At 44.9% G+C, this 57,671-nt stretch carries 45 protein-coding genes (1 of these 45 running past the window's edge); 27 read left to right on the forward strand and 18 right to left on the reverse strand.

The genetic code is table 11. From position 1 onward, the window contains the following. The first annotated feature begins 36 nt into the window (after positions 1-36). The 3 genes from BCV39_RS07440 to BCV39_RS07450 are packed head-to-tail and all read left to right on the forward strand — an operon-like array spanning position 37 to position 3,705. Positions 37-1,869, forward strand: a complete 1,833-nt coding sequence (locus tag BCV39_RS07440; protein ID WP_102432325.1) for an FAD/NAD(P)-binding protein — start codon at positions 37-39, stop codon at positions 1,867-1,869. Further along, positions 1,856-3,058 carry a YbfB/YjiJ family MFS transporter gene (locus BCV39_RS07445; RefSeq protein WP_102432326.1) on the forward strand — a complete coding sequence of 401 codons (1,203 nt, stop codon included), beginning with the start codon at positions 1,856-1,858 and terminating at the stop codon, positions 3,056-3,058. Before BCV39_RS07440 ends, BCV39_RS07445 begins: the two co-directional genes overlap by 14 nt. 14 nt (positions 3,059-3,072) lie before the next feature. Then, entirely contained in the window at positions 3,073-3,705 is a 633-nt protein-coding gene (locus tag BCV39_RS07450; protein WP_102432327.1) for a glutathione S-transferase N-terminal domain-containing protein, read from the forward strand. 496 nt (positions 3,706-4,201) lie between these two features. Here BCV39_RS07450 and BCV39_RS07455 read toward each other — a convergent pair whose 3' ends face one another. Continuing rightward, positions 4,202-6,106, reverse strand: coding sequence for a bifunctional UDP-sugar hydrolase/5'-nucleotidase (locus BCV39_RS07455; RefSeq protein ID WP_102432328.1), 1,905 nt, complete (start codon positions 6,104-6,106; stop codon positions 4,202-4,204). A 371-nt stretch (positions 6,107-6,477) separates the two neighbouring features. Between BCV39_RS07455 and BCV39_RS07460 the strand changes: the two genes are divergently transcribed. From BCV39_RS07460 to BCV39_RS07470, 3 genes are all read left to right on the forward strand, one after another. Next, positions 6,478-7,311 (forward strand): ABC transporter ATP-binding protein, encoded by an 834-nt coding sequence (locus BCV39_RS07460; RefSeq protein ID WP_102432329.1) that lies wholly within the window; start codon positions 6,478-6,480, stop codon positions 7,309-7,311. After that, positions 7,308-8,270: an ABC transporter substrate-binding protein gene (locus BCV39_RS07465; RefSeq protein WP_102432330.1), complete on the forward strand. Its 963-nt coding sequence runs from the start codon at positions 7,308-7,310 to the stop codon at positions 8,268-8,270. The genes BCV39_RS07460 and BCV39_RS07465 overlap by 4 nt, the downstream gene beginning before the upstream one ends. Before the next feature lie 101 nt (positions 8,271-8,371). After that, entirely contained in the window at positions 8,372-9,319 is a 948-nt protein-coding gene (locus tag BCV39_RS07470) for an iron ABC transporter permease (RefSeq protein WP_102432331.1), read from the forward strand. Between the two features lie 20 nt (positions 9,320-9,339). Here BCV39_RS07470 and BCV39_RS07475 read toward each other — a convergent pair whose 3' ends face one another. Continuing rightward, complete coding sequence (locus BCV39_RS07475) at positions 9,340-10,329, reverse strand: zinc-dependent alcohol dehydrogenase family protein (RefSeq protein ID WP_102432332.1); 990 nt, start codon at positions 10,327-10,329, stop codon at positions 9,340-9,342. Positions 10,330-10,348: 19 nt separating this feature from the next. Continuing rightward, the gene (locus BCV39_RS07480; RefSeq protein WP_102432333.1) at positions 10,349-11,137 is read right to left on the reverse strand and encodes a phytanoyl-CoA dioxygenase family protein; all 789 of its coding nucleotides are present in this window, start codon (positions 11,135-11,137) and stop codon (positions 10,349-10,351) included. 285 nt (positions 11,138-11,422) lie between these two features. Between BCV39_RS07480 and BCV39_RS07485 the strand changes: the two genes are divergently transcribed. Beyond that, complete coding sequence (locus BCV39_RS07485) at positions 11,423-12,610, forward strand: GGDEF domain-containing protein (RefSeq protein ID WP_102432334.1); 1,188 nt, start codon at positions 11,423-11,425, stop codon at positions 12,608-12,610. Positions 12,611-12,663: 53 nt separating this feature from the next. Here BCV39_RS07485 and BCV39_RS07490 read toward each other — a convergent pair whose 3' ends face one another. From BCV39_RS07490 to BCV39_RS07500, 3 genes are all read right to left on the reverse strand, one after another. Further along, on the reverse strand, positions 12,664-12,909 hold the full coding sequence (locus BCV39_RS07490) for a hypothetical protein (RefSeq protein WP_102432335.1): 246 nt from the start codon (positions 12,907-12,909) through the stop codon (positions 12,664-12,666). Between the two features lie 175 nt (positions 12,910-13,084). Then, positions 13,085-13,966: a DMT family transporter gene (locus tag BCV39_RS07495; RefSeq protein ID WP_102432336.1), complete on the reverse strand. Its 882-nt coding sequence runs from the start codon at positions 13,964-13,966 to the stop codon at positions 13,085-13,087. 123 nt (positions 13,967-14,089) lie between these two features. Next, positions 14,090-15,421: an MFS transporter gene (locus BCV39_RS07500; protein WP_102432337.1), complete on the reverse strand. Its 1,332-nt coding sequence runs from the start codon at positions 15,419-15,421 to the stop codon at positions 14,090-14,092. Positions 15,422-15,721: 300 nt separating this feature from the next. Between BCV39_RS07500 and BCV39_RS22995 the strand changes: the two genes are divergently transcribed. Next, positions 15,722-16,486, forward strand: coding sequence for an AraC family transcriptional regulator (locus BCV39_RS22995; RefSeq protein ID WP_240699550.1), 765 nt, complete (start codon positions 15,722-15,724; stop codon positions 16,484-16,486). A 100-nt stretch (positions 16,487-16,586) separates the two neighbouring features. Beyond that, positions 16,587-17,780: an MFS transporter gene (locus tag BCV39_RS07510; protein WP_170960921.1), complete on the forward strand. Its 1,194-nt coding sequence runs from the start codon at positions 16,587-16,589 to the stop codon at positions 17,778-17,780. 142 nt (positions 17,781-17,922) lie between these two features. Here the strand turns inward: BCV39_RS07510 and BCV39_RS07515 are convergent, their stop codons facing one another. Both BCV39_RS07515 and BCV39_RS07520 read right to left on the reverse strand, forming a co-directional pair. Further along, positions 17,923-20,529 carry a hybrid sensor histidine kinase/response regulator gene (locus tag BCV39_RS07515; RefSeq protein ID WP_102432339.1) on the reverse strand — a complete coding sequence of 869 codons (2,607 nt, stop codon included), beginning with the start codon at positions 20,527-20,529 and terminating at the stop codon, positions 17,923-17,925. Beyond that, positions 20,522-21,733: an acyl-homoserine-lactone synthase gene (locus tag BCV39_RS07520; RefSeq protein ID WP_102432340.1), complete on the reverse strand. Its 1,212-nt coding sequence runs from the start codon at positions 21,731-21,733 to the stop codon at positions 20,522-20,524. Before BCV39_RS07520 ends, BCV39_RS07515 begins: the two co-directional genes overlap by 8 nt. Positions 21,734-22,172: 439 nt before the next feature. On the opposite strand from BCV39_RS07520, the gene BCV39_RS07525 reads away from it, so the two are divergent. Then, on the forward strand, positions 22,173-24,632 hold the full coding sequence (locus BCV39_RS07525; RefSeq protein WP_102432341.1) for a M9 family metallopeptidase: 2,460 nt from the start codon (positions 22,173-22,175) through the stop codon (positions 24,630-24,632). A gap of 250 nt (positions 24,633-24,882) precedes the next feature. Continuing rightward, complete coding sequence (locus tag BCV39_RS07530) at positions 24,883-25,275, forward strand: cystatin domain-containing protein (protein WP_102432342.1); 393 nt, start codon at positions 24,883-24,885, stop codon at positions 25,273-25,275. 104 nt (positions 25,276-25,379) lie between these two features. Here BCV39_RS07530 and BCV39_RS07535 read toward each other — a convergent pair whose 3' ends face one another. Continuing rightward, complete coding sequence (locus BCV39_RS07535; protein WP_102432343.1) at positions 25,380-25,958, reverse strand: hypothetical protein; 579 nt, start codon at positions 25,956-25,958, stop codon at positions 25,380-25,382. A 212-nt stretch (positions 25,959-26,170) separates the two neighbouring features. Further along, complete coding sequence (locus tag BCV39_RS07540) at positions 26,171-27,769, reverse strand: isocitrate lyase (protein WP_102432344.1); 1,599 nt, start codon at positions 27,767-27,769, stop codon at positions 26,171-26,173. Positions 27,770-27,899: 130 nt separating this feature from the next. Here BCV39_RS07540 and BCV39_RS07545 point away from each other — a divergent pair, with 130 nt between their 5' ends. Both BCV39_RS07545 and BCV39_RS07550 read left to right on the forward strand, forming a co-directional pair. Then, positions 27,900-28,853 carry a LysR family transcriptional regulator gene (locus BCV39_RS07545; RefSeq protein ID WP_061038005.1) on the forward strand — a complete coding sequence of 318 codons (954 nt, stop codon included), beginning with the start codon at positions 27,900-27,902 and terminating at the stop codon, positions 28,851-28,853. A gap of 117 nt (positions 28,854-28,970) precedes the next feature. Then, positions 28,971-31,154, forward strand: coding sequence for a malate synthase G (locus BCV39_RS07550; protein ID WP_102432345.1), 2,184 nt, complete (start codon positions 28,971-28,973; stop codon positions 31,152-31,154). Positions 31,155-31,365: 211 nt separating this feature from the next. Here the strand turns inward: BCV39_RS07550 and BCV39_RS07555 are convergent, their stop codons facing one another. Both BCV39_RS07555 and BCV39_RS07560 read right to left on the reverse strand, forming a co-directional pair. Beyond that, complete coding sequence (locus BCV39_RS07555; RefSeq protein WP_102432346.1) at positions 31,366-32,793, reverse strand: NAD-dependent succinate-semialdehyde dehydrogenase; 1,428 nt, start codon at positions 32,791-32,793, stop codon at positions 31,366-31,368. A gap of 245 nt (positions 32,794-33,038) precedes the next feature. Continuing rightward, positions 33,039-33,827, reverse strand: a complete 789-nt coding sequence (locus tag BCV39_RS07560) for an IclR family transcriptional regulator (protein WP_065676756.1) — start codon at positions 33,825-33,827, stop codon at positions 33,039-33,041. Positions 33,828-33,981: 154 nt separating this feature from the next. Here BCV39_RS07560 and pta point away from each other — a divergent pair, with 154 nt between their 5' ends. Then, the gene (gene pta / locus BCV39_RS07565; protein WP_102431560.1) at positions 33,982-35,082 is read left to right on the forward strand and encodes a phosphate acetyltransferase; all 1,101 of its coding nucleotides are present in this window, start codon (positions 33,982-33,984) and stop codon (positions 35,080-35,082) included. Between the two features lie 57 nt (positions 35,083-35,139). Next, complete coding sequence (locus BCV39_RS07570; RefSeq protein WP_102431561.1) at positions 35,140-35,907, forward strand: sulfite exporter TauE/SafE family protein; 768 nt, start codon at positions 35,140-35,142, stop codon at positions 35,905-35,907. 50 nt (positions 35,908-35,957) lie between these two features. On the opposite strand, the gene BCV39_RS07575 is transcribed toward BCV39_RS07570, so the two are convergent. Together BCV39_RS07575 and BCV39_RS07580 are read right to left on the reverse strand one after the other, a co-directional pair. Next, positions 35,958-37,679, reverse strand: coding sequence for a cobalamin biosynthesis protein CobT (locus BCV39_RS07575; protein ID WP_102431562.1), 1,722 nt, complete (start codon positions 37,677-37,679; stop codon positions 35,958-35,960). 3 nt (positions 37,680-37,682) lie between these two features. Next, on the reverse strand, positions 37,683-38,663 hold the full coding sequence (locus BCV39_RS07580) for an AAA family ATPase (RefSeq protein ID WP_102393923.1): 981 nt from the start codon (positions 38,661-38,663) through the stop codon (positions 37,683-37,685). A 264-nt stretch (positions 38,664-38,927) separates the two neighbouring features. Here BCV39_RS07580 and xsc point away from each other — a divergent pair, with 264 nt between their 5' ends. From xsc to BCV39_RS07630, 10 genes are all read left to right on the forward strand, one after another. Beyond that, positions 38,928-40,739, forward strand: a complete 1,812-nt coding sequence (xsc, locus tag BCV39_RS07585) for a sulfoacetaldehyde acetyltransferase (RefSeq protein ID WP_017057935.1) — start codon at positions 38,928-38,930, stop codon at positions 40,737-40,739. A 429-nt stretch (positions 40,740-41,168) separates the two neighbouring features. Continuing rightward, positions 41,169-41,975, forward strand: coding sequence for an FRG domain-containing protein (locus BCV39_RS07590; protein WP_102433060.1), 807 nt, complete (start codon positions 41,169-41,171; stop codon positions 41,973-41,975). 262 nt (positions 41,976-42,237) lie between these two features. Continuing rightward, positions 42,238-42,675, forward strand: a complete 438-nt coding sequence (locus tag BCV39_RS07595) for a nuclear transport factor 2 family protein (RefSeq protein ID WP_102393921.1) — start codon at positions 42,238-42,240, stop codon at positions 42,673-42,675. 48 nt (positions 42,676-42,723) lie between these two features. After that, positions 42,724-44,172, forward strand: coding sequence for an FAD-binding oxidoreductase (locus BCV39_RS07600; protein ID WP_102393920.1), 1,449 nt, complete (start codon positions 42,724-42,726; stop codon positions 44,170-44,172). A gap of 117 nt (positions 44,173-44,289) precedes the next feature. Next, complete coding sequence (locus tag BCV39_RS07605) at positions 44,290-45,291, forward strand: TRAP transporter substrate-binding protein (protein ID WP_048609745.1); 1,002 nt, start codon at positions 44,290-44,292, stop codon at positions 45,289-45,291. Between the two features lie 163 nt (positions 45,292-45,454). Then, positions 45,455-45,997 (forward strand): TRAP transporter small permease, encoded by a 543-nt coding sequence (locus BCV39_RS07610; protein ID WP_017097758.1) that lies wholly within the window; start codon positions 45,455-45,457, stop codon positions 45,995-45,997. A gap of 37 nt (positions 45,998-46,034) precedes the next feature. After that, entirely contained in the window at positions 46,035-47,375 is a 1,341-nt protein-coding gene (locus BCV39_RS07615; protein WP_017057942.1) for a TRAP transporter large permease, read from the forward strand. 11 nt (positions 47,376-47,386) lie between these two features. Beyond that, entirely contained in the window at positions 47,387-48,307 is a 921-nt protein-coding gene (locus BCV39_RS07620; RefSeq protein WP_102433061.1) for a cache domain-containing protein, read from the forward strand. A 236-nt stretch (positions 48,308-48,543) separates the two neighbouring features. Further along, positions 48,544-49,116, forward strand: a complete 573-nt coding sequence (locus BCV39_RS07625) for a malate synthase (protein WP_017064292.1) — start codon at positions 48,544-48,546, stop codon at positions 49,114-49,116. A 485-nt stretch (positions 49,117-49,601) separates the two neighbouring features. Next, the gene (locus BCV39_RS07630) at positions 49,602-51,209 is read left to right on the forward strand and encodes a BCCT family transporter (RefSeq protein ID WP_102433062.1); all 1,608 of its coding nucleotides are present in this window, start codon (positions 49,602-49,604) and stop codon (positions 51,207-51,209) included. Between the two features lie 217 nt (positions 51,210-51,426). Here BCV39_RS07630 and BCV39_RS07635 read toward each other — a convergent pair whose 3' ends face one another. After that, positions 51,427-52,353, reverse strand: coding sequence for a M14 family metallocarboxypeptidase (locus tag BCV39_RS07635; protein ID WP_102433063.1), 927 nt, complete (start codon positions 52,351-52,353; stop codon positions 51,427-51,429). Positions 52,354-52,527: 174 nt separating this feature from the next. On the opposite strand from BCV39_RS07635, the gene BCV39_RS07640 reads away from it, so the two are divergent. Continuing rightward, complete coding sequence (locus BCV39_RS07640) at positions 52,528-53,433, forward strand: DUF808 domain-containing protein (protein ID WP_102433064.1); 906 nt, start codon at positions 52,528-52,530, stop codon at positions 53,431-53,433. A 152-nt stretch (positions 53,434-53,585) separates the two neighbouring features. Here BCV39_RS07640 and pyrC read toward each other — a convergent pair whose 3' ends face one another. Further along, positions 53,586-54,614: a dihydroorotase gene (gene pyrC / locus BCV39_RS07645; protein WP_050632884.1), complete on the reverse strand. Its 1,029-nt coding sequence runs from the start codon at positions 54,612-54,614 to the stop codon at positions 53,586-53,588. Positions 54,615-54,806: 192 nt separating this feature from the next. Continuing rightward, the gene (locus tag BCV39_RS07650) at positions 54,807-54,965 is read right to left on the reverse strand and encodes a YqaE/Pmp3 family membrane protein (protein ID WP_004731890.1); all 159 of its coding nucleotides are present in this window, start codon (positions 54,963-54,965) and stop codon (positions 54,807-54,809) included. A 217-nt stretch (positions 54,966-55,182) separates the two neighbouring features. Between BCV39_RS07650 and BCV39_RS07655 the strand changes: the two genes are divergently transcribed. After that, entirely contained in the window at positions 55,183-57,039 is a 1,857-nt protein-coding gene (locus BCV39_RS07655; RefSeq protein ID WP_102433065.1) for a hybrid-cluster NAD(P)-dependent oxidoreductase, read from the forward strand. Positions 57,040-57,125: 86 nt separating this feature from the next. Here BCV39_RS07655 and nadE read toward each other — a convergent pair whose 3' ends face one another. Beyond that, positions 57,126-57,671: the 3' portion of an ammonia-dependent NAD(+) synthetase gene (gene nadE / locus BCV39_RS07660; protein WP_055319374.1), read on the reverse strand. It continues 285 nt past the right edge of the window; 546 of the gene's 831 nt are visible here — the last part of the coding sequence; the start codon falls outside the window, past its right edge — the gene reads right to left on this strand; the stop codon is at positions 57,126-57,128.

Below are 57,671 nucleotides of genomic sequence, written 5' to 3' on the forward strand. Positions count from 1 at the left end.
TAAAATAAAATAAAATAAAAATTATAAAGGCTCTCTATGAAAAACCGTACAGTTGGCATCATTGGTATTGGCCCTCGTGGATTAAGCGTGTTAGAGCGTATAATCGCCCTCTCAATGGATACCCCCCACCAACCATTAGATATCAAAATCTTTGACCCAAACCTCCCAGGCTCTGGATGTCATGATGTCAAGCAACCGAATCATTTACTCGTAAATACGGTGAGTTCTCAAATTACGATGTTCGCCGACGAGAGTGTTAGTGAAGCTAGAAATGTGATTTCAGGGCCTACTTTTTACCAGTGGTTGTGTGAAAGGCCACAAGATGAGTTGAGTCCTAAAACAATATTGCCGAACGAATACTATTCTCGTTCTCTTTTTGGTGAGTATCTGAATTGGGTATTTCACTACCTTGTTGATGCCTCCCCTTCACATATCATAATAAACTATTCACCTTATGAAGTTATTGATATCGATAAGTTGGATGACTATTCCTGGAATTTACGAGATGACCGAAACACTCTCACCAATGTTGAATACCTTTACTTAACTACAGGGCATACGAAAGCCAAATATATCAAACCTGACACCGCACAAGAAATATCCAATCCATACCCAGTAAAAGAAAAACTAAAATATATATCTTCAAATCAAACTGTCGCTCTCCAAGGTCTTGGATTGACGGCGAGCGACATTCTGTCAGAGCTGTCTATTGGACGTGGCGGAAAGTTCATCCGTACTCAGGGGGGGAGCCTTGAATACTCACCTTCAGGGAACGAGCCCCAGATCATAGCGTATTCTCGTACTGGTCTACCTTTGTCCAGTAGAGCAGAAAATCAAAAAGGAGCATCTGAACAGTACCATGCTAAGTTCCTAACACCTTTAAAGGTAGCAACATTTAGAGAACAAGGGGCCATCAATTTTATAAAAGATGTACTGCCTTTACTTATAAAAGACATGGAGTATGCGTACTACGAAAGCTACCTAAGCCAAAAGCAAGGACTAATAGCTGCACAAAAATTCTGTAATCAGTTTCTCTACTCACACCCGAATGAACAGGAAATTCTAGTTACCGAAACAATTCCGATTGGAGATAGGTTTAGTTGGGAGATACTCGCAGCACCAGTTCCAAGCTATGCGTTTCAGTCTCCAGCAGTCTATATTACTTGGCTGATAGATTACCTTGAAGCAGACATTACAGAAGCCCAAAAAGGAAACATAAGTAGCCCAATAAAATCTGCTAGCGATGTGTTACGTGACTTAAGAGACATCATTAGAGATGTTATCGACTTTAAAGGCCTTACCGAAGAGTCACATCGTTGGGTTGATTCTGTGTTTATTCCTTTGATGAATAGAATCGCTGTAGGTCCACCAAAAGAAAGAATAGAAGAGATGGTCGCGTTGCTAAAAAGTGGTGTACTAAAGTTAAACCTTGGCCCCTCGCCAGAAGTAATGAGTTGTTCGAGTACTAATTCGATCACTCTCAAGTCAACGGTATGGCCTGAACTACGAGAGCAAGCCGACATAAGAATTCATGCCAAGGTGTCGATGCACAGCCCAAAGGACGATGGCACACCACTCTGGGAAAACCTTTTAGATAAGCAATATACAAGACTGTACTTCAATGGTGACTACCATCCAGGTGGTATTGATGTAACACCGAACATGAATGTGATCGATGCCTACGGTATGGAACAAAATAACATTTGGGCATTGGGTATGCCTACAGAGGGAAATAAATTTTACACCTTCATAGTACCTAGGCCTGGTGTTAATTCTACGGCAATCGTCGACGCAGGTAGAGCTGTCAATGCGTTGTTTAAACAGTTGTCTTGTACCCAAAGTGAAGGTGAACAATATGTCACAAGTTAAACTCTTAAACCGCAGCACCTTCGCTGGGCTCGCAGCAACATTAGTTGGTAACGGCATTGGTCGTTTTGCTTACATAGCGTTAATGCCTGTGCTCATTCAAAGTGGGTGGTTCTCAAGCGAAGATGCTTCCATACTTGGCGCTGCGACACTGGTTGGCTATATCTTCGGAGCTCCTGCTTCGAGCTTTTTACAAAGATATTATTCAATAGGCACACTCATACGTGCTTCTTTGTTATTAAGTAGCTTTAGTTATCTTGGTTGTGCCTTAAAATCTGCCCCCTTTGAATGGTTTTTAACACTTAGAACGATTGCGGGTGTATCGGGAGCCGTACTCATGGTACTAGCACCACCAGTGATCACTAGCCTTCACCCGCAAGAGATGAAAGCAAGAATCAGTGGCGTCGTATTTTCAGGAATTGGTCTAGGTGCCATGATTTCAGGAACTATCATACCTTTGCTTATCTACCAAAGTGTTGAAAGTGCATGGTTAGGTATGGGGGCGATAGCTTTCCTCGCAACAGTCCTGACTTGGAACGCGTGGGCTCTTGAGGTTAAGCCAAACCATTGCGATACAAGTCCATCGACGTTTGATGCCTTATCTAAGAATGAGCGCATCAGTGTTAGCTGCGTACTTTTAGCCTATACCTTTAACGCTATTGGTTATTTACCTCATACTCTTTTTTGGGTCGACTATATTGTTCGAGAGCTACAAATGAGTTTTGCGAGCGGTGGTTTTTACTGGGCTGTTTTTGGTATCGGAGCAGCGATTGGGCCAATAGTAACCGGTATACTAGGTGATAAGTTTGGACTTAAAAAAGCACTATTAGCTGCATTTTTTTGTAAAGCTGTCGGGGTTGCTCTTCCGCTATTAAGCACCAGTGAAACAGCACTTTTTGCTTCATCTTTATTGGTCGGTATGTTTACTCCAGGCACCGTAACACTGGTATCAACCTATACCTTAGAAATCGTTGGGACACAGCTCCATACGAAATCTTGGGGAGCAATGACAATGGCTTTTGCTATCTCTCAAGGCGCCGTTGGTTTTGTTATGGCTCATTATGCCCCGCAACTCACCAGCTATAACATCCTATTTATGATCAGCGCGAGTGCACTCATCTTATCGATACTCTGCATTGTGTTTACATCAACTAAACAGCAGACATTAAACACTGCTCAAATAAATTCTTAGCAAAGGAATCGCTCATGAAACTGTATTTAAACGACACCTCTCCATTCTCCAGAGCAGTGTTAGCCACGGCCTATCTGTGTGATGCTCCAATAGTTCTTGAATGGATCGACCCGTGGCAAACGCCCAACACATTGGTCACAATCAATCCATTCAGTACCATTCCGGTTCTAGAAACCAGTGATGAGGTTGCACTAACAGAGAGTTTAACGATCTGTGAATTTCTCATGCAAGCTTACCCAACTGAAAAACTAGCAGCGACCAAGGCTAGCGACACTCAACGCATGTCGTTATTGGGAATGAGTAAAACGCTGATGGAAGTGGCATTTCGGTGCGCAGCACTGAGCCGCTTCGAAGCTGAGCAAAACGTGCTAACGATTAGGGGAAAGGAAGGTATTCAAAGAAGCGTTAAAGCACTTATCGGGCAGTTGAATAACAATCATGATTTGCTTAAGCCTGACTTCTCAACATTGTACCTACACATAGCATTAGATTACGTTCTATTCAGGCACGCTAGTTTGCTTTCAGCAGAAGAGCACGACATCCTCACCACTGCCTTACACGACTCCCCTTTCAAAGACACTATGGCAAGGTTGAGCCTCGAGTCGCTTTCCAAAAAACCGTGCTTTAGTGAATACAAAGCTACTTAACCGCTTTCATCAAACTTTTATAGAACGATTCAAGCATTAACACCTCCCCTTCACAAAAGCATATTGATCTCTTTAGATTAACGGCTGATGGGGAGAACATTCTTTGCAGCTGCACATATAATGATCGTATTCAATTCCTCCCCTTTTCTATGCTCAACAAGAAAGCGAAGATGTAAATCAAGTGGAGAACAAGGTTTTATATCGAGAGCTGCTCCCTACTGAATACTAAGTCGGCTGGATGCATGTTATTACTTACTAAGTTGACTGAACCTCGGAAAACGAATAACAAACTTTGCCATACCAGTGGTTATTCATGGATGACTAATGCTCACTTTTACGTAACACACTTTTGTCCAACTATGAGTTAGCCTTTGCAGCTCATTCATCCAATATCACCCGTTTTACTCAGTAAAGATGTGGTGTTGTAGGGTGGGAATGACAACGACTTAACAACGCTCCCAGCGTGGTTAAGTCGTTATTGGTTTGAGGTCAGGGATTAATTGAGCGCTTTGATCAGTGTGATTTCGCGGTTGATTCGTTTGCTCTCTTGCTCAGTCGCTTGTGCCAGTTTCTTTTCACGTGCGGTTATGGCTGTTTGTTTGGTTTCGTCAGATTTGAACATCAGTTCTTTTATGTTGATAGAAGCGATGTTTGTGTAGCGGCCATCGTCACTGGTGGGGATTGATATGGTTTCATCATTAATCAATGACTTTACGATCTCTCGCTGTTCATTATAACGGCTCTCTAAACCAGAAAGTGCCCATCGTTGTTGAGGTTTACCTTCATACTGACCGTTCTTTTCTTCTTTAAGATACTTGATGGTCATATTACGGATTGTGCCTGCTTCTTCTCCATACTCTGTTTCCGTATCAAAGAGTACAGGGAACGATTCACCTTCTAGTACGCCGCCTTTCTTGGTTAGATGACCCATTCGATAGCTATTCATACCAATACGGATCTCTGTTAGATCAGTAACCGGTGTGCCATCAGCAAACGCGAGGTTGGTGATGCGTGTACCTGCAGGTTGAGTGAGGTCTATGGTATAAGTTACGCCTGCGAAGAAGTCATTGGTTGAGTATTTTGATGCTCTACGGTCAGGGTTAAAGCTGTAGGTTACATCACCGGGTTGCACTGAGTTGAAGTAGCCCGCAGACCATTCCATGTATGTTCTTAACTCTTTGCCTGTCATCTGGTAGACAGTGATTTCGCCACCTGCGTATTGGTAGTTGTACGCGATGTCTTTGGCTTTGATTGGGCCAACATCAAGCTCTGCATTGTCATTGTCTATTTGAAGTGCGATGACATTGGCTTTAGGTGCATAAAAGAAGCTCGCTTCTTGGTATAGCGCACTGATGCCTGTGTCTTGAACGTGGACTTGAGGGATACCGCGGATTTCGTTTTCTGGGACTAAATCAACGCCGGTAAGCTGAGCGACAGGTCGATTCGCCATTTCTCGGAGTTGTTTGTGATAAGGCTGGTATAGCTCGTCCATATTCTCATCAGAATCTATGCCTTTAATTTTATAGGTGAAGCTGTCTTTGTTGACGAGAGTGAATGTGCCATCGCGCTCTTCAAATTGAAGATCGATACGAGATAGGGCGCGGCCATATTTGTCGGGTTCAGTAATAATAACGCCATTCACAACGGCTTTATCGATGCGAGTGTGCATGTGGCCAGCGACGATGGCATCAAGCTCTGGGTTTGCGTTGGCAATGTCTGTGACACCGGTGTCGGCAATGTCATTCTCGTTCTCAATTCCCATATGGGCAACCAATACGATGGCATCCACTTTATCATCAATCTCTTTGATGATTTTCTTCACTTCCAAGGTTGGGTTAGTGAAAGTGACGCCTTCTAAACGGTTGGTGCCTTGCGCAAAGACCTCCGTCATTGGGGTATCCATTCCTATGACACCGATCTTAATGCTACCGCGTTCTAGAATGGTGTAACCCGGTAAGAATGGATTTCCGTTTTTGTTCTTGATGTTGCCACCGAGAGACTGCCCTTTAAATTGGGTAACGGCTCTGTTGAGGGTTTTAAGGCCAAAGTCGAATTCGTGGTTACCTAAAACCCATACATCGTATTTCATGTGATTAAAGCCAAGCATCATTGGATCAACAGGCTCGTCTTTGAAGGTTTCTACGAAGTTGCCTTGGATGGTGTCGCCAGCATCGACAAGGATAATGTTAGATTGCTCTTTGCGGATCTCACCAACCTTGGTCGCGATTTGGCTCAAGCTACCACGAGTGTTGAGTTTATCCGCCGCGTAATCCCACGCCATAAAATGACCATGGATATCTGAAGTACCCAGTATCGTGACATCGTGTATGTCTCCATCAGCTGCAAAGGTGGGAAAGGCTAGAGAGAGTAGGATGGCGCTTGATAGTATGTGTCTTTTCATAAGTATGTTCACATCGTGGTTTTAAGTATGACGCTACCATATAGAATCGAGATTACCTTATGGGTGATCAGTGTCATATTTATAGTGATATAACTTACTGATGTTTCAAATAAATGTGACTCGTGACTGTCTCGCAACAACTTAAGTGACGATGAAACCCACCACAACTCTTCGCTCTCTTTTCAATCCTCGATTTCTTTAATCAAACTTTCTAAGCGAATCATTTTTCTTAAACACGACTGTCTTTATTCAAGGTGAGTGGATTATCCCGCCATTCCCATGACTTCTTAGCGCGGTCTTAATATTTCTATTATTAACTATACCTTTAATTTATTGATATGTTATAACGTATCAATAAATGTTGTTTTTGGATGTTCGGTGGAAAATTGAATAAACCTGTATTGTCTGTGCGCGGGCTCTGCGCTGATGGCTTGGCTAACTGGAGGGCCGTCTCCGATGTTACATTTGATGTGAACGACGGTGAATGCATTGCCATCATTGGGCCTAATGGAAGTGGAAAGTCCAGTTTGCTGAAAGGCATTACAGGCGAATACAAAACCGTCGCGGGTGAGTTGATGTTGTCTGGCATTGCACTTGGAAGCCTTGAGCGGCAGCAGATAGCCAAACAAGTCGCGGTGGTTACTCAACATGAGCATGTTGACCCTCGTTTGAGTGTTGCTGAGTATGTTGGCTTAGGCCGTACTCCTCATACGTTTTGTTGTAGCGCAAAAGAGCACAAACGAGCGGTTCAGCAGGCGATGCAAGATGTCGGACTTGTTCACAAAAGCCAGCGGTGCTTTGGTGAGCTATCTGGTGGTGAACAGCAACGTGCAAGTATTGCTCGCGCCTTCGCACAAGAGCCGCGGCTTTTACTCTTAGATGAGCCTACAAACCACCTTGATCCTCTCGCTCGTCTTGAACTTCTGAGCCTAATTAAACAACGTGGCATTGCGTCTGTCGTGGTGCTGCACGATTTACCTTTGGTAGCGCCATTCGCCGACAAAGTCTTGTTGATGTCAGGCCAAAAAATGGTGGCGTTCTCAGCCCCAGAGACGGTGATTCAAGACCGATACATGATCCCTGTTTTTGGATTGCGGGTTCTTACGTTCAATCATCCTGTTATATGCAGCACCATCCATCATTTTGAAGCTGCATCAACTCACTCAACTCTTTCTAATCACTCTTTAATAGGAGCTGCCCAATGAAGTGGCCTGTAATTTCCAGTCTTTTGTTTCTTTTACCTTTCTCTTGTGTGCATGCGACAAGCACTCAATACCCAGTGACGGTTGATAACTGTGGGAGCCCACTGACCATAGAAAAGCGACCTTTAAGAGCGGTTGTACACGACATCAATATGACCGAGATGGCGTTTGCTCTTGGTCTTCAAAAGGAGATGGTGGGCGTTACGGGTATTACCGGGTGGTACAAGATGTCGAGTTCGTTTGAAGAACGTTTAGGTGATATTCCTGAGCTCGCACCTAAGTATCCTTCATTAGAAACATTGATTGCTGCTGATGCTGACTTCTTTTTCGCTGGCTGGAATTATGGAATGAAAGTAGGTGGTGAAGTGACGCCTCAAACACTGAAGCCATACGGGATTGATACCTTAGTGCTCTCTGAAAGTTGCATTCATACCCAAGACCAAAAAGAAGGCGCGACAATGGATCTGCTTTATGGCGATATGAAAAAGTTAGGCGTTATTTTCGACAAGCAAGCAGAGGCCGAGGCTTTGGTGAAAAACTGGAAAGAGAGAGTTGAAAAAATAGCAGAAAAGCAAAAAGCATCAGGTAAGCCGAGCCCAAAAGTGTTCTTGTTTGATTCGGGTGAAGACAAGCCTTTCACCGCGGGTAAGTACGGAATGCCAAACGCAATGATTGAAGCTGCTGGTGGTCAAAATATCACAGGCAATATGGAAGCTAGTTGGGCTCGAACCTCTTGGGAGAATGTCGCTCGTGAAAACCCAGATGTGATTATCCTTCTGGATTACCAATCGGCGAGTGGTGCCGATTCGTTGCAACGTTTCCTCGAAGCCCATCCGTTAATGAAATACACCAATGCGGTCACTTCTGGTCGCTATGTCAAACTGCGTTATGAGCAACTCACCCCTGGGCCTGCCAATATCGATGCCATTGAGAAACTTGCAGAAGCGTTCGTTTCTGAGTGATCGGGAAGGTTATTATATGAAACCTTATTATTGATAAGAGTAGTAGTCCGTTGATTTTATTTGATAAATATCGGGCAGCATGGCTAACAGGTATCACTGCTATGCTGCTCGCCTTCATGATGAGTTTGCAGTTTGGCTCGGTTCCTTTGTCTTTCAAAGAAGTGCTCATAGGGTTGAGTTCTTTCACTGATCCAATGCCGGATATGACCAGTCGAATACTGATCGATCTAAGGTTACCTAGAGCATTGTTAGCCGTTATTGCGGGCGCAGGGCTGGCGATGGTTGGCGCGTTGCTTCAAACCTCGACACGCAATGATCTGGCGGATCCGTTTCTGTTTGGCTTGTCATCTGGCGCGTCTGCTGGTGCGGTGTTGGTGATCACCAAAGTGGGAGACGCTCTGGGTGTTTGGTCGCTGCCACTGGCTGCATTCTCGGGTGGTATTGTGTCGGCGACCGCTGTTATGATTCTGTTTTCGATGCAGAAGAAAAAGGGCAATGACAACTTGATCTTGTGTGGTTTGGCGATCTCATTTCTATTCGGAGCCATCACCAGCTTTTTGATTTATTCAGGCGACCAAAGAGCGGCGAGTTCGATTTTGTTCTGGACTATGGGAGGCTTGGGGCTCGCGCGTTGGGATAATTTGATTTTTGCCTTGGCGGGCGTGTTATGTCTGATTGCGTTAATTTTCAAGCGTTATCGCGAGCTCGATACTTTGTTAGTGAGTGAACAGACGACAAGCTCACTGGGGATCAACGTACACCGCCTACAAAGCGAGATTTTTCTTTGTTGTGCGTTTTGTACTGCGTCGATTGTATCGATGACCGGAGTGGTCGGTTTTATTGGCTTGATGGTCCCCCACTTAGTACGACCATTTTCAGGCGTCACTCACAAGCGAGCTCTGCCTCTGGTTGCCTTGTGGGGCGCGGTACTTTTACTATTTGGGGATGTGATTAGCCGAACCATATTAGCGCCACAAGAACTGCCTGTAGGTATTGTTACAGCAGCGCTTGGCGGGTTGTTCGTTTTGTATCTTGTTTGGCGTAAATAGTGCGGCTAAATTCCACCAAACTACACAGGCAGTAAGACGATCTTGCCATCTAAGCGTGTGGTTTTCGATTCAATGAGATCAATCGCGGTTTGCACTTCATCGAATGGCAGGTAGCGGTCGACGTCGAGCTGAATGTTGTTTGTGATGAAGTGATCTAGCATGGTCGTGAATTTATCACGGCGAACATCTTTACCTTCTGCTTCTTCCCAATAACGTAAAAAGAAGGTGCTGAAATCGATACCTTGGTTTTTCGCGTGCTCAAAAAAGCGTGGTTCATAAAAATCGAGCGACAGCGTCCCATAGTTGATAAAACGCCCATTATTGCCAAGGGTGTGAATAAGATCGGTTCCGGGTGAGCCGCCAATCGCATCAAAGGCAACGGTCGGCATAGGCAAGCCTAACGCCTTAATTTGAGAAACTAAATCGTCGTTTGCATCTAATACCCAGCTTGTAGCAGTTGGGTATCGTTTCGGCTGTGATGTAACGATAATGATGTTGAAGCCGAGTGATACTGATAACTGTGAGAAGATCTTACCGATGGCAGAGCTGCCTGCGTTGATGATCAACACATCTTCTTGGGTCAGCTTGGCTACTTCTGTCGTCAGTACCCACGCGGTGAGCGCATTAATATACAACTGGCAGGCGTAGCCATTATCTAGGTGCTGAGGAATGTGGAAGAGGTTGTCTGGTGATACATCGACATAGTTCTGCCACGTTCCACTGGTTGCCACAAGCACGCGCTGATTTACTGAAAATTGAGCATATCTGGACTCTACAACTCTTCCGACTGCTTCGAATCCCGGCACTCTCGGCGGCTGGTGGCTGTGTTTGTATTGCCCAACACCATAAATAGACAACAGATCACTAGGGTTGATGTTAGTCGCTTCAATTTGTACTCGAACTTTATCTTTGTCTAGTGCCCCTAAAGCGACATGCTCTAGCTTGAGAGACTCTTTCGGCTGCCCGAAACGGAACTGGCTAATTCGGGTATTTTGCTTAGTGTCAGTCATAGTTCGGGCACCTTTGTGGTTATGAGTACTGCATCGACTTTAAGTGTAGCGTGTTCATAAACAATCTTGGATCAGCAATATTGCTTAGCATTGCTGGCGTTGGCAAGCAATCGTCATCAACGTAGTCGACATAGTCTGCCGCCGAGTCAAAGATCAAAATATCCAAGGCTAAACGATCCAATCCATAACGGCCTCGATGGATCATATCCGCTGAAAACACCAATAAGTCGCCTGCGGCTAACGGTATCTGCTTGCCGCCAGAGATATCATCACTGCTCACTTTGCCGTTTTCTTCTTGTCGAACATTGTATTCTTCTTCATTGTCCCAGCGCTTGTGTGTTCCGGGGATAAGCTCCATACCGAGCTCATCAAAAAGGGGCACACGAAGATGCAGTACCTGGGTTTCCATGATGACTTTCATCTGGTCATCAATGTCGTAGTCGTATTGACAGTCGCGATGCCAGAAGTCTTTTTGTTGCGGGTTTACTGGGTTGAAGAACAGCTGTGTATTCATGAATGCCGGTTTGTTCGGAATCACCGCATCAACCACGTCCATCACTTGTTTTGAGCTGATGAAGTCGAAAAGCACGCTTCTATCGTCGGCAGGCAAATATTCGCTTCCCGTAATTAAAGACGAGTTAAATGCTTCTTCTTGATAGAATTCTTCGTTGTCTGCTTTCCATGATTCATGGAATTTCAGTACGACTTTTCTAAGCGATGTAATTTGAGCTTCATTGAAATAATTTCTGATAACAAAGTAACCATGTTCGTCGTAACGGTCACTTAATTGTTGGCTGTTTTCTACCACTGACTACCTTCGTTCCCACAGATTTCTTGGGCGCATAATGCCAGACAGTTGTCATTCAACCAAGTAACGAGTGCAGAAGCCTGTAGATTCAGTGATGCTATGAAGCCAAATGGGGGGGAGTTTTACATGCCTATCTACGTCATAGGCTCATGCGACAAAAGTCTCTGCATATGTGATCCATCCCTTACTTTACAAAATGTAAATATTCATATGGTGAATCTTTGTGTGGTTTGCATGATTATTAAGAATGTTGCGATTTGGTTTGCGTATGGAAGATAGAAAATCATGGATGGTTTTTCGCTGGATATGAGAACACTTAATTTTATTATTATTTTGTTCTCTTTCATTTACTGTATTGGCTTATTGTTATTTCAATTCACTCAACAACCAATTAAAGGGCTTTCTAGCTTTTCCTTTTCAATATTTGTTATTGGAACTGGACCGTTGATGTTGAGCCTAAGAGGGGAACTACCGGATTGGATCACTGTTATTGGTGCTAATATGGTCATTGCGCTTGGTTTTCATCTCGCTTTGTATAGTTTATGCCTGTTCCGAGAATACTCCTTAAAATGTACCTACTTCAGCAGTTTGATGATATTGGCTCTTCTGCTAGGTTTTATTCACTTCACGTACTATGAACCTTCCATCAAGGCTCGAATTACTCTCATTAGTTTCTATTTAGCCTTTGTCACTCTTTGCACTGCCTTTGTGGTGTTAAAGGGTCAACGTGATGACTTGAACTTAGCTACTCGGATGATGGCCTTATCATTTTTGATATATGGCGGGTTTATGGCTTTCCGGGTATTGGTGACGCTATTTTCTGCTGAGCTGCAGGATTTCATGACGGCCGCGCTGATTCATCAACTTGCCTTTTTAGTGAGTATTGTTCTTATCGTGTCGATGAGCTTCACAATGCTCTGGTTGATTAATGCAAGATTGCTTAGGTCTATTCATGATCTGTCTTACAGCGATCCTTTAACGGCACTTGGAAACCGCAGAGCATTAGATGAAATGGTTCCAGTTATCATGAAGCAGGCGGGGACTACTCCTGTCAGTGCCATTATGATGGATATTGATAATTTTAAGTCGATCAATGACCAACACGGACACATAGTGGGTGATCTCGTTATCAAGTCTTTTGCTGAAATGGTTCAAAGTGCAATCAAAACATCGCCTACAGCCAGTGCGTTCCGTTTTGGCGGAGACGAGATAATGATTTTATTGCCCAATGTTAATTTCCTACAAGCACAGGCTATTGCTTGCAAGTTGCGGTTGTCTATTTCAGAGATCTCAGCAGTGCAAGGAAATGAGATGTTTCTGACGTCGAGTTTCGGTGTTGCTCAGCTTCACCCGAATGAGAGTTGGAATGGGTTTGTTAGCCGAGCCGATAAAGCGTTGTATCAAGCGAAAACAAACGGTCGTAATATGACTTCAATTTGTCCTAGTCATATTAACGAACTCGTCACTGCCTGATGATGACAGGTCTTTATGCGTTAGTTTGACCCGCCACTATTTTGATAAAGCCATTATATTGTTGGCTGTGGCGCTGAGTCTGCTTTTTGGCTTTGCGTTAACGTCTGTGAGGCAGTGGCTTTAGTTTCTTCCGTAGACGTAAAATGTTTATCAGTTAGCGTCACGGTCATTCCTTCATGCTTCACTGTTGTGCTTGACGCTTCTAATTGGGCTTGGTTTGTTGTCGCGGGCTTTGCGAATGCCATCATTGAGGTTGTAAAAAAGATCGTTGCTAGTGCGATTTGAGTAAGGGTTTTCATTGGGCTGTATCCTATTGGGTAATGATTAATAGCTGATACGTGCACTATAAAAATTATGTGGAGGCCGTTCTTATCATTTTACGCCACCGTAATATTTATGCGGTGGGTGAATATTTCACTGGGGTATGATTTCCAGTCCTCTTTGACCCAACGTCCAAGTATGGCGACGTTCAAATCACTGCCACATCACCAATACCGCTGCGATAGAGAGTAAGATGAGTGCAACAATGTCTTTGCGAGCAATACTTTGCCCCAACCAGAAGTAAGAGATTAACACCATAAAGACCACCTCAACTTGTCCCAACGTTTTCACATAAGGCACGGCTTGAAGTGACATTGCACTAAACCAGCCAAGAGAACCGATCACACTGGCTAGGCTTGTCATCACCACCAATCTCGACTTCTTGAATATCTGGTGTAACGTGTCGCGTTCTCTGAAAAAGAGGTACGTACAGATAATCACTGTTTGAAGAGAAATAACTAGGAACAGCACCCACGCTGCACTATGAGGGAAGGGAAGGCCGATGTTCAAGCTGGCTTCTCGAACCCAAAGAGACGTTAAAGCAAACGCGGTACTGCAAGCCATACCTAACAAAAACACTTTGGGGGAAAGGCTTCGCCAACCTGAAGCGCTACTCATGATGAGCACGCCCAAGGTGCCAATTAATACGCCTACCCAGCCTGTAACGGTCAACGCTGTGCCAAAAAATAACACGGAAAGCACAGCAGAAACCGGAGCTTCACACTTGGCAAGTCCAGCACCAATCGCATAGTTTTCGAGCTTAAATAGCATCACCATCAAGCCTGTTGCAAGGATCTGCATGATTGCCGCAGCAACTATGTAGAAAACAAACTCACCGGAAAAATTAGGCGCGGAGACTGGCTGCCATTGGTACAGCGAATAGAGATAAATAAGTGCGATTGGGCCAGCCCAAATAAAACGAGCCAGCGTAACGCCAGCCACACTCATTGTGCCCGCTAGTTTGCTTTGAAAGGCATTGCGCCAAGATTGGCTGAAGGCAGCAAGCAGGGTAAAGGCGATCCAACTAAAAGACATGACGCTTCCATGTGTGATGTAATTTGATGGTGATACTAACAAAAAATCACATGACAAGAAGTGTCATGATCTGTTTATAGCCACAGGCTCACCTTTATTCTCTATTCAGTATTAGAGCGCTCTTCAGAAGATCGGCTGTTTCTTGTTTTTGAAATAAAACAACGCGCTGATTAACACGAACAGTAAGGCGAAGTAATAGCAGAATGAAGAGAGCGATGCTAAGAAGGCGAGGTTCTGTTCTATTTCTTGCTCGGTGTAATTATTAGAGACCAATTTGTAGTAGTAAGCGTACAAGATCCCGATCAGCCCGTATCCGAGGTTAAACATCAAACCTTTGAAACTAAGAACGGTGGCTCGGTTATGTGACTCGGTCTTTTTGTTTAGGTGGTAGCTGATGAAAATGTTCATCGTCATGATGATAAAGATAAGCACCAGCGCAGGAACTACCCCATAGATGGACCAACCTAAACTGATCCAATAGTAGGTCGCGATACTTGCTAAGCCCATGACAATAATAAAGGTTTTTGGCTCGATACTTTCTGCCAACCTCCGGCTTTGCCCCGCTAAAATGATTTTTAGCAGACTGATTCCCGCGCCAATAAAACCAAAATAAATAATAGGAATATCGATAGCGAGATAGTATTGGCTGTTCATGGTTAAGAACATGCGTGAAGTGTGTTCGAACAAGCTGTAATAGAGCAAGATGAACAGCACGTAAGGCGTAGCAAGTACCCACTTACCTGTATCAGCCGTTAACTTGAGGCTGGCGATGGTCGTTGCTAATTTGCTCTGATCGCTTGGCATCACCTTCTTTTCTTCACGCATGTTTATCGCGGCATAAAGTGCGAGTAACGCGACCAAGAGAGTCGCGAACACAGGGATTCGCATCAGGTCTTTGGTGCTTTCTGGCTCGGCTAGCCCAAGGAAATGAAAGATGTTCGCCATGAAGTTCACGTCGTACATCGCAGCGCCGATCAAGGTGACAAAGATACCGACACTAGAAGCGATACGGAGCTGGATTTGTAACACTCGCGGCCACAGCTCTTCATTGCCTTGTTCTTTTAAGGTGTCGTAAGCCAATGCCTCATCTGCACCACTTGCCAATGCCATTGCTAACCCACTGAGTATTCGGTTGACCAAAAATACCATGAACACCAAGTTAGCGTCTCCGGTCGGTACGAGTGCGATCATGGCTATCTCTATGAACATCACAATCGAAGACAACACTACAAGCTGTTTGCGACCTAAGGTATCGGCGAATGCCCCAGATGGAACTTCTGCAAGTACGATGGTCGCCGCCCAAACTACGTTTAGCATGGCAAACTGAGAGAGGGTTAGTCCGTAATCTAAATAGAGTAGGGTGAATATAGGGTAATAAAAACGCGCAAAGTAGCTGCTTCTAAACATTAATAAGTAGCGGACATTGGGAATTTTAAGAATCTCTTTGAGCGTCATGATAATTTCAGTAATTTAGATAATACATTCTTATGTATAACCCTTTTACTCTTTTAAATCATGGAATTGTTGCATTCTTCAATATCTTTTTGATTTATCGAGAATCTGTTGAATGGGTAAGGCTTGCGGCGTTATGCTTTTATAAGGAAAAATCATACCGGAGAGTGCTTGGTGCTCAATCATTGTCGCGTAATCGACAGTTATTGGCGTGAAACCCTAAATAGTTCTGTTTATTAAGAGATAGATTGAGTTAACGGGAATTAGAAAACTTAAAGAGATAGATGGAATATCTACTTAAGATTGAGCCTATACTTAAAGCTTATCAATAAGATAAAGGATGAAATAATTAATTTGGACGACTATCAAGTCATTGTTAAGCATCATGAATCGCACTACTCAGGCGAGGTACATACTCATGATTATGCTCATTTAGCTTTTATACACCAAGGCTGCCAAATTCTATCAACTGACCAGCACAGTTTACTCTCTATGCCCGGCTCTTTAATTTATATTCCCGCTGGCGTATCACATCGTGCTGACTTTCTAAAGCAATCACATGTTTCCTTACTTCGCCTACCCCAAGCTGCAACTCCTAATATCACTAAAATATGCATATTGGACGTATCTCCCATCGTTGCTCAGCTATTCAGTGTTTGGGAAAATGGAGGACCAGAACAAAAGCTCGTGACTCACTATGTGCACGTTCTAGTCGACCAATGCATCCTTTGTAAGCCAACCAATAACCCCCTAATTGCAAAGGGAGGGATGGACAGACGACTGCTATTGGTAATTGAAGCATTATCAAACAAACCTAACATCAAAATGTCTATCTCAGATTTATCTAAGCAAACAGGGGCTTCCGTTCGTACCTTAAACCGACTTTTTTTGTCGAGTTTCAAAGCATCTTTTCGAGATATCCGACAAAAGGTGGTGATGGAACGTGCTGAAAAAATGATGGCAAAAGGCATTAGCGCAACTGACATTGCATTCGAACTTGAGTACTCAAGCCTGTCTTCATTCTCCACTGCATTTAAAGAACATCAGAAAAAAGCACCCCAGAATTAAACTTGGCGCAATTTGTAAACACAGTGTCGTTTTACCCAAAACCTTAACGTGAGGATCTATTTAACATGATGCTCTGTTCTTAACGTTTATGGGAAAACGAGTGTCCAAAATAACCAATATATTTATCAGCATTTTAATGGCATCGAGCTATTTTTTTGCGTCGAGCATGTATACGCCAAGCTTTCCAGATATACAAAGTGAACTCCACACCTCTGAGGCGTTAGTACAACAGACGTTGAGTCTGTTTTTTATCGCTTTAGCATGCAGCCAGCTTATCTGTGGGCCGTTATCCGAGCGGTATGGGCGAAAGCCCGTTGCTATTCTTTCATCTGCGATTTTTGTCGTTGGTTCAATGACTTGTCTCATGGCTGATAACATAGATATTCTGTTACTGGGTAGGATCATCCAAGGTTTAGGGGTTGGTGGCCTTTACCTGCTCTGCCGAACAATACTCCAAGATGCCTTCGAAAAAACGGAACTCATGGGGATACTTGCTTGGTATGGGATTCTTTTTATGAGCCTACCCGGTTTAACGCTGATTTTAGGGGGATACCTGACTCAACACTTTGGTTGGCAAGGTAATTTTGTCTTCATGGCATCTTTATCGATCGCAACACTATTGATTATCACATTTATGAAACGTGAAACGATCAGCCAGAAGAACCCTGATGCAATTAAGCTTAAACAGATACTAAAAGACTATGCTTTCATCACATCGAACGTAACGTTTCTGTGTTATTTGGCAATGATGTTCAGCGGGACGAGTTGCCTACTGCTTTTCCAAGTAACGGGTTCTTTTGTTGCTCAGAATCAATTTGATTTAACGGCCGCAGATTACGGAATTGGGTCAATGGTTTTGATAGCGAGTAGCGTTGCATCAAGATTAATTTGGAACCAGTTTCTGAAGAATCGTATCAGCGAAAATATGACTCTAGTTTATGGGAGCCTGATTCAAATTGTAGGCTGTGCTGTTATTACTCTGAGCCTTTTCGTACATAGCTACTCACTAGTGTTACTCGGGTTTTCATTGATGGCGTTTGGCTCTGCATTTTTACTTGCGATAGCTGGCGTTTCTGCATTGTATTTGTTTCCTAATCACAAGGGGCAGGTTGGTGCTATCTACGGTGCTTTGCAGATGGTTGGAGCATTTGGTTTTACGTTTTGTTTATCGTTCGTTCCGGCTAATCACGAGGTAATGGTTCTGAGCAGCTGGGTATTGTCACTGATGAGCAGTGCCGCAATTATTGTCATGTACATGTACCAGCGAAAAACGTTGGAAATGCCTGTCGCTTAATCAAGTTTGATTCAGAAAAGTCATCGAATTGATAATTTAGGCTGTTAATTTTGCTAACAAAAAAATCCCCTCAAGGTACGCTCTGAAGGGATTTTTTATTAACCAATAATGCAGTTGTTAGCCATTACCTGCTTGCCATTAGCTATTCATTTTCTGTTTCCTTAGAAGCATTAGACGTTGTGCCTTTTTTCAACCAATTATCAAGCACGTGTTGCAGTGCATTCAAAGAGGTTGGTTTCTCTAGGCGACCATCCATCAACTTGCTGATCATATCTAACTCGTGCTGTCCTGATTCGCCAGATAAAGCAATGATTGGCGTTTGAGGAGAACGTGCCTTGATGATTTGGCTTGCGTCAAAACCATTCATTATTGGCATTTGTACGTCCATTAAGATCAAATCGACCTTATGTGTTTTGAACTGCTCGACGGCATTCTCACCGTTTTTGGCTTGTAAGCTATTTACGCCAAGTCGACTCAGGTACATTTGAACAAGTGTGCGTTGTACTTCTTTATCATCGACGATCAGTACGGTTGGAGCCAAATGATTTCCTGGGTTTAGCGTACTTGTTGGTTCTGAATTTTGCGTTGCCGCTTGGTTATCTGGCTTAGCTTCTACGTTGGTTTTGTTTTCAGTTGTGGTTTGGTTACTTTTCCAATCATTGAAGTAAGGCGTACGAAGTGCGTCTGCTTTGGGTGCATTGGGTACCACAGGGAAGTAAAGGTGGAACTCAGTAAACTCACCAAGCTTAGAGTGGCACTCAACCCGACCGCCAAATGAACGCATCACTCGTTGGCAATAGCCAAGCCCTAGGCCGCTACCACCGCTTTTTTGGTATGAGAAGAAATCATCAAAAATCTTATGCGTAATGGCTTCATCAATGCCGGGGCCGGTATCTCTGAATATTAGAACGTTCTCGTAAGACCCTGTGTTGGTGCTGATCTCAATTTGGCTTTCTGGGTAAGAATCAAAGTAATAGATTGCATTGCGTATCAGGTTGAAAATGACGAAGTTGAATAAGGTTTCATTCAGCTTTGCTACAAAATCAGCGTGTTGTGGCAAACGAATGCGTTCAATGATCTTTTCATTCTCAAAACCATAGTGGCTTACGGCTTGATCCACGGCTTTGTGGATAGAGGTCATCGTCACAGGACCGTGTTCCGGTGTACTGTCACTGACTTCGCGCAGGATGATATCAATCAGTTGTCGCCCGCGTTGAATCGCCGCTTGGCCATTCTCAATATCCTTTAGGATTTTTTTAGCTGGGGCTTGGTTATCAATGTGCTGCTTTAACACCTCAAAATGCAGCTGCACTTGAGCAAGAGGGTTACGCATTTCGTGTGCGATAGAATTAGCAAGGGCGCGACTTTGGCGAATGCGTCTATCGGCTTCAATAGTGCTTTGTACACGAGTTAACAAGGTTTGCAGGGCGGAGATCTCTTCGTTAGAAAACATCTGATCGTTGCTCTTGTGTGACGACACCAATAAGTGCGTGACCGATTTCCCCTGACCAAATAAAGGCATCACCAAGGCGGTGTCGTTTGAACTCATCTTGTCATACAGGGCTTTTATTGAGCGCTTGGCTGGTGCGGTGTAATCAAGCTCCTGAGAAAGTTCGTCAAACACTAAAACAGACTTGTTGGTAGACAGATAATCTTCGTAGAAAGTTTCGTTGTAGTTGCTGTTCACCAGACGCAGCTTGTCTTCTGGAATCTGTAGTAGGCTACCTAATCGACGCATTGCATCATCAATCGACAGCTTGAAATCGTCTTCTAGTGAGAGGATCTGCTGTACTGGCGTTTTCTTGTTTCCGTAGACAAAGAAGGAAGCGTAGTGGCTCACTCGTTTGTAGAGAACATGCCAAGTGATGCCGATAATCGCACAGATTGGGATAGCAACGAGCCATTGACTGTTGTCTGTTAGCGGGATAAATATCGCGCCAAAAGGGATCACCAAAATAGCACAGACCAACAGCGCATTTAGGCTCATGTACGCAAGGTATTTCACGCTGTAGAAGCGCGAGGTCAGCAGGGCATAGCCAACGAACAACATTTCACTGATCGACAAAGCTGGTGGCAGCCAAGTGAGCGAGAAATCACGCAAGAAGTAGGTCATGCCTAGGTGGATTGTCGCAGTGGACAGCATGAATACTAAGATACCTGCGATCATGTAGTTGGTTTTGGCTAAGGTCAGCTTACTACTGTTGGCGCGCATGGCCACGAGGTTGAGTAGTGTTAGGACAACAAAACTTATCATCCCAATGAAGAAGTAAGGTGTTTGAGGGCCGAACTCAATCACGAACTGGCTTGGGCCTGCAATGGTGACGTGTTCAACGGTTAACCCCGGACTTAAATTGATAAAGAAGGAGTAGACGGTTAAGGTGACGAAAATGGCTTGTTGCCATGCGTGAACCTTACCATTGCGTTGTTCGGCGGCGAGCTTACACGAGAAGTAATAGGCAAAGGCAAACGCAAAGAAAGAGGCGAGGTTGGCAAACTTTGCGGCGAACACGGCGGCCGGGGCCCCAAGTTCCGGTAATAAGTCGGTATGGAAATAAGCGTTACTGCTGATCCACGCAACAATGCAGATCGAATACGCGATGTAAGGGGCATGGTGTGTCCCCGCAATCACTTCGTTCTTTTGTTTCAGGCGATAGCAGTAATAGAACAACCACATGACAACCACAGCCACGGTTGCAAGCAGTGTGATTGCTTTTGCATAGATGATCGCCTCTAGGCCGAAATCAAACATGTTCATCCTTTCTTACCGAGCTCGATTTTTCTAATGACTTTCGGCTTTCTCGCACTGCGCGTTTGTAGCTGCGAAAATCGACATTATTGAACGCTTTTACCATTATCTCGAAATTCCAGAACCCACGATAAATTGTTGTGCCATCATTATTTAATTCGCAATACCCAGAATGGAAGTATGCTTTAGAATCAATGGTTTGATAAAACTGAAGCATGAAAGGTTGCTCGATAATAGTAAAACCGATTTTGTAGCCTATTTGATGTAATACACTCATCAGCTCTTTTTGAGCAAGGTAGAGGAAATAGAGTTTTTGTTGGGTATTACCACTGACTGTCAGACGCAGCACTTCACACAGGGCATTCTTATCGGACAATTGTAACTGGAATTGTTGGTCAAATTCTGGGAGAGAGTAACATTTTGACAGTGTAGGCGGTGTCAAAAGTTGTAACCCTGCGAGTTCAGCGTAGCCGTAATTGGGTAAACAGTATTGCCATTGCTCATTGCTGAACGGCGGTGCGTAACTTAGCCAAGTGTCATTCTTAGACCAGTCTTGAATCAGCGCAGAGGAAACCAGTGTTGGAAAGGCTTCATCGACTGGATGTTTGAGCAGAATAAAATGCTTACCTGCCTGAGAAAGGTGTAATAAAGGCAGCATCTCAAACCATTTTTCACCCTTGATGAACACCTCAAGATTGCTCAAAGCAATGGCATCGCTGATGGACATTCCTTGTGGGTGGCTCGGTGTTTGTACCACAAGCGGATCATCTTCTATTCGTTCAATGATTGCACCATAGTAAGCGCTGTCTTTGATAGGGAGTTCAGTGTGAGAGGGCGCACTTGCGTCCAACGGTGATTTTGCTTTGATGGCTGCAATTTCACATTCACACCAAAAATCTAACCAATGCATGTAACACTGACTTGCGGCCGCTTCTAACAGTGCCATCTCTTTCGATAAGGAACTTGGATAGCGTTGAATAAGCTCGCGATAGTCCATCAGTTCAAATAAAACTGAGAGGCTTTTGTGTTGATGTTCGGGGAAGAACGATTCTAATAGTCGTCGACGATAGTCTGTGACGGTTTGGAAAAGAGCGATACGTTCTTGTGGCTGATAAGCGTTGATCGTGAGCTCGATCAGCGCTTGTTGTTTCTTTTCGATAGACAGACTGCTAGCCAATAGTGAGTCTAAAGACGACGTTAATTTCATGGTGTGAACCTAGCCTAGGTTTATATAATTATTTTTATTTGATTTGCACCAGTCAACTCGACACGGATTTATAGTAAGTATTTGAAATAAAGTTACTTTGATGAACAAACGTAACTCTAATTGTGTCTATTGTTTTTAAAAACAAGTTGCATAATCGAGCGCAAGTTTACTACTTGTGCTGACCCTTAACAATATGGGTTAGTCATGTACGAATTAATTAATGATTCCCTAAATTAGAGTGCTCTCAATCACTTATATGGTTTGATCATGTGTGGAAGTTAATTTATTCAATCTGAGAATATCTTTTTGAATTTATAAATTGGTCCTGAGTGTTTATTTTTTGAACCAAGCTCATAAATCATACGCAACTCAATTAACCTTATAGATTGTAAGGAATATAACAGCGTGCTCAATTATATAATTAACTAATGAGTGTGGTATGTCTCATCTCCGTCTATTTCCACGTCATCGCTTGGCGATCGCTTGTATGCTTGCCAGTGCGTCCAGTTTCTCTTTTGCTCAAAATCAGTGTGAGGTGCTTGATCTTCAACAGGCGTCCAATTTTGCACTCGCTGTCTCTTCGGCAAACAACAGTTGCTACAGTTCTTGGTTCTCTGCATCGAATAATTCACTAGATAATATCTATAGCGAAGCAAACCTAAGCCGCATTCAAGTTGCACTGAACTCAGAAATAACTCGTTACCGAGGTGAAGCTGAACAAGCCCGTAAACTTGAAAACCTTGGTGAGTTTGTTCGTGCCGCTTATTACGTTCGCTATAACGCGCAAGCGCAAGACTTCAGCGAAGCGTTGAGTCAGCGTTTTGCTCAGTCGACGATTGCTTTCTTAGCTAACCCTGATGCGTTAGATCAAGGTCGTGAGCAGGTGGGTGCATTGAAAAGCCTGACGCTAATGGTCGATAACGTTAAACAATTGCCACTGACAATGGATGCGCAGCTTGCGGCATTACGTCACTTCAACCAAGAAACGGCGCAAGACTCACAATGGGTCGATGGGTTAAACAATCTGTTTCGAGCAATGGCAGGGCACGCAGCTAGAGATGACTTCTACGATTACATGGCGAGCCATACCCAGCATATCGACACGCTTGCAGCATTCGCCCGTGATAACACGTGGGCTTTAGATACTGATGCGAGCTTCCTTGTTTATAACGCCGTGCGTGAAACTGGTCGTTTGCTGGCAAGCCCGGATAAATTAACGAAAGACAAAGCGCTGCGTTTTATGCAGCAAGTGATGGTACAAAACCCACTTGGCAGTGAGCATGACAAGCTTTGGTTAGCGGCGGTTGAGATGATGGGGTATTACGCGCCAGACGGCTTGAATGGATTGGATCTAGAGCAAGCAAAACGTGATTTAGCAATGCGTGTACTTCCCAATCGTCATGAGTGCCAAGGGCCTGCGATTATTCGCTCTCAAGATTTAACGCAAGCACAATCAATTGAAGCATGTGATGTACTCGCGGCAAAAGAGGCGGACTTTCATCAAGTTGCGAACACAGGCCAACAACCTGTCGCCGACGATAATAACGAGCGAGTTGAAGTCGCGGTGTTTGACAGTAAAGGTAGCTACACCGATTACTCTGCATTCTTGTTTGGAAACACCACCGACAACGGAGGTCAGTATTTAGAAGGTAACCCTGCAGAAGTGGGTAACGTGGCGCGTTTCGTCGCTTACCGTTACGCTAACGGCGATGACCTTTCAATTCTCAATTTAGAGCATGAGTACACTCACTATCTCGATGCGCGCTTTAACCAATACGGCTCCTTTAGCGACAACTTGGCACATGGTCACGTTGTGTGGTGGCTAGAAGGTTTTGCTGAGTTCATGCATTACAAGCAAGGTTACGATGCCGCTGTTGGTTTGATTAGCAGCGGGAAGATGAGTTTATCGGACGTGCTTGCGACCACCTACTCTCATGATTCCAACCGTATCTATCGATGGGGTTACTTGGCGGTGCGCTTTATGATGGAAGAACATCCTCAAGAAGTGCAGAGCTTGTTGGCACTGTCTCGTGCTGGCAAATTTTCAGAATGGGCGCAACAAGTGAAAGTGCTTGGCCAGCAATACAATGGTGAGTTTGATCGTTGGCTAGACACTGTTTCAAGTGAACCAACAGAGCCTACTGATCCCACAGAACCGACTGACCCCACAAATCCGACAGACCAAGCCATAGTGCTTGCAGCAAACCAAGGTGTAGTGTTGAACGGCGAGGCGTACAGTGAGCAGCTGTTCTACGTCGATGTACCTGAGAACACCACGCATTTTGAGGTTTCGATTGAAGGTCATGCTTCAGGTCAAAGCCAAGGTGATGCTGATCTTTACATGAGCTACAACAAAGAAGCGCATTACTATGATTTTGAATTCAGCCAATACGGAAATGGAAGTAATGAGATGGTGACGTTTGAACCAAAGTCATCGGGTTTCATCAAACCGGGTCGTTACTACATGAGTATTGCAGGACGCACCGATTTCAATGACGTAACACTGTTGGCATCACTAGAGACAGAAGCGCCAACGCCGCCATCACAAGAACAAGATGATTTAACGCCAATAATACTGGAATCAGGTCAGCCTCAAATACTCACCGTGCACCAACGACGTTATGCGGCGGTTTATGTTCCACAGGGCGTGCAAGAGGTAAGAGTATGGTTGAATGATAAGAGTGACGTTGCTGAGAGTGGACAGTCGAATGCTGGCAACGTTGATTTATTTGCAAGTCGTTCATACTGGCCTACTTCAGGGCAACACGATTATGCCTCTAATTACCGTGGTAGCAATGAGTACCTGCAAATCCCTGTAACAGAAGAAGGCTATGTGCATTTCTTACTGAGTGCTGAACAGCATGGGGATGATGTCGAGATGTTGGTGTTCTTTCACTAGCAAAACAGGCAGCAATTAAAAAGCACTAACGAAAACGCCACCTAATCTAAATGATCTAAATATCAATTGAATGGACGGGTAAAAAGCCGGGCAGTAGTGTCCGGCTTTGTTTTTCTGACAGTGCTCTGTATTTATAGAGTAGTTACACCATAATCTCTGATGAAGTAATGACATTTAAGGTCTAAGCTTGCCTACATATGAAACATTATTGCGAGTATTCCCTCGTGAATGATTGAGGTAGAGAGAATTTATGAAGAAAGTACGATTAACATCATTACTTGGAGTAGCAACCTTGTTTAGTGTCGCTGCGTTAGCTGGATGTAGTCAGAAATCTGAGGTACCAATTCAGCCACAAGAGAATGCGAACCCTGTCTGTAGCACTAAAAACCTAACTGGTGGTTGGTCGCAAAGCGATATCACACCAGAAGCTAAGCAAGCTTTAGACGCAGTTCTTGGCCAAATGAACACTTCAGCTGAGTTCAAGCAGATCTTGAGTGTTCGAACTCAAGTCGTGGCGGGTTTGAACTATGCTATTGAGTTTGAGATGGATAATGGTGAAGTGTGGAACACCATCGTTTACCGTTCTCTACAAGGTGACATCGAAATGACACGACCTGCACAGAAAGGTCGTTTGTGTTCATAATCTAGAGGCTTCTGTACCTTGTGAGATAGGCTTGATAGCAAATAAAAATGGCTCCGTATCGGGAGCCGTTTTGGTTTTTAAGAAGACTGATTTATTGAACGCTTTTAATCGGCCAGTTCGGGCTCAGCTAACTCTTGAACACAAGCACGGTTGATGTCTTCATCAATATAAGCCATTCCCAGCTTGTTTAAGTAATCCATACGATCAGCGGTGCGAAGTTCAATGTCAGGGCCTGAGATGTTGTTTTCTTGATAAACCTTAGCCATGTGAGTCATGAAATGCTCGCCCACACTCATCATTAACAGGCTCATCGCACCCACGTCCGGTCTTACTTTGGCACGTTGTTTTTCAGACAGATTTACCGCTAACACGATAGGTTGCTCTTCTCCTTCGAAACGAACACTACGCTCACGAACGGTTTGTTGCGCCCAGTAGTACGCCAGTTCTTTACTCTGGGTGAGAAACACTGGTTCAACCGATTCGGTGTAGTTATTGCCGATGGTCGCCATGGTTTTTGAAGCCGCTTCGTTGAGGGCTTTGTCTCCAGAGCGCTTTAGTCCTTGGCCTTGAATAGAAGCGAGTAAAGCTGAAGATGTACCGTGATACCAAGTATCACCCGTCGCGAAACCATTTTCTGATAGCAGCGTTTTTGCATCTTGTAGGTGTTTAGGTATTGAAGTCATAGGCACTCTCAATCAAAAGAAATATCAACAAACAGGAATCTCAAAAAACTTGAATACAGTTAGCTTAAACAGAAGTTGTTTGGTTAACCGTGGTGTGGAACACAAATCTGAGGCTTTGAGATAAAGCTGGCAGTAGTAGCTTTATCTCAAAGCCTTCCCCCGGATCTTACCTAAGTAAAAGAGAAGGACGAGGGAGGCTTTCGTGTTAGCGATTAATCAAATTGGTTCGATGTATTCGCTTCACCTGCTGCTTTTAGTGCGTTCTCACCAGCAAAGTACTCTTTGTGGTCATCACCCATATCTGAACCAGACATGTTTTGGTGTTTAACACATGCGATGCCTTGGCGGATTTCTTTACGTTGAACGTTCGCAACGTAGCCCAACATGCCTTGGTCGCCGAAGTACTCTTTCGCAAGGTTGTCAGTAGACAGCGCTGCAGTGTGGTAAGTAGGCAGTGTAATCAAGTGGTGGAAAATACCCGCTTCACGAGACGCGTCTGCTTGGAATGTGCGAATCTTCTCGTCAGCGCTTGCAGACAGTTCTGATTCGTCGTATTCCGCGCTCATTAGGTTTGCACGGTCGTAAGCTGATACATCCTTACCTTCTGCTACCATCGCATCGTAAGCTTGCTGACGGAAGTTTAGCGTCCAGTTGAATGATGGAGAGTTGTTGTAAACAAGTTTCGCATTAGGGTGTACTTCACGTACGCCATCCATCATCTCTTTGATTTGACCGATGTGTGGTTTCTCAGTCTCAATCCAAAGAAGGTCAGCACCTGCGTTGATTGCTTCAATACAGTCGAATACACAGCGGTCTTCACCTGTACCTTCGCGGAATTGGTATAGGCCTGAAGGTAGACGCTTAGGTCGAACTAGTTTGCCGTCACGGTTGAAGCAAACATCGCCTTCAGCCATATCAGCAACATCAATTTCTTCAACATCTAGGTATGAGTTGTAGATGTCACCTTGGTCGCCCGGCTCTTTCACTACTGCGATTTCTTTTGTTAAACCAGCGCCTTGTGAATCGGTACGAGCAACAATGATGCCGTTGTCGATGCCTAGTTCAAGGAAGGCGTAACGAAGTGCGCGAAGTTTTGCGTGGAAGTCAGCATGTGGAACCGTTACTTTGCCGTCTTGGTGACCGCATTGCTTCTCATCGGCAACTTGGTTTTCAATTTGTAGACAACATGCGCCCGCTTCAATCATCTGCTTAGCCATTAGGTAGGTCGCTTCTGCGTTACCGAAACCTGCATCGATATCTGCAATGATTGGCACCACGTGTGTTACGTGATTGTCGATTTTGTCTTGGATAAGGTCTTGTTGGTTAACATCGCCCGCTTCACGTGCAGCGTCTAGCTCACGGAATAAACCACCCAGTTCACGTGCATCAGCTTGGCGCAGGAATGTGTATAGTTCTTCTACTAGGCCTGCAACCGATGTTTTTTCATGCATTGATTGGTCTGGAAGTGGACCAAAGTCTGAGCGAAGTGCAGCAACCATCCAACCAGAAAGGTATAGGTAGCGGCGATCTGTCTTGCCATCAAAGTGCTTCTTAATAGAAATCAGCTTTTGTTGACCGATAAAACCATGCCAGCAACCTAAAGACTGAGTGTATTGAGAGCTGTCTTTATCGTAAGCCTCCATATCCGCACGCATGATATCTGCCGTGTATTGCGCGATATCTAGACCTGTTTTGAATTTGTTTTGAGCTCGCATACGAGCAGCAGATTCAGCATTGATTGCATCCCATGGAGCACCTGCAGCGCTTTTTGCAACTTCTATCATTTCGATATCTTGTGTAATTTGCGACATAACTATTCCTTAGTTTCACGTGGGGTATGGTTGCCAAATTGGCTTGGATTAAAACTTTGCTATGGACAAAGAATAACCACGCATGTGATAATTTTGTTAATTTATAGTTATTATATTCGGTATTTTTCTTATGAATATTGCTCGTATAGACCTTAATTTGCTTGTGTATTTAGACATGTTGCTACGTGAAAGAAACGTTACACGAGCGGCAAATCAATTAGGCATAACTCAACCAGCCATGAGTAATGGACTGCGCCGATTGCGTGATCTGTTTGAAGATCCACTATTGGTGAGAACCAGTGAAGGGATGGTGCCGACCGAGCGAGCGCAAAAGTTGCAACCGCTTATTAGAAACATCTTGGCGAATGTAGAAAAGACACTCCAGCCGACCACAGAGTTTAATGCAGAAGACAGTGAGCGCGTGTTTCGTATCATGGCGAGTGACTATGCTGAGTCGACCATTATTCAGCCGCTATTGAAAAAACTGAGCGAGATAGCACCGAAAATACGACTGGATATAATGACGCCAAGTGACGTGAGTTATCAGGATGTAGAGCAAGGTACTGTTGATATAATCATCAACCGTTTTGACGACATCCCACAGTCGTTTCACCAGATGAGCCTTTGGCACGACGGCTTCTCTTGCCTATTTAGCTGTGATAATCCAATTGCCGATAACTTTGATATTTTGTCTTATTTAAAGGCGCAACATATCTGGGTAAGTAAGACGGGTATGGGAACCGGAGTGGGAATCAACCCCAGTGAAGCACAAAAGCTCGGTTGGATAGATGAAGCGTTAATGCGCATTGGTAAAACCCGCAATATCACGGTGTTTACTCGACATTACCTGTCTGCGATTCTCTTCGCTCAGCAGAAAAACCTTATCCTTACTATTCCAACCAAAGCCGCGCAATTGCAGCGCAACAACCCTAATTTGTTAATCAAACCAGCCCCATTTGCTATTGAACCCTTTGAGGTAAAGATGGCGTGGAGCCCATTGTTACAAACCAATCCAGACCACCAGTGGATGCGTCGCTTGATCAAAAGTGTCGCCAATGAAATCGAAAGTGGTGTGACGGGATAACACAATTTTTGTGGTATTTCTTTTGTGAATATCCAATATAAGCGGCATAAATTAGCTAAATTTTCGTCAGTTACGTAAATTTATTTAGTAGTCAGCGGTTAATTTGAGAGAGATTTTATGAGCAGTCGTATTCAACAGGGAAGCTTGAGCATTGATAGCACCCTCTACCAATTAATTAATGAGCAGGTCATTCCTGGAACAGGCATTGTCGCAGAGGACTTTTGGCAATCTTTCGCAGCCATCCTTAAAGATCTGGCACCAAAGAACCGTGCTCTGCTTATCAAGCGTGAAGATCTTCAACATCAAATTGATGTGTGGCACCAAGAGCGTGCGGGACAAACGCTAGATGCTGCCGAGTACAAACAGTTCTTACAGCAGATTGGCTACCTAGTTGCTGAGGGCGATGACTTTCAAGTAACGACCGCCAGCGTTGAGCCTGAAATTGCAACACAAGCGGGTCCGCAGCTTGTTGTACCTATTATGAATGCACGTTTTGCGCTTAACGCGGCCAACGCGCGTTGGGGTAGTTTATACGATGCGCTCTATGGAACCGATGTCATCAGTGAAAGTGACGGCGCGGAAAAGAGCGGAAGCTTTAACCCTGTACGCGGTGCTAAAGTGGTGAGCTACGCTCGAGGTTTCCTTGATGACGCTGCACCACTAAACGGTGTCTCTCATAAAGACGTGACCAAATACAGCATCAGTAACGCTAGCGTCGGCAATAAGCTGATAGCGACACTCGATAACGGTGAAGAAGTCACTCTCATAGATAGCAACCAGTTCATTGGCTATCAAGGTGACGCAAGTTCACCTTCGTGCATTCTTCTTAAACACAATAACCTTCATATCGAAATTCAAATCGACCCGAGTGCGCCGATTGGCAGCGTCGATGTGGCGGGTATTAAAGATGTACTGGTGGAATCGGCACTGACCACGATTATGGATTGCGAAGATTCGGTCGCTGCGGTTGACGGTGAAGACAAAGCATTGGCTTACCGAAACTGGTTAGGCCTAATGAAGGGGAACCTTCAAGAGTCGCTAGAGAAAAACGGTAAAACCATTGTTCGTAATCTTAACCCCGATCGTCAATACACCAGTGTGACGGGTGGTGAAATCTCACTTAAAGGTCGCAGCATGTTGTTCATACGCAACGTGGGCCACCTAATGACTAACCCTGCGATTATTGATGCTGAAGGTAATGAAGTGCCTGAAGGTATCATGGATGGCATGGTTACCTCGCTCATCGCGATGCACGATTTAAAGGGTAATAGCCCTTACCAAAACTCGACCGCGAACAGCATCAATATTGTAAAACCTAAAATGCATGGCCCTGAAGAAGTGGCTTTCACCAACGAGTTGTTTGGTCGCATTGAGGATGCACTAGGTTTAGAACGCTTCACCATCAAAGTCGGCATTATGGACGAAGAGCGTCGTACTTCGGTTAACCTTAAAGAATGCATTCGTGCAGCTAAAGATCGTGTTGTGTTCATCAACACAGGTTTCCTAGACCGTACCGGTGATGAGATTCACACCAGCATGGAAGCGGGTCCGTTTGCTCCTAAAACACAGCTTAAAACCATGACTTGGATTGGCGCATACGAAGATCAAAACGTTGATCTTGGCTTAGCTTGTGGCCTGCAAGGTAAAGCCCAGATTGGTAAAGGTATGTGGCCAGAACCAGATAACATGGCGAAGATGATGGACGCGAAAATTGGACACCCACAAGCCGGTGCCAATACCGCTTGGGTTCCTTCTCCAACCGCAGCGACGCTGCATGCCTTGCACTATCACAAAGTGAGTGTTCCTAGCCGTCAGAAAGAGCTTCGTGAGCGTGTGAGAGCAAATGTTGACGATATTCTTACTATCCCATTGTTAGGCAATCAAAAGCTGACTGCTCAAGATATCCAAAACGAACTGGACAACAATACGCAAGGTATTCTTGGTTACGTAGTTCGTTGGATTGACCAAGGCGTAGGTTGTTCGAAAGTGCCTGATATTAACGATGTGGGATTAATGGAAGACCGTGCAACGCTGCGAATTTCAAGTCAACACATCGCTAACTGGTTACGTCACGGCATTTGCGAGGAAGCCCAAGTAATGAAAACCATGAAGCGCATGGCAGCAGTGGTTGATGAACAAAATGCAGGGGATCCAAGCTACCAAAATATGGCGCCTGATTTTGAAAACAGCATTGCGTTTTCAGCAGCGTGCCAGTTGGTATTTGAAGGCTGTGCTCAGCCGAGTGGTTATACCGAGCCAGTGCTGCACGCGATGCGTCTAAAGCTGAAAGCGCAGGAATAGCGAAGCAACCGAATAACAAAAACAGAGAATGTAAAATACTAAAAAAAGAAACCCCCTTTAACCGAGCCCAAGGTGCCGCGCTTTTATAGCGCGGCTTTTTTTTGATTCATTTTTGTGGTGGGAAGGGGGGAGAGTGGGCCAGGTTAGTGCTCACTAAGATTTAAGTGCTTCTGAATCTTGGTTAACGCCGAAACCTACTTGCTACTAAAACCTAGTTACTACCAAAACATAAGTATTTAATGTCCATGTACTCATCGATGCCTTCTTTAGCACCTTCACGGCCAATACCTGATTGTTTAACGCCACCAAAAGGCGCGACCTCGGTTGAGATTAGGCCATCATTAATACCGACCATACCGTATTCAAGTGCTTCTGCTACCTGCCATACGCGGTGGATATTCTGGCTGTAGAAGTAAGACGCCAAACCATAAATAGTATCGTTCGCCATCTCGATGAGTTCCTCGTCTGTGTCGAATTTCATCACAGGTGCGACTGGGCCAAAGATCTCTTGTTGAACAATGTCCATACTGTGTTTCACATCTTTAAGAATGACAGGCTGAAGGAAAAGCCCATCAAGATCCTTAATTGGAGTAACAGGCTCAGCTCCTTGTTCAATCGCTCGGTCTATTAATGCTTGGATGTTGTTCTTGGCATTCTGGCTGACAACAGGGCCAATGGTTACACCTTCATCTAAGCCGTTACCAACCTTAAGTTGTTGAACGGCTTGATCAAATTTAGCCACGAACTCATCGTACACTTTACTGTGAACATAGAATCGGTTTGCACAAACACAAGTTTGGCCAGCGTTGCGGAATTTCGAGACCATTGCGCCTTGAACCGCAGCATCGATGTCTGCATCGTCAAACACAATAAAAGGTGCATTGCCGCCGAGTTCCATAGAGGTACGCTTGATGCCTTTTGCGGCTTGAGCCATCAAAATACTGCCGACACGGGTAGAGCCTGTAAAAGAGATCTTTTTGATTAATGGGTGCGATGTGAATAACTCACCAATCTGTTCTGGGCTATCACCTAATACGACTTGGAGTAAATCCTTAGGAATACCCGCTTGGTAAGCCAGTTCGACCACAGCAAATGCGGAAAGCGGTGTCTCATCTGAAGGTTTCACGACAAAGCTACAACCGGCAGCTAATGCTGGCGCTGCTTTACGAGTGATCATTGCAACAGGGAAGTTCCATGGCGTAATGGCACACGCGACTCCGATAGGTTGCTTGATAGTCACCAAGCGTTTGCCTGCGACTGTGCTAGGAATGGAGTCACCATAAGTGCGCTTGGCTTCTTCTGCGAACCACTCAATGAAGCTCGCACCATATACCACTTCACCTGCCGCTTCTGCTAACGGTTTACCCTGTTCAATCGTCATGATTCGAGCAAGGTCTTCTTTATTCTCAATGATTAGCTGGTGCCAACGGTGCAGTGATGCAGCTCGAGATTTAGCTGGAACCTTTGCCCACTCTTTCTGCGCTACATTAGCTCGTTCAATCGCGCTTGCTAACTCTGTTTCTGATGATACCGGTGCGTGTCCGATGAGTTCACCCGTTGCTGGATTTGTGACTGCAACTGCGTTGTTCGCTTCTGTCACCATAAAAGAGAGTAAGTGCTGGTTCTTAATGTTTAGCATCGTGATTCCTTTGTTGTGATTACTTTAGACGTGTTGCTGATATGCGGGTTGGTGAGTGTTCAGATCATTTCGACCAAATGTTCATTAGTCGCAGATTGTGGTCGTTAATTCGATAGTTTTGAAGTCCTTGTTTGTGAAAGCATTGTTTACCAAAGCAAGGTACACAAAATCATTGTTTATTAAATTCGAGTTTTCGAAATCCATGATCAGCTAAATCATGGACTTCGAAATCTTTTAAGAAAAGTCTATTGCTGACTCCAATTATCAGCTTCGATTTTCGCTAGCGCTTTTGCAGCTTTTTGTAGAGCAGGTAGGAACTTGATCGCTTCGTCCGGCTTTACTCGAATCACAGGTGCTTGGATTGCTAAGCCGAGATTAGATTGGCCGGTTGGCGATGGAATGAGTACCGCAATACACACCAAACCAGGTAGAAACTCTTCATCATCAATCGCAAAGCCTTGGATCTTCGCTTCTTCGATGTCTTGCTCTAACACTGAGTAGTCGGTGATGGTTTTGACTGTGTACTGAGTCAGTGGCACGTTTTCAATCAGTCTTCTGCGCTGTGATTTCGACATATGAGCCAAAAACAGTTTACCTGTCGCAGAGCAGTGCACAGGAACGCGAGAGCCAGGCTGCAGGTGGAAGCGAAGTGGTGCTTCGGTCTCTGCGCGGTCAAGGTAGATGATCTCACCGCTCGATAGTGCGGTTAGGTTGCAGCTCTCGCCGACTTCTGCTCGAAGGTTTTCAAGAATTGTGCGTCTTGCGCTGTGCATGGTGCTGTTGAACAGTAGGTTTTCAGCCAGCTTTCTGAGTCGAATGCCAGAGCTGTAATGCTTTTCATCACCGTCTCTTTGAATGATGCCTGCGGATTCTAATTGTTGCAGCATACGGTGCAAAGTGGGTTTCGGCAGTCCGGTTTCTTCGACGAGCCCTTGAAGGGAAATAAACTCGTCTTTTTGCGCTATCACCTCTAATAGTGCAAAAAGTCGGAGAGTGGGCGTATCTCCTTGAACTTGTGGTGTTTCTGTTTGCATACAGTGATTCATCCTTGCGATATGTCTATTTGTAAGAGTGTACATACCAAATTAATATTCTTCAATTATCTGAATAAAATTTGACCTTTTTTATTATTTCAATAATATAAATATAAATTATGGAACAATTAATCTCAATAAATGGAATTTTAAAATGAAAGCAATTGAACGGATTATTGATAAGGCGCACCTAGATCGTAAGCGTGTGGTTTTGAGCGAAGCTGAAGATCCTCGTGTACTCAAAGCGGCACGATTAGCGATAGATAAACAACTCGCTTATATCACGCTAATAGGGGATGAAAAGGCGATTATCGAAGCCGCTCAGTTGCATCATATTAACCTCGCGGGCATTCATATTGTTTCACCACAAACATCGGCACTTAAAGCCGTGTTGGCTGAACGTCTGTATGAGCTCAGAAAAGCCAAAGGCATGACTTATCAAGATGCATTGGAGAAGGTTACAGACCCACTGATTTTTGCCAATTTGATGGTAAGGGAAGGGCTGGTCGACGGCACGGTCAATGGCGCGGTTTATACCACGTCAGATGTGGTGCGGGCTGCGCTGCAGATCATCGGCCCAGCACCAGACAGTGAATTGGTATCGAGCTTCTTTTTAATGATGTTGTGCGAGCCTTTCCACAATCTCAAAGGTGGCATGATTTTCAGTGATTGTGGTTTGGTGATTAACCCCAATGAAACCGAGCTTGCATCGATAGCAGTGGCCGCATCAAACAGTGCTCAAACGCTGTTAATGGAAGAACCTAAAGTGGCAATGCTGTCGTTTTCTACCAATGGCAGTGCGAAGCATGAATCGGTCGATAAGGTGCGTAATGCCGCCCAGTTAGTGAAGCAACGTTGCCCCGGAATTGCGGTTGATCAGGATGTTCAACTCGACGCAGCGATTGTCACTGAAATTGCTGCGAAAAAGTTGCCCGATTCCGAGGTTAAAGGAGAATCTAACGTGCTGATATTCCCAAACTTAGAAGCTGGCAATATCGGTTACAAGCTTGCTGAAAGGCTAGGAGGCGCGGTCGCGATTGGTCCTTTGTTGCAAGGGTTGAATCAACCAGCCAATGATCTATCCAGAGGTTGTAGTGCCGAAGATATCTTTAATGTAATCGCGGTGACTGCTGTGCAAGCACAACAAGGCAAAACGGCAAATGCAACGACGGATGTTGACGCTGATGCTCAAGAAGCTTCAGAAGATCAAAACGCTAAAGAAAGAGCTGAATCGGAATTTGAGTTTAGGTACTAAGGCTCAAACTTAAAGCCCGCACTCACACTAAGTAAAAACACCTAATTAGGATTGCTAATGGAGTTACCTGTTTTACTCGCCATTCTTGCCACCATTGCGGTCGGTACCTATTTCCAAACCGTCACAGGGTTTGGACTTGGCATTATCGTGATTGGTCTAACGGTCAGCCTTAATTTGGTATCGTTGCCCGTGATTGCTGCCGTAGTCAGTATTGTGACCTTGTTTAATTGTTTGGTCGCGTTGATGGGCAAGCCTCTGCTTGGGGAACTCAAAATTCTGGTGGTGTTAGTGATCGGTATTACCCCCGGCGTGTCGTTGGGAGTGTTTTTACTGGACGAGTTGAGTGAGTCGGCAACACATATCCTGAGAGGGCTACTGGGGGCAATGGTGTTATTCGCAGGTCTGAGCTTTATGTTCAAACCTAAAACCAGAAAAGACCGCTCGGCCACGGTATCCTTCTTGGTGTCTGGCTTTAGTTCTGGTTTAGCGGGCGGGTTGTTTGGGATGGCGGGGCCACCGATTGTTTATCACCTTTATCGGCAGCCTTTTACACTCGATCTGGTACGAAGTACATTGCTGATGGTGTTCGCTTGTACGTCGATGTCCCGTACCGTCAATGTCTACGCAGCAGGTGACATGGAAGCGAGCATATTGTGGTTATCCGCTATTGCTGTTCCCTTGGTAGCGCTTGTTACTATGTTTGCTCGGCGCTTTCCCCCACCGCTTTCGAATGACCAACTCAGAAAGCTGGTATTTATGGTGTTGATGTTGATTGGTGGGTATTTGATGGCTGTCTCTGCATGGTCGTTGCTTGGCTCTTCCTAAAACATTCTCGACAAATGAGGCTAGTGATTCGCTAGCCTAACCCTCTATGTTTAAACACGCTTTAGCATCTCAAAGATACTCCTAGACAACCCAAATAAGCAGCTCTCCTGGACATCTAAAGTGGTGTTACTTCGGTAGTACGGGCTTAAATCGACGCCCATCCCCACACCATGAATTTCGATACTGTTTTTGATCGCCTCGTGCTCAATCACTTGTTTGAGGTGGTTATCCAAATAGAACTGATCATTGGCTGTGCTGGTGGCGGTATCCATCGGGCAGCCGTCTGAGAACACAATCAACACCTTTCGCTGTGCGCTATGTTGCTGCAAGCGCTGGCTAGCGAACTGAACCGCTTCGCCATCAATCCCTTCTTTAAAGATATCCGCTTTGCGAAGGCTAGCAATTCCAAGACGAGATCGTCTCCAATGGGTATCAAAATCCTTAAACACAATGTGTCGAACTTCGTTTAAACGACCTGGGTGTTTCGGTTGACCTTGTTTGAGCCACTGTCGATAAACCTTGCCACCATTCCAGTTGTTGGTGGTGAATCCGATGATCTCGAAAGGGATGTTGGCTAGCCCAACCGATTTGAGAATCGTATCCATCAGTAGACTCAGTTTGTGACTGTGTTTTTGCATTGAACCTGAGCAGTCCATCAAAAATGTGATGGCACATTGATGAGATGCGCCAACCTCTGGCTGATAAAAAACCGTGCGGTCTAAAGGAGAAGTGATGAGTTTGGTGATAGTGGTGGCGTTAACAATGCCTTCTTCTAAATGATCCTGACGTCGATTCCTTTGGGGCGTCGCAACAAAGCGGGTGAGCAGAGCGGCTAAGCGGCGGGTGTTCACTTGTCTCGCCATAATGTCATCAGTGAGCTTTTGCCTCAGCTCGAGTAACAGGGCACGCCTGACGAGCTTATCTGCGGCGACCACTTGGTCAAATTCTGAATTAAAGACCTGATAATTGGCGCCCGACAGTTCAAACACCTTGCTACTGCCTGTGATGTCGGCATCGATGTCTTCATCTTGAATGTCACCATCAACGATAAGTGCCAGTTGCGCGAGGATCTTGATGTCTGCTTCAACGGTAGGTGTCGGCGAGTTGTTACTCTCTTGTTCTTGGTTGATGAGTTCTTGCGCTAAAGAGGCCAGTTCATTGGCGCAGTGAGCAAACTGTAGCTGGTCGGCTCGATGTTCCTTTAAGCGCTTTAGGCTGCTTCCGAAAATAGACACGATGCCCGCACGTGTCGATTCAATGGTTTCGGCAATTAGTTCCGAAACTGGGACACTGGTTAAGCGGGTGTGGATGATTTGCATCAGCGTGAACAGTAACATCCCAATTCGTGATTCAGTAAAGCCATTTTGATGGTACTGATCGCTCCAATACGCAAAGTTGAATTGGATGCTAGTGGTCACGCCTTTTAGATAAGGCGGGACTTGAGATTCAATCCGTACCTGTTCGCAGAAGTCGTAAAGCAGACGTTCGACTTCGTTTTTCGGTCGCAATGAATAATGGAGGTCAGTGTCTGAAAGCAATAGTCGTAGTGCCGATGAATCGATCTTGCCTTGCATCGAAAGCTTGCTGTTTTTCAACTCATGGCGAGAAACAAAGGTGAGATCGTTAGTATGTGCAGACTGATAATAGCAGGGGCTATTGCCGTTATAGAGACGCTCTCCCCGATAATTCAGGTCCAGCTCACCACTGATCGCTCTAGCGACAGACACACCAAGGTCGAGGATCTTTTTCTGCTGAGAAGAAACATTGGCCATGGTTTACGGCTCCGACTGCGCATAACTCTGAGTAGGCATTTCTAGCGCCTCACCAAAGCAGCGGAAATAATATTCGCTCACCAGCTCTTTCTCTTCATCTTCACAACGGTTGAGGAATGAAAGCCTAAATGCAGTCGCTACGTTATCGAATATTCGAATGTTTTCAGCCCATGTAATCACGGTTCTCGGAGACATTACCGTTGACAGATCGCCCGCTCTAAAACCATTTCGCGTTAAACCAGCGGTTGCGATCATTTTCTCAACCAACTGCTGACCACTTTCATTGTTCAGCTCTGGGCGCTTGGATAACACGATCTTAGTTTCATGTTGCGGATCTAAATAGTTAAGCGTGGCGATGATGTTCCATCGGTCAAGCTGGCTATGGTTAAGAACCTGAGTACCGGAATACAACCCCGAGAAATTACCCAACCCCAGTGTGTTACAGGTTGCAAATAGGCGAAAAGAAGGGTGAGGCGTGATCACTCGGTTTTGCTCCAAAGAGGTGTATTTGCCGTCTTGCTCTAAGAGTTGTTGAATCACAAACATTACATCAGGTCGTCCTGCATCGTATTCGTCTAATACCAGAGCGATGGGTTGCTGGATACTTTGCGGAAGAATGCCTTCTTTAAACTCTGTCACCTGCATTCCATCTTTAATGACGATGCTGTCCTTTCCTATGAAATCCAATCGGCTTAAGTGTCCGTCTAGGTTGATCCTCAAACACGGCCAGTTCAATCTCGCAGCAATTTGTTCAATGTGGGAAGACTTGCCTGTTCCGTGTGTACCTTGTATCAACGTGCGGCGATTAGAGGTGAAACCCGCCAATATCGCTAGTGTTACTTCCGGATCAAAACAGTAGTTAGGATCGACCTTGGGTACATACTCGCCAGCATGTTCAAACCCCAATACGGTTAGGTTACTGTCGATGCCAAAACACTCTCTCACACTTACTGGTTGCGTTGGTATCAATTCCGCATCATTCATTTTTCTTCCCTCTCAATAGCTTCCATGACTGCCTCGATGGGCGATATGTCATCGATTATTAACAGCTCACTCTAAGTTAACGGCACTTTTTGTACGAAAAACTATCAATAATGTGATCCAGTTTTATTAATTAGAATGAATTGTTCCAATTTAATATAAAAAGTTGACGCGCAAAAAATCTACTACTAAGGTGAAAATGAATTCGAAAAAGAGACAATTCATTCCGAAAAATGAAATTTTGGTTAACTCAAGGAGAATGGAAGAATGAGTGAGCAAGAAAAACGTACGGTTGTTTCCGGCACAGTAACAATGACACCATCAGAAGCGTTCGTTGAAACTATGGTTGCTAATGATGTTACCGACATGTTCGGCATCATGGGGTCAGCATTTATGGACGCAATGGATATCTTTGCTCCTGCTGGCATTCGATTGGTCCCAGTGGTACACGAGCAAGGTGCTGCTCACATGGCAGATGGTTACTCTCGTGTATCTGGTCGCCATGGCGTGGTTATCGGGCAAAATGGCCCGGGTATTAGTAACTGTGTGACTGCGATTGCAGCGGCGTTCTGGGCACATAGCCCGGTCGTAATTGTGACGCCAGAGACAGGCACTAAAACAATGGGCTTAGGTGGTTTCCAAGAGTGTAACCAGCTTCCAATGTTCCAAGAGTTCACTAAGTATCAAGGACACGTAACGCACCCAGACCGTATGGCGGAATACACGGGTCGATGTTTTGACCGCGCGATGAGTGAAATGGGTCCGACTCAACTGAATATTCCTCGTGACTACTTCTACGGTGAAACTCAAACCGAGATCCCTAAACCTGCGCGTTTAGACCGTGGTCCAGGTGGTGAGAAATCTCTAAATGAAGCGGCAGACCTGATTGCTGAAGCGAAATTCCCAGTCATCATTTCTGGTGGCGGCGTGGTAATGGCAGATGCAGTTCAAGAGTGTGCAGCGTTGGCGGAAAGACTAGGCGCACCCGTAGTGAACAGCTACCTACATAATGACTCTTTCCCTGCGAGTCACCCATTATGGTGTGGTCCTTTAGGCTACCAAGGTTCGAAAGCAGCAATGAAATTGATGGCTCAAGCGGATGTGGTTATCGCTTTGGGTACACGTCTTGGTCCATTTGGTACCTTGCCTCAACATGGCATGGACTACTGGCCGAAGAACGCGAAAATCATTCAGATTGACGCCGACAACAAGATGCTTGGCCTCGTTAAGAAGATCTCTGTTGGTATCTGTGGCGATGCGAAAGCAGCTGCGGTTGCTCTATCTGAAAGATTGGAAGGCCGTGCACTGTTGTGTGATGACAATAAAGGCGCTCGTCAAGATACAGTAGCAACAGAGAAAGCACTGTGGGAAAAAGAGCTTGATGAGTGGACACACGAACGTGACTCGTTCAGCTTGGATATGATTGAAGAAAACTCTCACGAGACTCCGTTCTCTGGTGGCGAATATCTACACCCACGCCAAGTATTGCGTGAGCTAGAAAAAGCGATGCCTGAAGACGTAATGGTCTCGACGGACATCGGTAACATCAACTCAGTGGCAAACAGCTACTTACGCTTTGAAAAACCACGTAGCTTCTTTGCTGCAATGAGTTTCGGTAACTGTGGTTATGCGTTCCCGACCATCATTGGTGCGAAAGCAGCGGCACCTCATCGTCCAGCTATCTCCTATGCAGGTGACGGCGCATGGGGCATGAGCTTGATGGAGACCATGACATGTGTTCGTCATAACATTCCTGTGACAGCCGTGGTATTCCACAACCGTCAATGGGGTGCAGAGAAGAAGAATCAAGTCGACTTCTACAACCGACGCTTTGTTGCTGGTGAACTGGACAACCAAAGCTTTGCGGAAATCGCACGAGCAATGGGCGCTGAAGGTATCACGGTTGATAAGCTAGAAGATGTAGGTCCAACTCTACAGAAAGCCATCGACATGCAAATGAACGAAGGCAAAACAACCATCATTGAAATCATGTGTACTCAGGAATTGGGCGACCCGTTCCGCCGAGATGCACTATCAACGCCGGTTCGTTTCCTAGATAAGTACAAAGACTACGTATAAGTCATAGGAAGTTTGCCCGGCCAAAACAGTCTCATGAACGCTAGATAAAGCGTTATCGAGAATGTGGTCGGGCAAACAAATTAGGATTCAAAACTAGCGATTAATTGCAAATTGGATGATGAAACAGAATGGCTCAACGAGCGAGTTGTTTTCAAAGATTCTTAATAGTACTGATATCTAAGTATTGGGTCATATATTTCTATTATTTCGCTATAAATATTAGAGCCCTAATGAAACAACCAAGAAGAATAGGTGCGCGGTTTCAGTAATAGAGACTTATTAATAATTATTATGAGTAACTTTTAAATAGTAATTATCGATAAGTCGATAGAGTTCTTAGAATTTAGTATGTGTGTTTTATTATATGTCAGTTTTTAACGAATAAATTTCAATTTAGTTATTTATATTATCGAGTGGTTGGAATCAAATATGAACAATAAACGTTATATCAGCACACTCGAAGAACTGTATGAAATAATTGATTCATTAATGACTGAATACAGTGACCAACTTGGTTTGATGTATAACGTTTGTGATTGTGAAAATAATAATCTAATGCCAAGTTTAGGCCGTTCCAATCGTAAGAACATACGCCGTGTCGAACAAGAGTTGCTTTCAACTGTGAGAGTTTACGGTGGTCACTCGCTGAACTCACACGACATAAATGACTGGTTATTGATGTGTTTAGCCAAGAAGCAGGGCTTTCCCACCCGTTTACTGGAATGGACCGATAACCTGTTAAATGCGCTTTGGTCGGTGTGTCACAGCCAAAGTAAAGACTGCATAAATATAATTAAAGCTATTGATTATCATCGGGTTATTGTTTTTAGCTCGCCGTGTGATCTCAACAAAACTCAGATATTTAATGTGGCGGATTGCGATCAGCAAGAGCCACGCAAGGACAAGTGGTATTCCATTCACCCATTTAAGGAAGGTGGCAATGATGCCATTCAGCCTTTGTACGATGAGAAAGAATATTCAAACGGTCTAGTGTCCGTTCATATTCTTCCATCAGTGAAAGTAAACCTGATAAAGGAGTTAATATCCATGAATGTTTTAAATGAACCGACAGAGTATGTCGAAGAGAAACTAACGGATTTAAAAAACGAAGCACATGCAGATAACAACCAAGTCATAAATAAAGGTGACGGCAATATTGAATTGCAAGTTAATACTCATGATCGTCAACTTGAACAGTATGGTCGAAAGTATCATCAAGACTTTGATTTCGACTAAAGGCTAACACGTTCTAATTTAATTATACCTCTTATTTCGTCAGTGAAAAGTTGATTAAATAAAATTAGAACACTAATTAATTTATAAAAAGATGAAATCTGTGAGCTTAGAGATTGTTTATAACCTAACTCGAAGTTAGAGTGATGAGCCTTGTTATCAAGTTGTTAAATTTTCACAAATCTAGTTTAAACACTCTAATAAAAAAGTGGCGCAAAGCTACTGAAATTTAAACCAATAACGAAAACATAAAGGATTCTGGAATATGAATATGCAAACCAATGCGGCGACATTCGTGCTGGAAAACCAAGTCGATACCGCCTTTTTACAGTCTTTCAGTGATGCGTGGAATAACCATGATATTGAAGCACTCATGTCTTTCATGACAGAAGACTGTGTATTCCACACGGTGGCAGGAGAAGGCTTGCTTGGAAACACTATCGAAGGGTACGAAGCGGTTCGAAATAGCTTTGAATTGGTTTGGCAGAACTTTCCAGATGCGGCTTGGAGCGACCCTGTCCACTTTGTATGCGGTGACCGTGCTGTGAGTGAATCAACGTTTTCTGCGACGAACCCGGATGGCAGCGTCATCGAAGCTCGTATGGTTGATGTGTTTACCCTGAAAGACGGAAAAATCAGCGTAAAAAATGCCTTCCGTAAAACACGACCTCTTTTGACTCCCAGCAATACTCCCAAGAGCTAGACACGAAATCGCAACCCGTTCACGTGTTATGACTAGGAGAGTCGAATTATGAGTTTAGTAATGGAACAACCGGCAGCCGATGTGCCGCCAAAGGTGAAAAGCACCCAAGCAAAAGACAAATACGATCCAAAATACGATCCACTTAAAGACAAGAGCCCAGGTCACGGTAAGGAATATGCCCCGACTTATTGGGTAGATACCGCAGGCGCACCACCTGAAGATGATGGCCCAATCACGTCAGACATGGATGTCGATGTGGCTATTATCGGTTCAGGCTACACAGGCCTAAGTACCGCGATACACCTTGCTGAAATGTACGGTATTAAAGCGACTGTGATTGAAGCTAACCGTATGAGTTGGGGCTGCAGTACCCGAAATGGTGGCCAAGCACAGTGTGCTTCTGGGCGTTTGAAGCGTTCTCAGTGGATTGAACGCTGGGGCCTAGATACCGCGCTAAAAATGCACCGCGAGTGTGTGGATGGCATGGAAACGTTCAAGTCACTGATCAAAGACATCGATTGTGACCCACAACCGGGCGGCCACTTATATGTAGCTCATCGTCCAAAAGTGATGGCAACACTCGAGAAAGAAGCCAAGTTGCTGCGTGACACGTTCGATTACGATGCGCAGATCTTAGATGCGGAAACCGTAAAGCGTGATTACGTTGGTGACCAAGAAGCGGCAGGCGCGATGCATGAACCCGAAGGGATTGGTATTCATGCAGGGAAACTGGCGTTTGGTTACCTAAGAAAGGCGCGAGCTCTCGGTGTGAAAGTTCACCCGTCGAGCCCAGTTATGGGTTGGGAAACTCGTGGCGGTGTGCATTACCTGAAAACGCCAGGTGGTGTGGTGAAGGCGCGTTCTGTCGGTGTTTGTACGGGTGGGTATACCAGCCAAGGTTTGCATTCCGAGCTTAAGAATCGCCTTCTGCCAGTGCTTTCTAACTCGATGGTGACACGTCCTTTAACTCAAGACGAGATCGCTGCGTGTAACTTCAAAACCAATCAAGTGATTACTGATACTCGAATTCTGCGCCACTACTACCGTTTGTTACCGGATAACCGAGTACAGATTGGTACACGCAGTGCCATCAGTGGCAAGAACGCGCCTGAAAAGAAATATGAAGACATGCTGAGAGCGGATCTTACTCGAAAATTCCCGTCTCTCGATCAGATAAAAATCGATTATTCATGGTGGGGTTGGGTGGATGTTAGCCACGACATGATGCCGAGAATCTATCAGCCGAATCCAAAGCAATCGATATTCTACGCGCTGGGTTATGGCGGCAATGGCGTGATGTATTCCGCTCAAGCAGGTAAACGCCTTGCTCAGTGGATCGCAGGTGAAGGTCACAAGCTCGACCTACCAATATTTGAATCAAAACTTCCGTTCCCCAACGTGAGAGAAGTGGTGGAATCAGAGATGTTTGCACCGTTTCGAAGAATGGGGCAGCGGTTCCTTTATCAGTGGTATTCGTTAAAGGATGAAAGGCTGTAACTACCCGAACATTGTTTCCAAAATAGGGAAATAGAACTACGACCAGGAAAGTTGTACCAGGTCACCTTGTGAGCAAAGTACAGGCAGGAAGTCTGTATGATAGGAAAGGTTAAGACTATGAAATTGATTAAAAATAAAATTATTGCTGGTGTCACTATTGTAGCAACAGCGGTGTTATCTCATACCGCGGCAGCAGCGAATTTTAAAATGGCTATCGGCGATGCTGCTGGTGGTACGCAGTGGGAATTAGCGACCTCATTCTCTGAACTGATGGAGCAAAAAACAGACGGTAAAGTGAAAATCGATCTGTTTCCGAACGGCCAATTAGGCAATGAGCAAGACACCGTAAACGATGCTGCAATAGGTCTTCTCGACTTCTCTGTACTGGCGATCAACAACGTGACGCCTTTCTCTCCAACCGTTGGTCTATTGACCATGCCTTACGTGATTCAAAGCGCAGAAGAAGCGGTACTACTGACTCAAGGTCAAGTAGGCCAAGACTTAGTTGATAACACGATTCGTGACGCTGGTGTTCGCATCGTAGGTTGGGCTTATTCTGGCTTTAGGGTTTTGACTAACTCGAAAAAGCCCGTTGCTTCACCAGAGGATTTGAAAGGGCTAGTGATTCGTGTTCCTCGTAACGAAATCATGATTGCTTCTTATCAAGCATGGGGTGTAAACCCAACACCAATGGCATGGTCTGAGACTTTCACCGGCCTGCAACAAGGTGTGGTAGATGGTCAAGATAACCCTTACATCACAGTCCACGCGATGAAATTCAACGAAGTGCAAAAGTACGTGACCAACATTCGCTACATTTTCTCTCTAGAACCTCTAATCGTGAGTGAAACGGTCTTCCAACAACAGACACCTGAAATGCAAAAAATCATTCTTGAAGCGGGTCAGGAAGCAACAGAGCACAGCTTTGCTTATCTAGAAAATACGGAAAACAAGATTCGCGAAGAGCTACAAGCGAAAGGCATGGTATTCACAGACCCAGCAGACAACGAGCAAGAGTGGATCAACAAAGTGACTAAGTCAGTTTGGCCTAAGTTCTACTCAAGCATTGGGGGTAAAGACAAGCTAGACGACGTTCTTGAGTTACTAGGTAGAAAGTAACGATTAGATTCGCCCTATCTGCTGTTCTCCGCTACTTAATCACCTAGCGGTAGAACAGTGAGATAGGGCATTTACATGGCTGTACTCGTTGATCTGTTCTGTACCTGATCTTTTAGGACCGTGAGCGACTGGTTGTCATGTGAAAATCAACATTGGAGGTTATATGTCAGTCGCTAAAACAATAAAAAAACACCTGAACAACATTGAGGAATATACCTGTTGTTTGTTGCTTGCAAGCTTTGTCCTATTGCTGTTTACACAAATTATTACTCGTCAGTTTTTTGATTACTCTATCCCTTGGGGTGATGAAGTGGCGACCTACATGTTCGTTTGGTTTGCCTATCTAGGGGCTGTTGTTGCGGCCAAGATGTCGGCGCACAACCGAGTGAGCTTTCACTTTAAATTCTTTCCGCCAATCGTGCAGACCGTGAGTGAAACCATCGCTGACTTCCTATGGCTCTGTTTCAACGGCTACTTCGTTTACCTCAGCTACGACTTCGTGTTCAACAAAATGAATCTGTTTTGGAAGTCTCAAACCACAGGTATCCCGATGAAGTACTTCTACATGATTTTACCTATCGCGTTTTCACTGATGATGATTCGAATTATCTGGAACAACTATGAGCGTTTATTTAAAGGCGCAACCAACGAAGATCCAGAAGTCAAAGAGCTGCGCAAAATGACGGCACAAAAGTCCGCGCAATAGTCATCACAGAGAATAGTCGTAATAGAGAGATGTAATAATGGAATCCTATTTAACTCTAATTTTATTTGGTGGCTTTTTAACGCTGTTAATCCTAGGCGCACCAATCACAGTATCACTGGCCGGCGCTTCGATGGCGGCCTATATGTTGCTCGATAAAAATCCCATCGCCTTAGTACAAATCGCGTTTACCTCGGTGGGCAACTTCCCATTAATGGCGCTGCCAGCCTTTGTTCTTGCGGGTGCATTAATGGAGGCGGCGGGTATCTCCAAACGTCTGGTGGATATCGCAGAAAGCTTAGCTGGTCCCGTAACAGGCGGCCTTGGTGCGGCAACAGTAATGGCGTGTCTTTTCTTTGGTGCTATCTCGGGTTCAGGTCCGGCAACCACCGCAGCAGTAGGCATGTTAATGGTGCCTGCGATGGTTAAACGTGATTACGATAAGAGCTACGCTTCGGCCGTAACGGCTGCATCCGGAGGCTTGGGCATTATCATCCCGCCATCCATTCCTTTGGTTATCTTTGGTATCTCGGCAATGGGCTTAATGGCGCCACCAGAAGCCATTGCTCAACACGGCCAGTTTGCTTCCTTATCGATTCCAAAACTGTTTGTCGCTGGGGTTGTGCCGGGTTTCATTATGGCGTCGACACTAGTAGTCACTAACTATTTTATTGCTAAGCGTGAAGGCTATAAAGGGCTGACCGAAACGTGGTCGTTTGGCGATGTAAGGCACTACTTGCGCCGCGGATTATGGTCGATATTAGCGCCGTTCTTAATTCTTGGCGGTATCTACAGTGGCATGTTCACACCAACAGAATCAGCGGTTGTTGCGATATTCTATTCGTTGTTTGTGGGGCTTTTCATTCACCGAGAACTGTCGTTTAAAAGTGTGATGAAATCTCTGTCGACCACGACATGGATCACTGGGCGTGTGTTGTTGATCCTCTTTGCCGCTACCGTGTTTGGACGTTTGTTGATCGAGCAAAAGATCCCAGTAGTGGTGGCGGAATCGCTACTTAGTTTCACCGATAACATGTACATGGTGTGGGCGCTAACCATTACCTTGTTGTTGTTCATCGGTATGTTCATGGAAACCTTAGCGGCCATCATGATCATCGTGCCAGTGTTACTACCAATCATGTACATGCTAGGTGCTGATCCTACTCACGTGGGAATTGTGGTGGTGTGTACCTTATCGATAGGTTTTGCAACGCCGCCACTTGGAGAGAATATCTTTGTCGCCTCGGGCATAGGGGGCTCAACGGTTGAGCAAATCACCGCGAAGATCCACCCCTTTGTACTTGCTTCTGTTGTGGGTGTTTTCGTTATCGCTTTCTTCCCACAAATTACGCTTTGGCTACCGTCCTTAGTCGGCTATTAGGAGAGAGAACCATGAATTTATCCAGAATCATCCTCATTGGTTGTGCCGTGTTTGCTGTAGTGAGTGGCATTGGTTTACGTGCCGAACATTCTGAAACGGAGAAAGAAGCCAAGCCTGTAAACGTGCTCGATATTTCTGAACCACACGTTGTCAGTGATGCAGAAAGAAGAGCCAAAACTCTCCTTGCTAAAGCGGTGGTCCATGTTCAAAAGGATGGCGATGAAAGCGTTAAAGACTTTATGAGTGACCCTGAATATATCGATGGGGAGCTATATGTGTTTGCTTTGGGCATCGATGGCCAATTCCTTGCCAGTGGCGGATCTTCGATGGTGCTGGTGGGCGACAGTGTGTTGGACACGCAAGACGTTTACGGCAATCCTTTTTTCCGTGAAATGATCACCAAAGCGGTACACAACGGTTTTGGTGAAGTGAAGTATCACTGGACGAATCCGACTGATCGTATGGGTGAACCGAAAACTACGTTCTTTGAGCGAGTAGGCGATGTGATTGTGGCTGTGGGTTATTACCCAGAACGTTCGAGTGCGGCTGAGGCTAAGAGTTTATTGGCGAGAGCGATGACCGCGATAGTGGAGTCAGAACAAGAGAGTTTAACGGAGTTCAATGACGCCGAAGGAAGTTTTGTAGAAGGAGACTTATATGTGTTTGTGATGGATATGAGCTCTGGAAAACTGCTGGCGCACGGGGTTTCTCCTGAGCTTGTCGGGCGTTCACACAACGAAATTCTAAGCCCTGACGATAAGCCAATTCTCACGGAGATGTTGAACCTTGCGAAAGAAAACGGCCGAGGTGTTTACACCTACCGATGGTTAAACCCGCTGTCGAGCAAAGTAGAAACCAAGCATACTTACTATCGAGTGATCGACAATAAGTTGGTTGGAGTGGGTTATTACACAAATTCAAACAACACGTAAACGTGTTCCTACTGAACCCTCAATCCAGTGAAATAAAGGGCTGGGGGCTCGAAATACCGGTTTGTGTAAAAAAGCGATTTAGTAAAATTCACAGTGTGTAATTTTTGTTGTGAAATTGTTTCAAAAATACAAGTAGTATGAAAAACATGGAAACCACACAGTAAAGAACAATTTTGAAAAGGGTCTATTGGGATGTTTGACCTAAATGAAATTTAAAGCCGTACGAGGGATAGACTATGAATATGCTGACACTAGACAAAACAGAACTTCACAGAAACCATTCAACATTTATTGCTGAAGCTGTCTTTGCCGTCGAGATGGTGAAAGCAGACAAGCAACTCGAAAAACAAAAAATGGCGAAACAGCTGCTTGATACTCTATTTCCTCTAGAGACTGGTTCACATGAAGATGTAGTGAGCTACGAGATTGATTACCGACATGTTCAGGTTTATTTCAAAAACGGTGAACACACCGGCCTGAAACGCGCTAAGCATTTTGTAGCTTACACCGGTGACAAGTCTAAGCCTTCAGCAATCCTATTCCGCGATGAAAGCGGTACACACGTTGAAGTGACAATCGGCGCTCGTAAAGGCACAGGCCGTCTGGAGTTAGTTGATATTCAAGATATCCAATTAGAGACGTGCACCACGTTTGGCCAAACTGAGGCTAGCCGTTCTTCAGGTATTCGTCACTGGGTGAGCTTAGTAAAAGGCGATGAAAGCGGCCGCCCGAATGCATCAAGTGAAGACAAAGAGTTCACGGCGAAGAATGGCGAAGACTACAACCTAGGTTTTTGCTTCGCGATCTAATGTGCTGTCTTTGAAATGTGAAGTGCTGCTCTGCTAATCGCAGCACTGACATCCTAACACTGATTTCTCTTTTACCTTTGGTAATTTCCCCGCCCCTATAGCGGGGCTTTTTTGTTAGAGCTATAAATAAATTGGGTGGTTATTAAAATTATCTGTAGAAACTTTGAATGATATTTTACGGTGCGTTATTTTAATTTAATGCGCTGTATTTAAAGGTTTTTATTTGTTTATTTTATTCTGTTTTTATTGTCTCAACTATCATGGTTGACGGTGCTTTGGGTGACTATTGAGCAAAAACTCAGTCAAAATACTTCGTGCTGTGCTATTATGCGCGTCCTGGGATTGAGCCAGTAAGTCCATTTATCACCTTGCTCGGTGGTTTTTATCACGTTTTATTTTTGTGAAATGGCGAGCCAATCAAGTAGTAGTTGGATATGGAGAGCGTCCTTATATTCGTTGATTCGGATATGCGAACATCATAATTTATGAGTTTTAAATCAAAAAAATACAGTATTGATTCTACTGACTATCAAGTTGGTCAAGATAACGTCAGTAAATGGGGCATGGATGTCCATAACACAGTCTTCGTAGCCTCAGTAGGCTTATCTCTTCTCTTTATCATCACTCTTCTTGCTCTTCCTCCTGCAGATGCCAAAGCTGCGATTGATTCTATCAAGGGTGCTGTTTTATCTAAGTTTGACTTCCTCTTTATGTGGGGAGCCAACATCATGTTAGTTTTTGCCGTTATTCTTGCATTCTCACCTTTGGGTAAAGTTCGCTTAGGTGGCGAAGACGCGACTGCGGATTATTCAATGTCATCTTGGATTGCGATGCTATTCGCAGCAGGCATGGGTATTGGACTTATTTTCTGGGGTGTTGCAGAGCCAACGGCGTTCTTCACCAACTGGTTCGGAACGCCACTCGATGCAGAACCTTTCACAGAAGCTGGCCGTGAATTGGCACTGGGTGCGACCGTATTCCACTGGGGTTTCCATGCTTGGGCTATCTATGGCATGACGGCACTTTGTCTTGCGTATTTTGTTTACAACAAAGGCTTACCGCTATCAATGCGTTCCGTGTTCTACCCAATTCTGGGTGAACGAGTATGGGGCAAAACCGGTGATGTGATCGACGTACTTACTGTACTGGTTACGTTGTTTGGTCTTGCGACCTCATTAGGCTTAGGTGGTACACAAGCAGCAAGTGGTATCAGCCACGTGTTTGGCTTGGAAAACAACATCTTCCTTCAGCAATCTATTATCGTTTTGATTATGGGCTTGGCGATCATCTCTGTTATGCGTGGTATGGACGGTGGTGTTAAGTTCCTTAGTAACTTGAACATGGTTATTGCGTTCGTATTCCTTGGTCTTATCGCTGTTCTGAACTTCACAACTGTGCTTGATTCTGTGGTGACTGCGGTAACGGGTTATGTGAAAAACATCGTTGCATTGAGCCAAAGTTCTGGTCGAGAAGACACAACATGGCTACATGGTTGGACTGTGTTCTACTGGGCATGGTGGGTTGCGTATGCACCATTCTTCGGTATGTTCGTAGCGCGTATTTCTAAAGGCCGTACGGTGCGTGAATTCCTACTTTGCGTACTGATTATCCCAACATTGGTAACATCGGCTTGGATGTCTATCTTTGGTGGCGTGGCTATCGAGCAAGTGATCAGTCATGTGGGGCAACTTGGCCTCGACCAAGGCATCACAGATGTATCTCTAAGCTTGTTCTACATGCTAGACGCATACCCGTTTGGTAGCATTCTATCTGTTATCGCTGTAGCACTGATCATCGTATTCTTCGTGACTACGCTAGACTCAGGTTCTATCGTTATCGATGGCATGACGGCGGGTGGTAAGCTTGAAGTACCAGTGAAACAGAAAGTGGTTTGGGCGGTTATCTCAGGCGCTATTGCAATGGTAATGTTGTGGATTGGTGGTACTCAATCTATTCAAGCTCTGCAATCGATCACGATCATTGCTGCACTGCCGTTTACGATCATTCTTCTTATTGGCTGTTTTAGCTTGTTGAAAGGTCTACTGACTGAAGTAGATAAAGGACAAGAAAACGTTAGTGAAACCGCTAAATAAAGTAATCGAGTATGGGGAGTATATAGTTCGCTAATTACTCCTTTTTCAGTGTTATTTCAAAGCTCTCTTGTACTGTGTGCAAGGGAGCTTTTTTATGCCTGAGAAGAAATGGCAGGTAAGAGAAAGAGACAAAAAAAGAGCTAAAAGCGACTCGTCACTTGTGGCTCTTTTTTAGTTTTAGGGATTAGTTCTAAGGGACTAGCTACTAGCTATTGGCTTACGCGTTCAGTTCGTGCTGAATAACGTAATCCAAAGCACCGACTACCGCTGCAACCTGAGCGTCATTACACTCTTCGTCTGTCACTTTATCGCTGTCCGGGTAAACCTCTGTGGTTGTACCGTACTTACAGTCAGTCACACCGCCACATAAGCCAAGCTTCTTCATTGGGTAGTTAATCACACCATGTTGGGTAACTTCAGAACCAATGATCTTGCCGTCTGCATCTGCTGGCGCAATGTGCGTTACTTTTTCTACTGAAGCAATCACCGCCGCTTGGAATTCTGGCTGTGGATTTTCAGTATCGCCAACTGTGTAGAAGCCGTCTGGAATCATACCTTCAATGTACTCAATACCATCACGTGCTGCGAGTGCTGGTCGAAATTCTGTTTCGTCAGAATCTGTCGTTTCGTGTAGATCAACGTGAACCAAGACTTCTGGTAAAGAAGCGACTAACGCACGTAGGTTTGCTGATTCTTCTGCTGGCGTACCGTCATAGAAAGAGCGGTTTGGATCAACAGCATTTGGGTTCCAACGGTTAATCACTTCGTAACCCCAAGGGCTTACACAAGGTGCTACTACAATGTTGAAGTGCGCTACGTATTTCTCTGCTTGGGTCGCTGCAAATTTGATAGCGCCATGCACACCACTGGTTTCGTAACCGTGAACACCACCGGTTACCAGAATCGTCGGCTTTGACTCGTCCCAGTTTTTACTTTTGATTGCAAAAAGCGGGAAGCGAGCTTCATCGTAGCTCAATGCACCGTATTGCTCGATATCAAAGCGGTCTGCTAATGCTTGGATTTTTGGCACGACTTCTTGCTGGTATTCACGCTTAACGGTTCTTTGAGCGAACCATGCTTGACGTTCTGCTTCTTGCCATCTTTGTCCTGGCTTACCAATTGGGTAGGAGTATTCACTTTTCATCTATACTTCTTCTTTTATGTTCGCGAAAGATGAGGACAGACTAGTCCTGTCTAGCTGATCCGGCAATAGAAAACACAACTTGTGACTCTATTTTTTACAGACTCATAACTTTGACGAGTGAATTGATGGTGTTACATTTTATCAATTGTTTAATCCCTTAAAAGAGACCATAAAATGGCTGGAGCAAGTTTATTAACGCTACTGGATGACATTGCAACCGTATTGGATGATGTCGCACTGATGTCTAAGGTCGCAGCGAAAAAAACCGCTGGTGTGTTGGGGGATGATTTAGCGCTGAATGCCCAGCAGGTATCCGGTGTTTCTGCTGAGCGAGAAATCCCAGTGGTATGGGCGGTTGCCAAAGGCTCATTTAAAAACAAGCTGATTTTGGTGCCCGCGGCATTATTGATCAGTGCCTTTATTCCTTGGCTGATCATGCCTTTGCTTTTGATTGGTGGTCTGTTTCTTTGTTTTGAGGGCGCAGAGAAAATCTTAGAGAAGCTCTTTCCTCATGCTCATCATGATGATGAAAAGGGGGAAGATACGAGTACTGGTGAATCCATAGAGGAATACGAGAAGAGAAAGGTCGCTGGCGCGATTCGTACCGACTTCATCTTATCGGCGGAAATCATCGTGATAGCACTGGGTACTGTGACGGGTACAAGTATCCTTACTCAGATTCTTGTCGTGAGTTTGATTGCGGTAGTGATGACGATTGGTGTTTATGGCTTAGTGGCAGGGATCGTTAAGTTGGACGATTTAGGCTTCTATCTGCAGCGAACATCGAATGGAAGTACCATGAAAACTCAATTGGGTAACGGGCTAGTCGCGTTTGCGCCCAAGTTAATGAAGACGCTTGCTGTGGTCGGTACTGCAGCGATGTTCTTGGTTGGCGGTGGCATTGTGGTGCACAACGTTCCTGCGATTCATCACTTAATTGAGCCGATTATTATGGATTTTCGTGGACATACGATAGCGACAGCGGTGGTTCCAACTCTGTTGAACGGTGTTATCGGCGTCTTAGCTGGATTGATCGTCGTTGCTGTTTGGACTGTGATTGGAAAAATTCGCGGTAAGTAATCGCTCATTATTGATCTTAATAAAACCCTCTCTCCACGAGACGAAAAGGGGCACCATAATAATTATGGTGCCCCTTTTAATCTAATGGGTCGTGTTTAATTAACACCACGCTCTTATTTTGCAATATAAGCGCTTATTTACCGACTAAGCGTTTATTTTACAGACCAAGCAATCGTCTCGCCGCCACGGATTGGCACAACGATGTCTGAACCAAAAGGCATCGTTTCAGCAACGTTCCACTCTTCTTTAACAAGAGTGATGGTGTCCGTGTTACGTGGAATACCGTAGAAGTCAGGGCCGTTGTGGCTTGCAAACGCTTCTAGGTTCTCAATCTTACCTTCTAAGTCGAACACTTCTGCGTACAGTTCAACGGCAGCGTGCGCTGTGTAAGAACCCGCACAACCACATGCTGACTCTTTTGCGCCTTTTGCGTGTGGTGCAGAGTCTGTACCCAAGAAGAACTTCTTGCTGCCGCTTGTTGCCGCTTCGATAAGTGCTAACTGGTGAGTGTTGCGCTTCAGGATAGGAAGGCAGTAGAAGTGTGGCTTAATGCCGCCAACCAACATGTGGTTGCGGTTGTAAAGCAAGTGGTGAGCAGTAATGGTTGCCGCTACGTTGTCGTTCGCGTTTTTAACGAAGTTTGCAGCATCAGCAGTTGTGATGTGCTCTAGAACAATCTTCAGGTTAGGGAAGTCGTTCACAATCGGCGCTAGCACGGTGTCTAGGAATTGCTTCTCACGGTCAAAGATATCAACATCGTGAGTGGTTACTTCACCATGAACCAGTAGCAACATATCCACTTCTTGCATGGCTTCTAACACGTGGTAAATCTTTTGAGCCGAAGTTACACCTGAATCCGAGTTAGTCGTCGCGCCTGCTGGGTAAAGCTTTGCAGCGACTACTGCACCAGACTCTTTCGCTTTGCGAATTTCGTCAGGTGTTGTGTTGTCTGTCAGGTAAAGTGCCATTAGAGGCTGGAACTGCTCGCTTGGCTGCTCTGCCATGATGCGTTCACGGTAAGCAAGAGCCATTTCGGTATCGGTTACCGGTGGGATGGTATTTGGCATGATTAACGCTCGACCATTGTAGCGGCTGATATCGCGCACTGTATCTTTTAATACTTCGCCATCGCGTAGATGAACGTGCCAGTCGTCAGGACGAGTAATCGTAAGTTGTGTCATTGAAGGCTCCCACCATTTGAAGTGTTATGTAGTTGGAGCCTAAACTCGGCGAAATCTGTGAAAGCAATCGCTTACGTTTAGGCGACAGGATGATAGTGGAAAAGCACTTTCATTTCATCCTATTTTTAACTCTTCAGGGTTAGGAGCTTGTTTTTCTTCGTATTTTATTCGGTATTTAATTTTGAGGACGAGCTATCGAGTCGCCACCCAAAGCCCGTGGATCATTCCTGGCACCCAGAAGAAGAAGGTCAGGATGATGTTAATCAGCAGATCTTTACCTGCACCACGAGCGAAGAACACACCAACAGGCGGAAGCAGTACACATAAAATGATAATGACGAGTTTGTTCATGATAAATCCTTTTTATTCAATGAAAGTTCAATGCAGTAATTGTGTTCAAAGTATAGAACGTATGGAGAGTGTTACTGCATTGCTGCCTTAATGTATCAAGGTAGAAAGCTAAACATCTCAAGATAATAGCTTAGTATCAAGTGTTTAGTAGCTGCCAGTTTATCTATTTATAACCATTTGTTAGCATTGGGACAAACAACAAAACATTGGAATCGTTATGTCGCAGTCACCTTTAGATCGAAAGGCTTCAGAGCAAGCTCCTTCCTTATCTCAAATCAATGTGTTTCCGGTTAAATCAGTGGGCGGCATTGCGCTTTCTTCTGCTTGGGTTGAAAAACAAGGTCTCACTTTTGACAGACGTTTCATGCTGGCATTGGCTGACGGCTCAATGGTTACAGCGCGCAAGTACCCGAAGATGGTTAAGGTCTCTTCAAGTTTGCAGCCAGACGGTTTGATTTTTACTTATGAAGGTAAAGAGCCACTGCGTCTGAAATATGCAAACTTCAAGATGCAAGAAGCGCCTGCAACGGTGTGGAAAGACAGCTTCACGGCATACACGACATGTGATGAAGCAGATGATTGGTTCAGTGACGTGTTGGGTGTTCGTGTTGAGTTACTGTTCTCTGGCGAGCAATCAAATCGTGTCCGAGAAAAGCTTGGTCAGAATGTCAGTTTCGCTGACGGCTATCCAATGTTGGTGATTAGCCAAGCCTCTCTAGATGAGCTCAATCGCCGCAGTCCTGAAGTCCATTCGATGGATCAGTTCCGTACCAATTTTGTTGTATCCAATACAGAAGCCTTTGCTGAAGATGGTTGGAAGCGTATCCGTATCGGCGAGGTTGAATTCGAAGCGGTGAAACCTTGTGAGCGTTGTATCCTAACGACAGTAGATGTTGAGAGCGGCGAATTCAGAGCGACAAAAGAGCCTCTTAATACCTTCTCTACATTCAGAGCGAATGAGCGTGGTGGCGTATTCTTTGGTCAAAACCTTGTGGCAAAAAACGAGGGTTTGATTAAAGCGGGTGACGTGGTTGAAGTTCTCGAAACCAAAGAGAAAGAGCATTATGAAGACACTTGGGTCGAGTCTTTGCATTTAACCTGTGTTGAACGTGAAGAGATCGCTCGCGACTTTACAACGTTTTGGCTAGAACCAGCGAAAGAGAACCACTCACTACCAAGTTACCAGCCTGGGCAGCATCTACCGATTGAGATGGTGATTGATAGCGAGAAGGTTTCTCGTCGTTATACGTTATCTTCTAGCCCATCACGCGCAGGCCGTTTGGCGATTTCTGTGAAGCGAGTGGACGATGGTCAAATCTCTAACTGGTTAAATGATCACTTCCAAGTGGGTGATACTTTGGTTGCTCAAAATCCAGATGGTGCGTTCTACTTAGAAGCGAATCCAACTCACCCGTTATTGCTTTTGTCTGCAGGCAGCGGTATTACGCCAATGCTGTCGATGCTTCGCTACCTAGCCGACCATGGTCAAATTGATGACGTGGTTTTCTATCATCAATGCAGCAGCGAAGAAGACATCCCTTATCAAGCTGAGATTGACCAGATCGCCAAAGAGCACGAAGGCTTAAGTGTGATTTATTCATTGAGCCAACCAACGAAAGAGTGGGATGGTTTGTCTGGACGTTTGAGCGTGTCTCATGTCGCTAAAATTGAAGATCTACACAAGCGCCAAGCGTTCGTGTGTGGCCCTGACGGTTTTATGGATAATGCAAAGAAACTGCTGATTCAAATGGGACTCAACCCTCAGCATTACCATCAAGAAGCGTTTGGTGTGGCTCAGTCTACCGAAGAGGCGGTGAAGCAGCTGCAGCTAAGTGTCAATGGCTACCTGTTTGAAGGTAATAACCAATCAACCCTGCTAGAGCAAGCTGAGTCGGCCGGTGTGTCTATTGCTTCAAGCTGCCGTGCTGGTTTCTGTGGCGCTTGTAAAGTGACCCTTGAGTCAGGGCAAGTTCATCAACCGGATGTACCAGCATTGCAAGAGCATGAACGTAATATGGGTCAGATACTGGCATGTTGCAGTGTGCCTCAAACCGATATCGAAGTTGTTGATTAATGGCTAATTAAGTCATTCCCTTCATAAAATAGAAAAGGCCGGAAGTTGAACTTCCGGCCTTTTTAATTTGAGATTAACTTAAAGCATTAATCGTAGATCGTCGGGATTGGTTGACGCTTGTGTTGTGTTGCTTTGTAGATGCCCACTAAGCGGTCAGACACGTCTTGAGGCACTTCTTTGCCTTCAAGGAAATCATCAATCTGATCGTAAGAAAGGTTCAAGGCTGCTTCATCGGCTTTTTGTGGATCAAGCTCTTCTAGATCAGCGGTTGGCACTTTTTTAACCAGTAGCTCTGGAGCGCCCAGTGTTGCTGCTAGTTCACGAACTTGACGCTTGTTCAGGCCAAATAAAGGCGCTAAATCACATGCACCGTCACCGTGTTTGGTGTAGAAGCCAGTGATGTTTTCTGCTGAATGGTCAGTACCAATCACAAGGCCGCCAACGTAACCTGCAATTTCGTATTGTGCGATCATGCGAGCGCGAGCTTTCACATTACCTTTCACAAAGTCGATTTTTGCTGAGTCTGTTGGTAGTAAGCCTGTACCTTCAAGCGCAACGTGAGATGCAGCGTGAAGCCCATCAACACCCGCTTTGATGTTTACAGAAACAGATTGAGAAGGCTGAATGAAAGA

Origin of the sequence: Vibrio sp. 10N.286.55.E10 (assembly GCF_002872555.1) — a bacterium.
Lineage (GTDB): Bacteria > Pseudomonadota > Gammaproteobacteria > Enterobacterales > Vibrionaceae > Vibrio > Vibrio crassostreae.

Excerpts from the sequence above, each read along its gene's own strand:
- BCV39_RS07570 (WP_102431561.1), top strand. The coding sequence starts at position 35,140 with ATGGAGTTACCTGTTTTACTCGCCATTCTTGCCACCATTGCGGTCGGT.
- BCV39_RS07620 (WP_102433061.1), top strand. The coding sequence starts at position 47,387 with ATGAATTTATCCAGAATCATCCTCATTGGTTGTGCCGTGTTTGCTGTA.
- BCV39_RS07560 (WP_065676756.1), bottom strand. The coding sequence starts at position 33,827 with ATGCAAACAGAAACACCACAAGTTCAAGGAGATACGCCCACTCTCCGA.
- BCV39_RS07440 (WP_102432325.1), top strand. The coding sequence starts at position 37 with ATGAAAAACCGTACAGTTGGCATCATTGGTATTGGCCCTCGTGGATTA.
- BCV39_RS07500 (WP_102432337.1), bottom strand. The coding sequence starts at position 15,421 with ATGACGCTCAAAGAGATTCTTAAAATTCCCAATGTCCGCTACTTATTA.
- BCV39_RS07465 (WP_102432330.1), top strand. The coding sequence starts at position 7,308 with ATGAAGTGGCCTGTAATTTCCAGTCTTTTGTTTCTTTTACCTTTCTCT.
- BCV39_RS07625 (WP_017064292.1), top strand. The coding sequence starts at position 48,544 with ATGAATATGCTGACACTAGACAAAACAGAACTTCACAGAAACCATTCA.
- BCV39_RS07460 (WP_102432329.1), top strand. The coding sequence starts at position 6,478 with ATGTTCGGTGGAAAATTGAATAAACCTGTATTGTCTGTGCGCGGGCTC.
- BCV39_RS07475 (WP_102432332.1), bottom strand. The coding sequence starts at position 10,329 with ATGACTGACACTAAGCAAAATACCCGAATTAGCCAGTTCCGTTTCGGG.
- BCV39_RS07635 (WP_102433063.1), bottom strand. The coding sequence starts at position 52,353 with ATGAAAAGTGAATACTCCTACCCAATTGGTAAGCCAGGACAAAGATGG.
- BCV39_RS07550 (WP_102432345.1), top strand. The coding sequence starts at position 28,971 with ATGAGCAGTCGTATTCAACAGGGAAGCTTGAGCATTGATAGCACCCTC.
- BCV39_RS07540 (WP_102432344.1), bottom strand. The coding sequence starts at position 27,769 with ATGTCGCAAATTACACAAGATATCGAAATGATAGAAGTTGCAAAAAGC.
- BCV39_RS07630 (WP_102433062.1), top strand. The coding sequence starts at position 49,602 with ATGAGTTTTAAATCAAAAAAATACAGTATTGATTCTACTGACTATCAA.
- BCV39_RS07655 (WP_102433065.1), top strand. The coding sequence starts at position 55,183 with ATGTCGCAGTCACCTTTAGATCGAAAGGCTTCAGAGCAAGCTCCTTCC.
- BCV39_RS07580 (WP_102393923.1), bottom strand. The coding sequence starts at position 38,663 with ATGAATGATGCGGAATTGATACCAACGCAACCAGTAAGTGTGAGAGAG.
- pta (WP_102431560.1), top strand. The coding sequence starts at position 33,982 with ATGAAAGCAATTGAACGGATTATTGATAAGGCGCACCTAGATCGTAAG.
- BCV39_RS07485 (WP_102432334.1), top strand. The coding sequence starts at position 11,423 with ATGGATGGTTTTTCGCTGGATATGAGAACACTTAATTTTATTATTATT.
- BCV39_RS07535 (WP_102432343.1), bottom strand. The coding sequence starts at position 25,958 with ATGACTTCAATACCTAAACACCTACAAGATGCAAAAACGCTGCTATCA.
- xsc (WP_017057935.1), top strand. The coding sequence starts at position 38,928 with ATGAGTGAGCAAGAAAAACGTACGGTTGTTTCCGGCACAGTAACAATG.
- BCV39_RS07545 (WP_061038005.1), top strand. The coding sequence starts at position 27,900 with ATGAATATTGCTCGTATAGACCTTAATTTGCTTGTGTATTTAGACATG.
- BCV39_RS07455 (WP_102432328.1), bottom strand. The coding sequence starts at position 6,106 with ATGAAAAGACACATACTATCAAGCGCCATCCTACTCTCTCTAGCCTTT.
- BCV39_RS07605 (WP_048609745.1), top strand. The coding sequence starts at position 44,290 with ATGAAATTGATTAAAAATAAAATTATTGCTGGTGTCACTATTGTAGCA.
- BCV39_RS07555 (WP_102432346.1), bottom strand. The coding sequence starts at position 32,793 with ATGCTAAACATTAAGAACCAGCACTTACTCTCTTTTATGGTGACAGAA.
- BCV39_RS07650 (WP_004731890.1), bottom strand. The coding sequence starts at position 54,965 with ATGAACAAACTCGTCATTATCATTTTATGTGTACTGCTTCCGCCTGTT.
- BCV39_RS07470 (WP_102432331.1), top strand. The coding sequence starts at position 8,372 with ATGCTGCTCGCCTTCATGATGAGTTTGCAGTTTGGCTCGGTTCCTTTG.
- BCV39_RS07525 (WP_102432341.1), top strand. The coding sequence starts at position 22,173 with ATGTCTCATCTCCGTCTATTTCCACGTCATCGCTTGGCGATCGCTTGT.
- BCV39_RS07610 (WP_017097758.1), top strand. The coding sequence starts at position 45,455 with ATGTCAGTCGCTAAAACAATAAAAAAACACCTGAACAACATTGAGGAA.
- BCV39_RS07575 (WP_102431562.1), bottom strand. The coding sequence starts at position 37,679 with ATGGCCAATGTTTCTTCTCAGCAGAAAAAGATCCTCGACCTTGGTGTG.
- BCV39_RS07530 (WP_102432342.1), top strand. The coding sequence starts at position 24,883 with ATGAAGAAAGTACGATTAACATCATTACTTGGAGTAGCAACCTTGTTT.
- BCV39_RS07640 (WP_102433064.1), top strand. The coding sequence starts at position 52,528 with ATGGCTGGAGCAAGTTTATTAACGCTACTGGATGACATTGCAACCGTA.
- BCV39_RS07445 (WP_102432326.1), top strand. The coding sequence starts at position 1,856 with ATGTCACAAGTTAAACTCTTAAACCGCAGCACCTTCGCTGGGCTCGCA.
- BCV39_RS07590 (WP_102433060.1), top strand. The coding sequence starts at position 41,169 with ATGAACAATAAACGTTATATCAGCACACTCGAAGAACTGTATGAAATA.
- BCV39_RS07595 (WP_102393921.1), top strand. The coding sequence starts at position 42,238 with ATGAATATGCAAACCAATGCGGCGACATTCGTGCTGGAAAACCAAGTC.
- BCV39_RS07515 (WP_102432339.1), bottom strand. The coding sequence starts at position 20,529 with ATGTTTGATTTCGGCCTAGAGGCGATCATCTATGCAAAAGCAATCACA.
- BCV39_RS07600 (WP_102393920.1), top strand. The coding sequence starts at position 42,724 with ATGAGTTTAGTAATGGAACAACCGGCAGCCGATGTGCCGCCAAAGGTG.
- BCV39_RS07615 (WP_017057942.1), top strand. The coding sequence starts at position 46,035 with ATGGAATCCTATTTAACTCTAATTTTATTTGGTGGCTTTTTAACGCTG.
- BCV39_RS07520 (WP_102432340.1), bottom strand. The coding sequence starts at position 21,733 with ATGAAATTAACGTCGTCTTTAGACTCACTATTGGCTAGCAGTCTGTCT.
- BCV39_RS07490 (WP_102432335.1), bottom strand. The coding sequence starts at position 12,909 with ATGAAAACCCTTACTCAAATCGCACTAGCAACGATCTTTTTTACAACC.
- BCV39_RS07450 (WP_102432327.1), top strand. The coding sequence starts at position 3,073 with ATGAAACTGTATTTAAACGACACCTCTCCATTCTCCAGAGCAGTGTTA.
- pyrC (WP_050632884.1), bottom strand. The coding sequence starts at position 54,614 with ATGACACAACTTACGATTACTCGTCCTGACGACTGGCACGTTCATCTA.
- BCV39_RS07495 (WP_102432336.1), bottom strand. The coding sequence starts at position 13,966 with ATGTCTTTTAGTTGGATCGCCTTTACCCTGCTTGCTGCCTTCAGCCAA.